Raw genomic sequence first — 55,929 nt, 5'->3', positions numbered from 1 at the left:
TAAATGCCTTCTGCCGCGTCACGCTCCGCGGCCCTCGCGGCGCCCCTCGCGGCCGACCGCCCGTTCGGGGGGCCGTCAGTGCAGCGACAGCGAGACCGACCGGCTCGACGCGGCGACGCTCAGGAGGTAGAAGCCGATCCCGATCAGGACGACGGTTCCGCCCGCGGGGAGGCCGGTGACGTACCCCACGAGTAGCCCCGAGACGACCGACACTTCGCCGACCAGCACCGCGAGGAGGAGGGCCTCGCGGAAGCTCTCCGCGACCTGCGAGGCGGCCGCGGTCGGGACGACCAGCATCGCGGCGACGAGGATGACGCCGAGCACCTGCATCGAGCCGACGACGACCATCGCCGTGAGCACGACGAGCAGCTTGTTGTACAGCGACACGTCGAACTGCGCGACGCGGGCGGCCTGCTCGTCGAAGGTGATGAAGAGGAGCTGTTTGTACTGGGTCGCGACGACGCCGACGACGAACGCCGAGAGCGCGACCATCACCCACGCGCCGCCGACGGGGACGAACGAGATGTTCCCGAAGAGGAACGAGTCGATGTTCAGCCCCGAGAAGCCGCCGCCGTAGGAGATGATCACCGTGCCGAGCGCGAACGAGCCGGTGAGCATCACCGCGATGGGCACGTCGCCGTACGTCTCCGTGCGCTCCGCGAGCCACTCGACGCCGAACGCGCCCAGGACGGCCGCGACCAGCGCCGACAGCAGCAGCGGCGCCGACCAGTCGGTCGCGGAGGCGACGAGCAGGCCCGCGGCGACGCCCGCGAAGGCCGTGTGCGCCAGCGTCTCGCCGATCAGCGCCATCTCCCGGTGGACGACGAACATCCCCACCAGCGGCCCGACGACGCCGATGAGCGCGCCCGTCGCCAGCGAGTACCAGACGAACCGGAACCGGAACATCTCCAGCCCCGTGAGCGCCTCCAGCACGCGCCCGAGCAGGACGAGGAACTCCGCGAGGCCGCCGCCCGGAAGCCCCGCGCTCCCGAGCGCGTCGCTGGCCATGAACAGCACGAGCAGGCCGACGAACGCCGCGACCGCGACCGTCGCGCCCTCGACCAGCCGCGTCCGCGTGGGTTTCCCGGTCATCAGTGGTGGTGATGGACGACGCTGCTCGTCGAGCCGTACGCCTCCTCCAAGGCGTCGCTCTCCACGAACGACTCGGTGTCCCCGTGGTGGAACAGCCGGCGGTTGATGCAGGCGATGCGGCTCGCGCGGTCGGTGACGACGCCGATGTCGTGTTCGATCAGGACGATCGTGATCCCGTCGTCGTTGAGTTCCTGTAACAGGCCGTAGAAGCGGTCGCGCGACTCCGCGTCGACGCCGACGGTCGGCTCGTCGAGCGCCAGCAGGTCCGCCTCCGACGCGACCGCGCGGGCGATGTACGCGCGCTGGCGCTGGCCGCCGGAGAGCGCCGCGATCCGGCGGTCCGCGAGGTCGGCGATCTCGACCCGCTCCATCGCCTCGCGGACCGTCCGCCGATCGGCGTCCGTCAGCCGGCCGGAGCCGCGGTGTGGGTACCGCCCCATCTCGACGACCTCCTCGACGGTGACCGGCATCGCGGAGCCCTGCTGGGTCGCCTGCTGAGCGACGTAGCCGATCCGGTGGCCGTCCTCGAACTCGTCGATCGGCTCGCCGAACAGGCTAACGGAGCCCTCGTCGGGCTCGAGCAGCCCGAGCATCAGGTGGAGGAGCGTGGTCTTGCCCGAGCCGTTCGGACCGACGAGACCGAGGAACTCGCCGGACTCGACCGTGAGCGTCACGTCCTCGACGGCGAGCGTCTCGCCGTAGTCGTAGGTGACGTCCTCGACCGCGACGACCGGCGGGTCGTCCCGCCGTGCTGCGTCCTCGCTCACTCGGTGATCCCTACCGCCGCTTGCAGGGCCGGCAGATTAACCTCTTCCATCTGTTCGAGGTAGCCCCAGCCGCGCTCGTTCCACTCCTGGGTCGTCCCCTCGGCGGGCGAGAGGTGCTCGACTCGGCTCGCGCTCGACTCGCGGACGACGGTGTTCGCGAGGTCGTCGGAGCCGAAGTGGTCGGCCAGCACCACGTCGATCCCCTCGCTGTCGATCAGGTCGACGACCGCCGAGATCTCGTCCTGACTCGGCTCGGCGTCCGGCGAGACGCCCTGCGGGGAGACGACCTCCAGCCCGTAGCGGTCCGCGAGGTAGGCGTAGGAGTTGTGCGCGGCGACGACGACGGTGTCGCGCTCGCGGTCGGCGAGACCGGCCTCGAAGGCCTCGTGGAGCGCCGTCAGGCGCTCGACGTAGGCGTCGCCGTTCTCCGCGAAGACCTCCGCGTTGTCCGGGTCCGCCTCCTGGAACCCCGAGACGATGGTCTCGACGCTCTCGGCCGCGCGGACCGGGTCGACCCAGAAGTGGGGGTCGTAGTCGCCGTGCTCGTGGTCGTCGTGAGTCTCCTCGGTGTGGTCGTGGCCGTCGTGGGTCTCCTCGGTGTGGTCGTCGTGACCGTCGTCGTGAGTCTCCTCTGTGTGGTCGTCGTGACCGTCGTCGCCGTGGTCGTGGCCCCCCTCGTCGAGGGCCAGCAGGTCGACGCCGTCGAGCACGTCCACGAGCGTCACCTCGGGGTGGTCGGACTCGATGGTCGCGGCCGTGTTGCGGGCCCACCGCTGGAACCCCGGCACGTCCATGTAGACGAACGCCTGGTGGGAGACGACCTCGGTCGCCAGGTCCGGGCCGGGCTCCCAGCGGTGGCCCATCGTCCCCGCCGGGACCGGGTTCTCGACCGGGAAGGCGTCGCCGCCGACCTGTCGCGCGAAGTCGGCGAGCGTGAAGAAGGCGGCGTACGCGCCGTCCTCCAACTCGCTCGTGCCCGCGACGCGCTTGAGTCGCTCGGTACAGCCGGCGAGCGCGCCGACGCCGAGCGTCCCCGCGGTCGCGCGTAACACGTCGCGGCGTGAATGGGTCATACACGACCCTATCGGGTTCTCCGAGAAAAGGGTTGTTATCCTTCAGACTCGTTTTAATAACTTCGGCCAGTAGTCGCGGGCGAGTTATTATCCCGCCGCGACCCTCACTCGGTGAGGTCCACGACGGTCGCGTCGGCGGCCGCGCGCAGGCGCTCGGGCGCGACCGGGAACACGGCGTCGGGGGTGCCGGCCGCGGCCCAGACGGTGTCGAACTCGGTCAGCGTCGGGTCCATGACCGCCGGGAGTGCGGCGTCGTGGCCGATCGGCGGGACGCCGCCGATGCTCCAGCCGACCTCCTCGCGGATGCGGCCGGGGTCGCCCATCGCGGCGCCGTCGGCGTCGAAGTGCGCCGCGACCGCGCCGAGGTCGACGCGGTTCGCGCCGCTGGTCACCGCGACGACGAGGTCGCCGTCCCGCGGGCCGCCCGAGAGCTCGATCACGATGCTGGAGGCGATCTGGGCGGTCTCACAGCCCACGGCGTCGGCGGCCGCGGCCGCGGTCTCGGTCCCGGCGTCGAACTCCTCGACGGTCACGTCGAGGTCGTGGTCGGCCGCCGCCCGCTCCGCGAACTCCGCAGCGCGCTGGTGCATGTCCCGCCGCAGGTGGCCGGCCGACAAAAGGCTGCGGACGCCGGCGGAACGTGCGCGGCCGGCCTCGGCGCTGTGCGGGTCAAAAAGCGGGTCGAAAAGCGGTCCTCGAAGCCTCCGGCGAGACGCGGTTAGTGCCAGTCAGTGCGAGTGGCCGAGCGCGTCCGCGAGCGAGGTGCCGAAGCGCGCCTCGAACAGCTCCTCGGCGGTGTCGTTCATCTCCTGGATCTCCTCGGGAACCTCGCCCTCGCCGTGATGCGCCATCATGTGCGCCTGCTGGGCCATCGCCTGCAGCACCACGTCGCTGATGACCTTCGCCGGGTTCTCGCCCTGTTCGGCCATCGTGCCGACGAGCCCCGCGGGCAGTTCGACGGTGTCCTCCTCGCCGTTCGGTCCGGTCACGGTGTAGGTCTCGGTGTCAGCCATACGCGAACGTGGTCGTCGGAACATAAGGGTCTGTGGAAACGCGGCCGGCGCGGTCCGCGCGGTCGGCCACGGGGCGGCCGGGAGCCGACCACCCCGGACCTCGGGGTCGTGCACACGGAGTGCACACCGTGTCGCCATGATGTGTTCGCCTGCGCGCCCACGCGCGTGCGGCGCCTTTATCAGTGGGCATCGAGTAACCCGATCAAGTACGATGGACGAAGAAAACGAGTACGGCGCCGGGCAGATCCAGGTGCTGGAAGGCTTACAGGCCGTCCGCAAACGGCCCGCGATGTACATCGGGTCCACGGACGCCGGCGGACTCCACCACCTCGTCTACGAGGTCGTCGACAACGCCATCGACGAGGCGCTGGCCGGCTTCTGTGACGACATCGAGGTGGAGATCCACGACGACGGCTCCGTGAGCGTCCGCGACGACGGGCGCGGCATCCCCGTCGACACCCACGAGGAGTACGACCGCCCCGCGCTGGAGGTCATCATGACTGTCCTCCACGCGGGCGGCAAGTTCGACTCGAAGTCCTACCAGGTGTCGGGCGGGCTCCACGGCGTCGGCGTGAGCGTGGTCAACGCGCTCTCGAAGCGGCTGGAGGTCGAGGTGAAACGCGACGGCGGCGTCTACCGCCACCGCTTCGAAACCGGCGAGCCGGTCCCGGACGCCTTCGAGCGCGTCCGCGACATGGAGCCGGACGAGGAGACGGGGACGCACATCCGCTTCTGGCCCGACGGCGACATCTTCGAGACCACGGACTTCGACTTCTCGACGCTGTCGAGCCGCCTCCGCGAACTGGCGTTCCTCAACTCCGGCGTGGAGATCACGCTGGCCGACGAGCGGAGCGACGAGTCCGAGACGTTCCGCTACGACGGCGGCATCCGGGAGTTCGTCGAGTACCTCAACGAGACGCGGTCGCCGATCCACGACGAGGTCATCTACTTCGAGGACGAGGCGGACGGCATCCACGTCGAGGTCGCGATGCAGGCCACCGAGGAGCTGCAGGGCTCCGTCCACGCGTTCGCGAACAACATCAACACCCGCGAGGGCGGCACCCACCTCACCGGGTTCAAGACCGCGCTGACGCGCGTCGTCAACGACTACGCGAACGACCACGGCCTCGTCGACGACCTCGACGCGAACCTCAAGGGCGAGGACGTCCGCGAGGGGCTCACCGCGGTCGTCTCCGTCAAACACCCCGACCCGCAGTTCGAGGGGCAGACGAAGACGAAGCTCGGCAACTCCGAGGTCCGCGGCGTCGTCGAGTCCGCGACCCACGAGCAGCTCGGCACGTTCTTCGAGGAGAACCCCGACACCGCCCGGAAGGTCGTCCACAAGGCCGCGGAGGCCGCCCGCGCGCGCAAGGCCGCGAAGAAGGCCGAGGAGCTGACCCGCCGCAAGTCGGCGCTGGAGTCGACGGCCCTGCCCGGAAAGCTCGCCGACTGCCAGACCCGCGACCCGGACGAGGGCGAACTGTTCGTCGTGGAGGGCGACTCCGCGGGCGGTTCGGCCAAGCAGGGCCGCGCCCGGGAGTTCCAGGCGATCCTCCCCATCAAGGGGAAGATCCTCAACGTGGAGAAGCACCGCCTCGACCGCATCCTCGAGAACGACGAGATCCGGGCGCTGATCACCGCCATCGGCACCGGCATCGGCGAGGAGTTCGACATCGAGGAAGCGCGCTACCACAAGATCATCCTGATGACTGACGCCGACGTCGACGGCGCCCACATCCGAACCCTCCTCCTGACGCTTCTGTATCGCCACATGAAGCCGCTCATCGAGGCGGGCTACGTGTACGCGGCCCAGCCGCCCCTCTACCGGATCCGGTACAACGGCGAGACGTACGACGTGATGACCGAGGCGGAGCGCGACCGCGTCGTCGAGGAGAAGTGCAACGGCAACCCCACGCAGATCCAGCGGTTCAAGGGCCTCGGCGAGATGAACCCCGAGCAGCTGTGGGACACGACGATGGACCCGGAGAACCGCATCCTGAAGCAGATCAATATCGAGGACGCCGCGGCCGCCGACCGCATGTTCAACGTGCTGATGGGCGACGCGGTCGAACCGCGCAAACAGTTCATCAAGGAGCACGCGACCGACGCCGAGTGGGTGGACATCTGAGATGAGTTCCGAGACACCGAATCCCGACGACGTGCGAGCCGCACAGGTCAAGACCGCCCGCATCGAGGACGAGATGGAGCAGTCGTACATCGACTACGCGATGTCGGTCATCGCGGGGCGCGCGCTCCCCGACGTCCGCGACGGGCTCAAGCCCGTCCACCGACGCATCCTCTACGCGATGCACGAGGCGGGCATCACGAGCAACACCTCCCACCGGAAGTCCTCCTCCATCGTCGGCGAGACGATGGGCGATTATCACCCGCACGGCGACTCCCCCATCTACGACGCCTTGGCGCGGATGGCCCAGGACTTCTCGATGCGGTACCCCCTCGTCGACGGGCAGGGGAACTTCGGCTCCGTCGACGGCGACCCGCCGGCCGCCCCGCGCTACACGGAGGCGCGCATGGCGCCGCTGGCCGAGGAGATGCTCGCGGACATCGAGCGCGACACGGTCGACTTCCAGAGCAACTACGACGACCGGCTCACGGAGCCGGAAGTGCTCCCGTCCGCGTTCCCGAACCTGCTGGTCAACGGCTCCTCGGGCATCGCGGTCGGGATGTCGACGAACATCCCGCCGCACAACCTCGGCGAGGTCATCGACGCGACCGTCGAGCTGATCGACGACCCCGAGGCGACCGTCGAGGACCTGATGGAACACGTCAAGGGACCCGACTTCCCGACGGGCGCCAACATCGTCGGCCGCAACGCGGTCCACAAGGCGTACAAGACCGGTCGCGGCCGGATCCGCGTCCGCGCCGAGTTCGAGGTCGACGAGGAGGAAGGCCGCATCGTCATCACCGAACTCCCCTTCCAGCAGAACAAGTCCCGGCTGGTCGAGCGCATCGCGGAGGACGTCAACGACGGCTCCATCGAGGGGATCCGCGACCTGCGCGACGAGTCCGACCGTGACGGCATCCGCGTCGTCGTCGAGCTGAAGCGCGACGCGATGGCGGAGGTCGTCAAGAACCAGCTACTGGAGAGCCACCTCGAACGCACCTTCGGCGTCATCAACCTCGCGCTGGTCGACGGCCAGCCGAAGGTGCTCGACCTCAAGGAGACGCTCCAGGAGTACCTCGACCACCGCCGCGAGGTCGTCCGCCGGCGCTCCGAGCACGAACTCGCCGAGCGACAGGACCGCGCGCACATCCTCGAGGGCCGGCTCCGCGCGCTCGACCACGTCGACGAGGTGGTGGAGGCGATCCGGGAGTCCGAAGACCGCGACGCCGCGAAGGCGGCGCTGCGGGACGACTTCGACTTCTCCGAGGAGCAGGCCGCCCACATCGTCCGGATGCAGCTCGGCTCGCTCACCTCGATGGAGACCGAGGAGATCGAGTCCGAGTACGAGGACGTGACCGCCCGCATCGAGCGGCTGGAGGAGATCCTCGACTCGCAGGCGGAACTCGACGCGGTGATCGAGAAAGAGCTGCTGGAGATCAAAGACGAGTACGGCGACGAGCGCCGCACCTCCTTCATCGAGGACACCGGCTCCGTCACCCACGAGGACCTCATCCCGGAGGAGGAGTTCGTCGTGGTCATGTCCGAGGACGACTACATCAAGCGGATGCCGCTGGACGCCATCCGCGCGCAGAACCGCGGCGGGAAGGGGGTGATCGGCACCGACCTGAAGGAGGAGGACGCCGTCTCCTCCGTCTTCGTCGCCAACTCCCACGACTACCTACTGGTGTTCACCAACGAGGGCCAGATCTACCAGCTGAAGACCTACGAGATCCCGGAGATGTCCCGCACCGCCCGCGGGAAATCCGCGGTCAACCTGCTGGACCTAGACGACGGCGAGGAGATCCAGGCGGTCGTCAACACCGACGACCTCGACGACGACGAGTACCTCACGATGGTCACCCGGGACGGCTACATCAAGCGAACCGGCGTCGAGGAGTTCGAGAACATCCGCTCGACGGGGATCCGTGCCATCCGGCTGGAGGACGGCGATCAGCTGGTCGACGTCGGCGTCACCGACGGCGACTTCGACATCGTCATCGGCAGCCGCGACGGGATGGCGATCCGCTTCGCCGAGGAGGAGGTCCGCGCGATGGGCCGCACCGCCCGCGGCGTCCGAGGGATCGACCTCCGCGAGGGCGACGCGGTCGCGGGCGTCGCGGCCGTCGACGCCGACGCGCACGACTGGCTCCTGACGGTCACCGAGAACGGCTACGGCAAGCGCTCGGACGTGGCGGAGTACCGGCTCCAGTCCCGCAACGGGATGGGCCTCATCGACATCAAGACCGGCGATCGGAACGGCGAGGTCGTCTCCGTGGACGCGGTGTCCGCGGGCGACCACCTCGTGACGATGAGCCGCGAAGGCCAGATCCTCCGGACGCGCGTTGAGGACCTCTCGAAGGTCGGCCGCAACACGATGGGCGTCGTCGTGATGGACCTCGAAGCCGGCGACGAGGTCTCCACGGTCGACATCGTCGACGCGGAGACGGTCGCGGCCGCCGATGCCGACGAAGAAGCCGACGAGAACGCCGCCGAGTAGCACCCGACCGGCGCGAACCGGCAGCCCCTTTTCCGCCCCCGTCGAACCGCCGCCCGTGAACGCCAGCGACCGCGCCGTCGCCGCCTTCACCGCGCTCGGCCACGGCACGTTCCACGGCTTCGAGCTGTCGATCCCGCTGTTCGTCCCGCTGTGGATCGCGGAGTTCGGCGTCTCGGCGACGGTCGTCGGCGCCGTCACGGGCGCCAGCTACGCCCTCATCGGCCTGCTCGCGCCGCTTTCGGGCGCGGCGGCGGACCGGTGGGGGTCGCGGCGGCTCGTCCTGCTGTCCATCGGCGGGATGGGCGCCGCCTTCGCCGGCCTGTACCTCGCGTCCACGCTCGCCGGCGTGACGCTCGCGCTGCTGGCGTGGGGCGCCGCGGCGAGCCTCTATCATCCCGCCGGCCTCTCGCTGATCAGTCGCGGCGCCGACCGCCGGGGGACGGTCCTCGCGGTCCACGGCGCGGGCGGCAACGTCGGGATGGTGGTCGGCCCGCTCGCGGTCATCCTCGCGCTCACGGCCGCCGAGTGGCGGGCGGTCGCCGCGGCGCTCGCGGTCCCCGCCGCGGTCGCGGTGCTGGTGGGGCTCCGGGTGCGGATCGACCGGGACGGTGAGGGCGACCGGGACGGTGACGGAGGTGGTGGACGTGGGGATGACGCGGACGGAGAGTCGGAGGCGGAGCGGTCGGCCGCGGCCGCCGCCGAGACGCCCCGCGGCGCGCTTCTCGCGCTCGTCGCGGACTCCCGGCGGCTGTTCGCGGGCGGCTTCCTGCTCGTCTTCGCGATCCAGATGGTCTACGGCGTCTACTACCGCGGCGCGTTCACCTTCCTGCCGGACGTGCTCGCCGGCGTCCCCGTCTTCGAGCCGCTGACGCTCGGCGGCCGCGACCTGGAGGCGAGTCGGCTCGCGTACACGTGGCTCCTGCTCGTGGGCGTCGCGGGGCAGTACGCCGGCGGCCTCGCCAGCGACCGACTCTCGCCCGAGCGGACGCTGCTGGCGGCGTTCGCCGGGCTGGCGGTCGTCTCCGTCGCGTTCCTCCCCCTCTCGAACGCCGGCGTCGCCCCGCTGCTCGCGGTCTGTGCCCTGCTCGGCTTCTTCGCGTACGCCGTCGCGCCCGTGGCGCAGACGGTCGTCGCGCGCAGCGTCGACGAGGCGAGCCACGGGCTCTCGTTCGGCTTCGTCTACCTCGGGACGTTCGGCGTCGGCGCGCTCGGCGCGCTGCTTGCCGGCGCGGCCCTCGACGCCGGCGGCTCGGAGGCCCTGTTCGCCGGCCTGACGGGGGTCGCGATGCTCGCGGCCGCGCTCGCGGGCGCACTGGCGGTTCGGACCGCGCGCTCGTCCTGAGGCGAGCGCGGAGGTACCGAGAACGGGGGAGTTCGTCGCGGCCTGCCGAGACGGGTCGGACGAATCGGATGTGTCCTGATCGAAGATGTCCTGAGCAACGGTTCCCGAGCCCAGAACCCGCCTACAGCTCCAGCACGTCGATCAGCGTCTCCGCGGCTGCCTCGGAGGAACCGGGGCCACGGGCGGTGATCAGGTCGCCGTCGACGGTGACGCTCGTGTCCGCGTCGAGTTCGGCATCCCAGAGGCCGCCGGCGGCGACGACCTCGTCCTCGACCCAGTAGGGGAGCTTGCGCCCGTCCGGGAGCACGTCGTCGTCGTCCACGATGTCCGCCTCCCACGCGTTCGGGAAGCCGGTGACCTCGCGGCCCTCCACGAGGAAGGAGCCGTCCGCCTCGCGCGTGAACGCGAGGATCCCGACCGCGTGACAGACGACGAGCGCGACGCCGTCCTCGCCGGCGACCGCCTCGAGCAGGAGCTGGCGCGCGTCACGGTCCTGGTTTACGTCCCAGACCGTGCCGTGGCCGCCGGGGAACACGACCGCGTCGTGGTCGGCCGCGGAGGCGGCCGCCAGCGGGATCGGGTCGTTGAGGGCCGGGTCCGCGCCCGCGACCTCGCGGTAGCGCTCCGCGGTCTCCTCGCCGACGGTCTCCGGGTCGAGCGAGCGCTCGTCCGGCTCCGGGGCCGTGCCCGAGGGCGTCGCGACCGTGACGTCGACGCCGGCGGCGCCCAGCGCGTTCAGCGGCTCGATGCACTCCTCGGCCCAGTACCCCTCCTCGCTGACGACGAACAGCGCGGTCTGCGTATCGCTCATGCAGTTCCGGTTCGGGCCGGCGACGCAAAAGGCCGTGGTGGCCGGCAGGTCGGACCGGGATCGGAAGGCCCCGGGATGGTCGGGGCGGCGCGAGGAGTCGGTCCCCGCCGCTCCGCGGCTACCCGTCGCCGTCCTCGTCGACGATGACGACCTCGCCGTCCTCGACAGTGACGTTGATCAGCGTCTTCACGTCGTAGTCGGTGTCGTCGAGTTCGTTCTCGCCCGCCTTCTTGATCACCGCGAGCACGTCGACCACGTCCGCGCCGACCTCGTTCGTGAGCGCGTCGAGGATGGCCTTCATCGTGCCGCCCGTCGAGAGCACGTCGTCGAGGACGAGCACGCGGTCGCCCGCCTCCACGTCGTTGATGTACATCTCGGACTCGGAGTAGCCCGTCTCCTGGAACAGCGGCACCTCGCCGTCGAGGCCGTACTGGCGCTTGCGGATGACGACGAGCGGGATGTCCGTCATCAGCGAGAGCGCGGTGGAGATGTGGATCCCCATGGCCGCGGGGGTGACGATCTTGTCGACGTTCTCCAGTTCCGTCTTCCGGATCATCCGGATGACGATCTCGCGGAGGAGCTCCGGCTCCAGCATCGGAACGCCGTCGCTGATGGGGTGGACGAAGTACTCGTAGTCGCCTTTCTCGATGATCGGCGCGTCGAGGAGTGACTGCCGCAACTGGTCCATGTCGCGCGTACCAACCCGGGCGGATAAAGTCTGGCGGTTATGCCGCCGACTGTGAGGTGTCCACAGACGGCTCGGCCCCGAAGCGCGGCTGGACTCCGGCGGCGCGAGACGCCTCAGTCGTGCGGGAACGCGGCGTCCGGATCGTGGTCCGGCGCCGCGGGCGCGTCCGCGAGCGTCTCGAAGAAGCGGCCGGAGACGATGTCCTCGACCACGTCGGTCAGGGTCTCCTCCGCCTCCTCGTCGACCTCCCCGAGGATGCCGAGCGGGACCTGCGCGCCGGCCATGTCGGCGTGTCCGCCCGCGGAGCCGATCTGGTCGAGCGCCTCCCGGAGCGTCTCGCCGAGGTCGATGGACGCGCCGCGCGCGCGAGCGGAGACGTAGACGACGCCGTCCATGTAGCCGTAGACGAGCGACACCGTCACGTCTTCCAGGTTCAGCAGTCGCTCGGCCGCCTGCGCGAGCGCGTCGCGGTCGTTGATCGGTCCGGCGCACGAGGCGACCGCCGACCCCCGCACGTCCCGGTTCCGGATCGCCTCCGCGAGCGTCTCGACGGTGTTCGCGCTCACGCTCGGCGACTCGACGCGCTCGAGCACCTCCTCGTCGACGAACGGGAGGAGGTTCGCGCCCGCCTCGAAGTCCGCGGCCGACACTTCGCGAGTGAGATCGCGCGTGTCGACGCGGATCCCGTACAGTAGGGCGGTCGCGGTCCGGCGGTCCGGCTCGATCCCGAGCCGGTCGAGGTACTCGGCGAGGATGGTGCTCGTCGCGCCCAGGTCCGGCCTGATGTCGACGTAGGCGCCGTCGACCGGGCCGCGCGGCGGATGGTGGTCGACGACGACGGCGACCGGCGTCTCGGGGTCGAGGCTGTCGTTGACGCCCGCGCGCGAGTGGTCGACCAGGGCGATTCCGCCGTACTCATCCGGGTTGATCGACTCCACGTTCCGGATCGGGATGTCCAGCAGGTTCACGAGCGCGCGGTTCTCCTGATGGGAGATCTCGCCGTGATAACACGCCTCCGCGGGCACTCCGACGGCCTCCGCGACGCGCACCAGGGCGATGGCGCTCGCGATGGCGTCGGGGTCGGGATTGTCGTGGGTCACGACCGCCAGCGGCCCGTTCAGTTTCCGGAGCGCCGCGAACAGCGACGCCAGGCGCTCGCCCTCGTCCGCGCCCGCGGCCGCGACGACGCGGTCCGCGAGCGCGTCGACGGGGTCGATGAGTCGGTCGGCCGTCTCCCGGAGTCGGTCACGGACGGCGTCCGCCGGGTTCTCGCCGGCGTACGCAACGATCAGCGCGTCGGGGAACGCCGCCCGCGCCGACAGCGCGGCGGCGAGGTTCCGGTCCGGGTCGTCGCTCGCGACCACGACGACCGCCGCCCTGTCGGGGTAGTTGGCGGAGTCGGTCGGGTCCGCCTCGACGGCGGCGACGTTGGCCTCCCGGAGCGTCGTCACCCAGCCGGTGTCGGTAGCGACGACGTGTAACTCGCCGCGGCGCTCTCGCGCCCGCTCGACGAGCGTGTGACCGACGGAGCCGCAGCCGAGAACCAGCCGCCGTACCATGTGCCCGTCCCTGCGGGACGCGGACTCAAAACGGTACCGTCACGGTGAGTCCGGTGGACCGACCCCCGAGGCGATGGGCTGCGAGCCATCCCACCCAACTGCACTCACGGCGGGAGTCCTTCGGTATCAGCCAAAAACGTTCGTCCCACGTGCGGTCGCGGTGCTGTGCGTGGCGGTGCGGTCGGCGCGCGCCGCGGCGACCCCGTGTCGCCGCGACCGCGCGAGGTCGCCAGCGCGCTACTGCACGCTGGCTGCTCGAAAATCTCCGATTTTCGGTGGAGGGCGCGGGGCGGCCGCCTGCGGTGTCTCCGGCGCGCCACTGCACGCCGGAGGCCAGCGGGACGCGGTTTGTCCCGCGCTGCGGTTCCGCGCCCCGCCCGCGGCCGAGGCTGGGGAGGTGTGAGGCTGCTGTGCGGTCGCGGTGCGGTGCTGTGCGGGGTGGGACTGAAAGGGGCAGCCGGCTCGAACCCGCCCGGACGACGCTCTCGCGAGCCTGCCGAGCGAGAGTCAGCAAGTCGCAGCCCGGACCCGTCCGTCGGGCGGTGCGGAGAGACGCAACGGAACGCCCGGACCGTCTTGCCAGACAAGCACCGCAGCGGGCTGTGTCTCCAGCGCGCCACTGCACGCTGGAGGCTAGCGAGACGCGGTTTGTCTCGCCAAGCGGAGAGCGAGGAGCGCAGCGAGGGTCCCGCGAGCCTGCCGAGCGGGACGACGGCAGTCGCAGCCCGGCAGCCCGCTACCGCAGGCAGCCCGGACCGCCTGCCGGAACCCGGCGCGGTCGAGCCGGCTGGGGCTTTCTGGATGTTGCTGTCTAGAGCAGTATTTGTAGCAGATCCAGATCAGTAGGAGGGAGAGCCGGCTGGGGCTTTCTGGATGTTGCTGTCTGGAGTAACCGGATCTGCAGCCGACACGGAAACCTCGCCGTCCGAAGCGCAGGTAGAAACGCTCTACCAGTCACAAATACGTCGCCGGTCAACGACCGAATGCGTCGTCGGAAAAACGTGTGAGAAGCGTCCGCGTTACGCGAACAGCGCGTTCGCGGCCGCCTGCGCGCTCTCGATGACCGGCCCGAAGCCGGGCAGTACGAGCACCGTACCGACCGCCGCGAAGACGATCGCGGCGTACAGCGCCGTCGGGCGCGAGTCGACCGCGTCGAGGTCGCCCGCCGGCTCCTCCAGCCACAGCGCCTTCACGACGCGGCTGTAGTAGTACAGCGACAGCACGCTGTTTGCGGCGCCGACCGCCGCCAGCCACCAGAAGCCGTTGAACACCGCGCCCATGAACAGGAAGTACTTCGAGAAGAACCCGCCGAGCGGGGGCAGCCCCGCCAGCGAGAACATAAACACGGTCATCGCGAGCGAGGCCATCGGCGCCTTGCTCGCGAGGCCGTTGTAGTCCTCGAACGTCTTCCCGACGCCCCACGTCTCCGCGAGGGCGATGAACAGGAACGCGCCGGTGTTCATGAACCCGTAGACGAGCAGGTGCGCCATCGCGGCGCCCATCACGTCGCCGTTGTGGGCCCCGCCGACCGAGATCGCCGCCAGCCCGATGAGCGCGTAGCCGGCGTGACCGATGGAGGAGTACGCCAGCATCCGCTTGACGTTCTCCTGGACCGCGGCCGCGAAGTTGCCGAGCGTCATCGTGACGACGGCGACGATGCCGAACGCCACCGCCCAGTCGACGCCCGCGACGAGTTCGCTCCCGAGCGCGAAGCCCTCGGTGAACACGCGGAACGCGAGCGCGAAGCCGGCCGCCTTCGAGGCGGACGACAGGAACGCGCTCACGGGCGCGGGCGCGCCCTCGTACGCCTCCGGCGCCCAGAAGTGGAACGGCACGGAGGCGGTCTTGTACGCCAGCCCGCCGAGCACCATCAGGATCCCGATGCCGGCGACGCCGACCGGGGCGTCACCGCTCGTCAGGCCAGCGGCCACGTCGGACAGCAGCAGCGACCCCGTCGCGGCGTACACCAGCGAGATGCCGAAGACGAACACCGCGGAGGAGACCGCGCCGACGAGGAAGTACTTCAGCCCCGCCTCGACGCTCCCCTTGTTCCGCTTGAGGAACGTCACCAGCGCGTAGGAGGGCAGCGACGCCATCTCCAGCGCGACGAACGCGACCGCCAGCGAGTTGGCGGCCGCCATCAGCGACATCCCCGTGGCCGCGAACAGGACCATCGAGTAGAACTCGCCGGGGCTGTCCACGTCCGCGAGGTAGTCGTGCGCCGCGACGACGACCAGCGCCGTCACGACCGCGAAGACCACCGTGAAGAACAGCGCGAGGCCGTCCACCACGATCGCGTCCGCGAGCAGGGTGATCGCGCCGCCGGTGCCCTCCTGTCCGGTCCCGGCCAGCAGGAACCACGTCGCGGCGCCGAGCGACGCGAGCGACCCCAGCACGGCCACGACGGCCGAGGAGGTGTTCGAACGACTGTTCGGGTTGATCGTGTCCACGAGCAGCAGCGCGAGCCCCGTCAGCGCGAGCGCCAGCACGGGGGAGAGCGCGGCCCACTCGGGGAGTTGCGTCGCCATTAGTTGACACCTCCTGCGACCACGTCCGCGACGGCGTCACGGATCATCTCGAAGAACAGGTCCGGCGCGACGCCGAGCAGGATGATGGCACCCAGAAGCGCCATCAGCGGCGCCACGTCGCGGACCGGCGCGCGGCCGACCTCGTAGTCGGTCGCGAGGCTGAACGGCCCGAACAGCGTCTTCTGCATCGCCAGCAGCAGGTAGCCCGCCACGATGACGATGCCGAACATCGCCGCCGCGGTGAACAGCGGCATCAGGCCGCCCGCGACCGGCGAGCCGAACGAGCCCACGAAGATGAAGAACTCGCCCGCGAAGCCGGCCATCAGCGGCAGCCCCATGTACGCGAACGCGCCGGCGACGAGGACGCCCACCGCGACGGGCATCCGGTCTGCCATCCCGGACATGTCCGAGAGCATCCGCGTGTGCGTCGCGTTGTAGACGACGCCGACCGCCATGAACATCAGCCCCGAGATGAGGCCGTGCGCGACCATCTGGAACGTCGCGCCGCCGACGCCGTACTCGGTGAACGCGATCAGGCCGAGGATGACGTAGCCCATCGACGAGACGGACGAGTAGGCGACGATGCGCTTGAGGTCCTGCTGGGCCAGCGCCAGCATGGCGCCGTAGATGACCGACACCACGGCTATCGCGGCGATCGGCACCGCGAGCGCGGTCGCCTCCTCGGGCAGCATCGTGAAGTTGAACCGCAACAGCGCGTACGTCCCCATCTTCAGGAGGACGCCGGCCAGCAGCACCGACACCGGGGTCGGCGCCTCCACGTGGGCGTCCGGCAGCCAGGTGTGGAACGGCACCATCGGCACCTTCACCGCGAAGCCGACGAACAGCGCGAGGAACGCGAACAGCCGGATGGCGTCGGGGGCGATCCCGTAGAACGCCTCGACCTCGCCGGCCGCGAGCGCCGCGGTGATCGCGGGCATCCCGAACGTCTCGACCGGGAGCGCGAACACCAACGCCATGAACCCGATGAACATGACCAGCGACGCGAGGTTCGTGTACGCGAAGAACTTGATCGCGGCGTACTTCCGGCGCGGGCCGCCCCAGACGCCGATGAGGAAGTACATCGGGACGAGGACGGCCTCCCAGAAGATGAACCAGACGAAGAAGTCCAGCGCCGTGAACACGCCGAGCAGGTTCGCCTCCATGAACAGCAGCAGCGCGTAGAACTGGCTGATGCGGTCGGAGATGGGCGTCCACGCCGAGAGGATCGCTAGCGGGACGAGGAACGTCGTGAGCACCAGCAGCGGCATGCTGATGCCGTCGACGCCGACGAACCACTGGAGCGTGTAGCCGCCGACCTCCAGCCAGTCGGCCTGCGTTTCGAAGGCGATGCCGCCGCCCGTGAGGGCGTTGCCGGCCGCCTCGAACTGTGACCACATGTAGAGGCTCCCGACGAACGGGAGCAGACTGAGCGCGAACGCGAGCCGTCCCGCCCACTCGTCGGGAGCGAGCGCGACGACCACGGCGCTCACGAACGTTACGGCGATGAGCGTCTCGATTATCACAGGAACCACCCCCCGAGCACACCGAACAGGAGAAGCAGGCCGGTGAGCCCGAGCGTCAACATCGCGGCGTAGTGCGTGACCACGCCCGTCTGGACCCGCCGGACGCGCTGCCCGGCCGCCAGGCTCACCGAGGAGACGCCGTTGACGACGCCGTCGACGATGCCCTGGTCGAAGGTGTCCGCGCCGCCGGAGACGTCCTGCGTCCGGGCGGCGAGCCAGACCTGCACCTCGTCCTGGTAGTAGTTGTTGTACAGCACGTCCTTGAGGCCGCCGAGCTTCGCCGTGTGCTCCGTCGGCTCGGCGACGTTGTACAGCGTCCACGCGACCGCGAGGCCGGCCAGCGCCAGCCCGAGCGAGACGCCCGCGCCGATCAGCACGGTGGGCACCTCGCCGCCCGCGATGTAGCCGCTACTGTACGGACCGATGTCCGCGTAGTGGTGCGAGGAGAGGCCGTCGATGCCGCCCCACTCGTTGTCGAGCCAGCGGTGGAGCACGTCGATGCCCTTCACGCCGAGCACCTTCTTGACCGGCACCATGTTGATGAATCCGGTGACGACCGCGAGGGTGCCGAGCACCGTCAGCGGCCCCTTCACGTTCCAGCGCACCGAGTGCGGGTCCTCGGCCAGCTCCGACCGCGGCTCGCCGTGGAACGTCAGGAACACCATGCGGAAGGTGTAGAACGCGGTGACGGGCACCGCGAGCAGCCCCATGACGTAGCCGCCCAGAAGCAGCGGGTCGTTGAGGCCGTGGACGAGCGCCTCGTAGAGGATCTCGTCCTTCGACCAGAAGCCCGCGAACGGGAAGATGCCCGCGAGCGCGAGCGAGCCCGCGAGGAACGTCCAGTAGGTGACGGGCATCTTGTCCCTCAGCCCTCCCATGTCCCACATGTCCTCGTTGTGGTGCATCGCGATGATGACCGACCCGGCACCGAGGAACAGCAGCGCCTTGAAGAACGCGTGGGTCGTCAGGTGGAAGACCGCGGCCACGTAGCCGCCCGCGCCGAGCGCGAGCATCATGTAGCCGTACTGCGAGATCGTCGAGTACGCGAGCACCTGCTTCAGCTCGTCCTTCACCACGCCCATCGTCGCCGCGAACAGGGCCGTGAAGCCGCCGATGAACGCGATGACCGCGAGCGTCGTCGGCGTCAGCGCGTAGAAGCCGTACATCCGCGCGACGAGGTAGACGCCGGCCGCGACCATCGTCGCCGCGTGGATGAGCGCGGAGACCGGCGTCGGGCCCTCCATCGCGTCGGGGAGCCACGTGTGCAGCGGGAACTGCGCGGACTTGCCGACCGCGCCGCCCAGCACCAGCAGGCCGACGACGGTGAACCACGTCATCGCGTCGAGCCCGAACGGCGTCCAGGCGTCGAACTCGCCCGCGAGCGCCGCCTCAGCGAGCGCGGGGAACGACTCGGCGCCCGCGAACCCCGCGGTGCCGAACGTCGCGAACACCGCGACCACGCCGACGAGGAAGAAGTAGTCCCCGAAGCGGGTGACGAGGAACGCCTTCTTCGCCGCCGACGGCGGCCCCGGCTCCCGGAAGTGGAAGCCGATGAGCAGGTACGAGCAGAGCCCGACCAGCTCGAAGAACATGAACGCCATCAGCAGGTTGTCGGCGACGACGAACCCGAGCATCGAGGCGGTGAAGAGGCCGAGGCCGGCGTAGTACCGGGGGAGCCCCGTCTCGTCCTCGTCGTTCATGTAGCCGAGCGAGAACACGTGGACTAAAAGCGCCACGAGCGTCACGATGACGAGCATCAGCGACGACAGCGGGTCGATCAGCAGGCCGAACGCGAGCTCGAACTGCTCGCCGCCGGCCCACGTGTAGATCGTCTCGTCGTAGGCCGCCCCGCCTGCGACCGTCGCGAGCACCCACAGCGACAGCAGGAACGAGCCCGCGGTCGCCGCGATGCCCCCGAAGGCGCCGCCCTTGGGGAGGTACTTCCCGAGGCCCAGCGCCACGAGGAACGATACGAACGGCAGCAGGACGATGGCCGGCACGTACGCGAACGCGTCCACCATCGTTACCACCTCATCTCCGAAGTCAGTGTCACGTCTGTCTCACCGAAGTTACGGTACAGCACGAGGATAATGCCGATCCCGACGGCGACCTCCGCGGCCGCCAGCGCGATGACGAACAGGGCGAACACCTGCCCGGTGAGGTCCCCGTAGAACAGCGAGAACGCCACCAGGTTGATGTTCGCCGCGTTGAGCATCAGCTCCACGCTCATCAGGAAGTACAGCACCTCACGCCGCGTGAGGACGCCGAACAGGCCGATACAGAAGATGCCGGCCGCCAACAGCAGGTAGTAGGTGGGCGGGACCATCAGCGGTCACCCCCCTCCCGGCCGCCGTCGGTGAACGCCTCACCGACCGCGGAGACGACGGAGCCGCCCTCCTCGCGCTTCGCGAGGTAGAGCGCCCCGTCGACCGCCACGTCCAGCGTCAAGGCGACGATGAGGAACGCGGCGAGGAACCCCTCCGTGTTGGCGGCGAGGCTCCCGAGGTCGAGGTTGAAGAGGGCGTAGCCGATGTTGTGGACGACCGTGTCGGCCGCCTCGCCGGACAGCTCGAAGCCGGCCGGCTCGCCGAACTCCGCGTTCACGAACGCCGCGGCCATGGCCGCGAACAGCAGGACCGACGCCAGCCCCGGGACGAGTCCGGAACGGCGGTCGCTCATGCGCTATGCACCTCCGGCTCCGTCGACCGCGTCAGCATCACGGCGAACGTGATGAGGATGAGCACCCCGCCCACGTAGACGAGGATCTGCATGGCGGCGAGGAACTCCGCCTGCAACATCACGTAGTGCACCGCGACGCTCACCAGCGCGGCTCCCAGAAGCAGGGACGCGTGAAACACGTCCCGAGCGAGAACCACGCCGAGGCTGCTCGCCAGCGTAACGAGGGCGAACAGGGCGAACGCGATGGTTTCGTAGACCATTGTGTGTGTCTCCTATGAGATTTCCTTTGAAGGTTTCGAGAACGGCTCGACGCCGTTCGCGGAACTACTGGTAATCGACCTCCCCGTCACCCTCTCCGACCCACGCGTTGCGGTCGGGGTTGCGGGAGTTGAGCGGGTCGATACCCTTGTACCACGGGACGTTCTTGAGCTGTTCTTTGTTGTAGACGAAGTCGTCCTTCGTGTCCGCGGTGAACTCGAAGTTCTGCGTCAGCAGGATGGCGTCGACGGGACAGACCTCCTCGCACAGCCGGCAGTAGATGCACTGCCCGATGTGGAGGTTGTACTGCTCGCCGTTGCGCTGGTCGTCCTGGACGATCTGGATCGTGTCGTTGGGACAGACGTTCTCACACTGCCGGCACCAGATGCAGCGCTCCTGGCTGAACTTGTGAACGCCGCGGAAGCGCGGGCTCACCTCCGGCGCCGTCTCCGGGTACTCGACCGTGAACGTCGAGCCGTCGAGCGCGTGCTTCATCGTCGTCGCCATGGATTTGAGCAGTCCGATCATCAGACGGTCACCCCCACGAGTACGGCCGTGAGCACGAGGTTAGCGAACGATAGCACCAGCATTCCCTTCCAGCCCACCTCGATGAGCTGGTCGATGCGGAACCGCGGCATCGCGGCCCGGCACCACTGGGTGAACAGGAAGAACGCCCAGATCTTCACGACGAACCAGACGAACCCGATGCTCTCCGGGCCCGGCCCGGAGGCGCCCCCGAGGAACGCCATCGTCAGGATGGCGCCGCCGAGGAAGATGTGGAGGAACTCCCCGAGGTAGAACAGCACGAAGTACGCCGAGGAGTACTCGGTCTGGTAGCCGGCGACGATCTCGGTCGGGGCCTCCGGGATGTCGAAGGGGTTCCGGCCGATCTCCGCCATGTTCGCCGTGAGGAACAGCAGGAACGCGAACGGGTTGACGAACGCGTACCACGACGGGATGGTGATCCCGCCGAGCGTGACGAGCGCCTCCTGCTGGGCGGCGACGATGCCGCTGGTCTGGAGCGTCCCCGCGAACACCACGACGGACATCGCCGTGACGATGAGGGGAATCTCGTACGCGAGGTTCTGCGCGACGGCCCGCAGGCCGCCGAGCAGCGAGTACTTGTTGTTGGACGCGTAGCCGGCCATCACCAGCGAGACGGAGGCGATGGAGGCGAACGCGAACACCAGCGCGAACCCGACCTCGGGGTCCGCGAGCTGGACGTTTATCGGACCGAGGTTGCCCATCGGGATCACCGCGAAGCCGAGCAGCGCGGACGCGGGCAGCACGATGGGCGCCAGGTCGTAGGAGGGGCGGTCGGCGCCCTCCGGGATGATCAGTTCCTTCGCGAGGAGCTGGACGGCCGCGGCCGGGATGATCAGCAGGCCGAACGGCCCGATCCGGTTGACCGCGATGCGGTCGGTGAACGCGGCCGTGATCTTCCGCTTGGCCCACGGGCCCGCGACGCCCGTGAACGTCAGCATGACGTTGCCGACGAGGAACGCGGCGATCAGCGCGCCGACGACCTCGCCGAGCACGCCGCCGATCCCGAGCGCGTTCGCGACGAACTCGGGGAACAGCTGGGCGGGCGCGAGCGACATCACCGATCCACCTCGCCGAGCACGATGTCGAGGCTACCCAGCGCCGCGATCATGTCCGGGATGTACTCGCCCTGCGCCATCTCCGGCAGCGTCTGCAGGTTGGAGAAGCACGGCGACCGGATCTTGAAGCGGGCGGGCTTGTCGGTGCCGTCCGCGCGCATGTAGATGCCGAGTTCGCCCTTCGCGGCCTCGACGGCGCGGTAGATCTCGGTGTCGTCGTCCGGCCGGAGGGTGCGCGGGACGTTGGCCTGGATCGTGCGCTCGTCCTCGGGCCAGTCCTCCAGCAGGTCGACGCACTGTTCGATGATCTTGGCGGACTCCTCGACCTCCCGCATCCGGACGAGCAGGCGGGCGTAGTTGTCGCAGCCGTCCTCGGTCACCACGTCCCAGTCGAGCTCGTCGTAGTAGCCGTAGGGGTCGTCGCGGCGCAGGTCGTAGTCGACGCCGGAACCGCGGGCGACCGGACCGGTCGCACCGTAGTCCTTCGCCACCTCCGGCGGGAGGATGCCGGTGTCGACCGTCCGCATCTGGAAGATCTCGTTGGAGGTCAGCAGGTCGTGGTACTCCTCGACGGACTCCGGGAGCTGGTCGAGGAAGTCCCGCGTCTTCGAGAAGAACTCCTCGCGGGGCTCGGGCAGGTCCCAGACGACGCCGCCGAGCCGGAAGTAGTTGAACATCATCCGCTGGCCGGTCAGGTCCTCCAGCAGGTTCTGCACCTGCTCGCGGTCGTTGATCGCGTACATGAACGTCGCGGTGAAGTCGCCGTTGACGTCCAGCGCGAACGTGGCGAGCGCGAGCATGTGCGCGGCGATGCGGCACATCTCCGCGCCCATCGTGCGGATGACCTGCGCGTACTCGGGGACGTCGATGTCCGCGAGGTCCTCGGCCGCGCGGGCGTACGCGTACTCGTTGAGGAGTCCCGCCGAGATGTAGTCCCAGCGGTCCGGGTACGGCATGATCTGGTAGCGGTACGTGCCGTTCTGAGCCATCTGCTCCTCGCTGCGGTGGAGGTAGCCGATGTCGGATTCGACGTCCGCGACCTGCTCGCCGTCGAGCGTCGTCTTCAGGTGGAGCACGCCGTGGGTCGCCGGGTGGTGCGGACCGATGTTGACGAACATCGTGTCCGACTCGGCGTCCTTGTAGTCGTCCTGCAGAGGGTTGGCGTGCTCGGAGAGGCTAACGACCTGCGGCTGGTCCTGGTCGTAGTCCATCGAGAGCGGGTGCCCCTGCCACGTCTCCGGCAGCAGGATGCGCCGGAGGTCGGGGTGGCCCTCGTAGTCGATGCCGACGAGGTCGTACGCCTCGCGCTCGTGCCAGTCGGCCGTGCTGAAGACGCCGGCGCCGGACTCGGAGACCGGGTTCTCCTTGTCGGCGGGGACGACGACGCTGACCTCCTGGGTCGGGTCGTCGTACTTCTTCAGGTGGTAGATCGACTCGTAGCGGTTCTCGTACTCCTGGGCGGTGACGACCGAGAGGTGGTCGTAGCCGGCCTCCTCCTTGAGCGTGGAGAGGGTGTCCTGGACCGCGTCCGGCCGGACCACGAAGCCCGGCGCGTTGACGTGCTCCTCGCGGCCGATGACGTTCTCGCCCAGCAGGGCGGCGATGTCCTCGGCGTCGTCGGCCGGAACGACCGCCTCGTCGGCCTCTGGCTTTTCCAGACTCATGGCGAATCAGCGAAGTTGTACCGCATCACCAGGTCGTCCTCGTCGATCTGGTCGGAGAGGTGGTCGACGAGTTCGTCCTGCTCCAGGTCCGAGAACTGTTCCAGCTCGTAGGGCTTGACCGTCACCGGGGAGGCCTCGCCGTTGGCGATGCGCTCCTGCAGTTTGGCGACGCCGTAGACGAGCGCCTCCGGACGCGGGGGACAGCCCGGCACGTGGATGTCGACCGGGATGACCTCCTCGGCGCCCTTGACCACGTTGTACCCCTCCTGGAAGGGACCGCCGGAGATGGTACACGAGCCCATCCCGACGACGAACTTCGGCTCGGGCATCTGGTCGTAGACGCGCTTCATCCGCGGGGCGAACTTCGAGACGATCGTCCCGGGGACGATCATCACGTCGGCCTGTCGCGGCGAGGCGCGCGGCACACCGGAGCCGAAGCGGTCGAGGTCGTGTTTGACCGCGTAGGTGTGCATCATCTCGATGCTGCAGCAGGCGATCCCGAACTGCAGCATGAACATCGAGGACCCCCGCACCCAGTTCATGAACTTGTCGAACTTGGTGAGGATGAACGGCGAGGAGCCGAACGCCTCGCGGAGGCGGGAGTTGAATCGGTCGCCGCGTCCCTCGCCCATCCGGGCGTCGCGGGTCTCGGTCAGTACGGCGGAGTCGTCGGTGATGAAGGGTTGGTCGCTGCTCATGGTTCCGTCTCACGCTCCGTCTTGCGGGCCGTCGCGCGCGGGCTCGAGGTCCACTGCACCGCGCCGTTGCGCCACGCCCAGACGAGTCCGACCGCGAGGATGCCGACGAACGCCAGCATCGGCCACAGAACGTCGAGAAGCGGGACGCCCTGCTCGAGCGCGGGCCGGTAGATGGTGACCCACGGGAACAGCAGCACCGTCTCGATGTCGAACACGAGGAACAGCAGCGCGACCATGTAGTATTGGATGTTGAACCGAATGCGCGCCGTTCCGGTCGGGACCTCGCCGGACTCGTACACCGTGCGTTTGCCTTGTTCCGGCACACTCGGACGAAGAAGCGCCGACGCCGCCATCATCCCCAGCGGGATGGCGAGGCCGACGACCGCCAGTGCGCCGATAGCTATCCAGTCGTTCATACGGGTCTCCGTAACGTGCGCGAGTTTGGTTGGCCCCTACATAAGCGTTGATTCTCGGGTGCGCGCGTGCGAATCGACCCCTCGGAGAGCGCGCGACCGTCGCGGCGCGGCCCCTCGGCGAGCGAACCGCCCCCGCTGCGCGGCCGGCGCTACTCCTCGCGCTCGCGGAACGCGTCGATCCCCTCGTCGTGCAGCGCCGCGGAGACGTCCGCGACGCCGGCCTTCTGCTCGTCGTGGAACGCGACCAGCCGGTCGCGGATCGCCTCGTGTTCCCGCGAGAGCACCTGCGCGGCCGAGAGGCCGGCGTTGAACGACTTACCCGCGTCGACCGCGACGATGGGCGCGCCCGTGGGCATCCCCAGCACGCTGTCGACGGACTTCTCCTGTACGGGAACGCCGATGACGGGGACCGGATACGCGACCGAGGCGGTCATGTTCGGCAGGTCCGCGGACTTGCCGCCCGCGCCGGCGATTATCACGTCGACTCCCCGGGCCTCCGCCGTCTCCCCGTAGGCGTACATCAGCTCCGGCGTGCGGTGTGCGGAGACGACGTAGCTCTCGAAGGTGAACCGGGCGTCCGGCGGGTTCCCGAAGTCGGTCTGTTCCGCGAAGCCGAGTTCGCGGAGCGCGTCGTAGGCGCCCGCCATCGTGTCGAGGTCCGAGTCCGAGCCCATGATGATCCCCACGTCCGGGGTCGTGGCGGGGTCGGCGTCCGCGTCGGCTTCCGCGTCGAGTCTGTCGATGAGGTTCTGAACGGTGGTCATTGTGGCGTGTCGTGTGTCCGTTGGTCGCGGTCGTGGGTCGCGGTCGTCAGTCGTCGGTGAAGGTCAGTCCGTCGCGCAATTCGCGGGCGCGGGCGAGCAGGTCGGCGCGGTCGGCGCGCGATCGGTCGCCGGGCACGTCGGGAGCGGCGTCTGCCTCCTCGCCGGTCACGGTGAGGTGGCCCATCTTGCGGAGCGGCCGGGCCTCGCGCTTGCCGTACCAGTGGAGGTCGGCGTCGGCCGCGGCCAGCACCGCCTCGACGCCCGACAGCGTCGCGGGCTCCGGCTCGGCCACGTCGCCGAGCACGTTCGCGGTGACCGCGGGCGCGACGAGGTCGGTCGGCCCGAGCGGCCAGCCCAACACGGCGCGGACGTGGTTCTCGAACTGCGAGGTCGCCGCGCCCTCGATGGTCCAGTGCCCGGAGTTGTGGGGCCGGGGCGCGATCTCGTTGACCAGCACCTCGCCGTCCGGCGCCTCGAACAGTTCGATGCCGTAGACGCCGCGGCCGTCGAGGAACTCGAGCACGTCGCGCGCGACCGCCTCCGCGCGCTCCAGCACCGCGTCGTCCGCCCGGGCCGGCGCCACGCTCTCGCGGAGGATCTCCTCGCGGTGGAGGGTCTCGGTGACGGGGTAGGTAGCCACGCCGTCGGGGCCCTTCACGCCGATCACGGAGAGCTCGCGCTCGAAAGGAACGAGCGTCTCGGCCATCGCGTGCGTGCCGAGTTCCGCGAGCGCCGCGGCCGCCTCGTCGGGGTCCTCGACGGGACGGTTACCCCGGCCGTCGTAGCCCCCCTCGCGGGCCTTCAGCATGACGCCGCCGAACGCCTCGACCGCGCGGCGGAGGGCCGCCTCGTCGGAGACCTCGACGAACTCCGGGACCGGGATCCCCGCCTCCTCGAGCGCGCGCTTCTGGACGAGCTTGTCCTGGATGGTGCGGAGCGTCGACGGGTCGGGATGGACCGGCACGTCGAACTCCTCGCTCACCGCCGCCAGCAGGTCCGGGTCCGCGAGCTCGATCTCGTAGGTCACGGCGTCCGCGCGCTCGGCGAGTTCGCGGACGGCCGCCTCGTCGTCGAAGCTCCCCACGATCTGGTCCGCGGTCGTCGGCGCGGCCGGCGGGTCCGGCGTCGGGTCGAGCACGACCACCTCGACGCCCAGCGGCGCGACCGCCTCGCCGATCATCCGTCCCAGCTGACCGCCCCCGACGATGCCGAGCGTCGGGCCGGGAAGTGTCACTGTCACGCGCGAGAATTGCGGACGATACTGCATAAGGATTGCCACCGACAGCCGACTAGTGGGCAAAAACGTGGATCGGAACGGCCGCGCGAAGAGGCGCCACCGAGGGCGTTCGCCGGCGGCCTCGCAACCAGACATTAGTGGGCCCCGGACCAGACGCCCGATATGCGCGTGGTCGTTCTCGGGGGCGGATACGCGGGCCTCGTCACGACGCGAACGCTCGAAGGGACGTTGCCGTCGGCCGTCGACCTGACGCTCGTCGACGAGACCGGCGACCACCTGATCCAGCACGAACTCCACCGGGCCATCCGGCGGCCGGAGTTCGTCGACCGCATCTCCCTCCCACTGACGGACCTGCTGGACCGGGCCACGGTCCGGGAGGCGACGGTGGCGTCCGTCGACCGCGAGGATCGGTCCGTCCGGCTGGCGGACGGCGACGCGGTCGACTACGACGTGGTCGTGGTCGCGCTCGGCGCAGGGACCGACTACCGCGACGTTCCGGGGGTCGCGGAGCACGCGCTCCCGCTCAAGCGGCTCCCGCACGCGAGCCGGATCCGCCGGGAGTTCCGCGGCGTCCTCGACGCCGGTGGCGGCCGAGCGGTGGTCGCGGGCGCGGGCCTGTCGGGCGTCCAGACGGCGGGCGAACTCGCCCAGTTCGCCCGTGACGAAGGGGTCGCCGGCCACGTCGAGGTGGTGCTGCTGGAGGCGGAGGACCGCGTCGTTCCCGGCTTTCCGGAGGAGTTCCGGGCGGCCGTCCGCGAGGAACTCGACCGCCTCGACGTGGCCGTGCGGACGGGGACGCGCGTGACGGCCGCCGGCGCGGACGCCGTCGAGATGGCGGGGGAGTCGGTCGATTCGGCGGACGCCGGGACGCTCCCTCACGGCCTGTTGGTCTGGACCGGCGGGGTGCGGGGCCCGGACGCACTGGACGGCCGTCGCCGGGAGGTCGACGGCACCCTCGCGCTGGACGAGCGCACCTTCGTCGTCGGGGACGCCGCACGGGTCCGGGACGGGAGCGGCGCCGTCGTGCCGCCGAGCGCGCAGGCGGCGGTTCGCGCCTCCGAGACCGCCGCGAACAACGTCGCGGAGGCGGTGGAGGCGCTGAGGGCCGGCCGGGAGCCGGCGTTCGAAACGTGGACCTTCGAGACGCCCGGCTGGCTGGTCTCCGTCGGCGACGGCGCCGTCGCGCAGTTGGGGCCGCGGACGTTCACCGGGCCGACCGCGAACCTGATCAAAAGCGCCGTGGGCGTCACCTACCTCGCCGACCACGGATCGCTCGCCGACGCGTTGGCCGTGTTGCGCGAGGAAGTCGAGGCAGAGCGGGACCTCCTCGACGCGGTCCGCGAGCGCGTCGGCGAGGAGTGACCGCCGGCGGATCGGCCGCGTTGGGGGCACCGCACCGGTCGTGTCGACGGCGCGCATCCGGAGCCAAGGTTCAAAAGGACGCAGGGGATACCCCCAGGTATGCCCACCTTCGAACTCTCGCTGTCAGACGACGTGTACTCCGAGTTCCAGCAGCTCGCGGAACAGGAGTTCGTCTCCGAGGAACAGGCCGCCGAGGAGCTCATCTCCTCGGGCATCGAGGCGTACAACGTCACCGTCGTCGACGAGGAGCCCCGCGACGAGATGCTGGAGGGCGCGGAGAACAACATGTTCGACACGGCGGAGGACCCCGGCAGCATCGAGGACGACCGGCTCTGATCGCGCCCGGGTTTCGCCGAGCGGCGCGCGCTTCGAACGTTTTTACCTCCCAGGCGTCGTACCCCGAGTGACCGATGGATCTACTCGTCGTGGGCGCCGGAGAGATGGGCCGGTGGGTCGCCGACACCGTCGAGGGGACGGTGGCGTTCGCCGACCGCGACCCCGTCGTCGCCCGCGACGCGGCCGACGCGCGCGACGCCCGCGCGGTCGACCCCGACACGACGGAGACGTTCGACGCGGTCTGTCTCGCGGTGCCGATGTCCGCGGTCCCGGACGCGGTCGACGCCTACGCCGACAACGTCGGCGAGGCGGTCTTCGACGTGTCCGGGGCGATGGCGGAACCGGTCGCGGCGCTGCGCGCGGCGTGTCCGGACGCCCAGCGGGCGAGCTTCCATCCCCTGTTCGCGCCGCCGCGCGTGCCGGGCAACGTCGCCGCCGTGATCGACGCCGGCGGCCCGCTGATCGACGCGGTCGTCGCCGACGTGGAGGCCGGCGGCAACGACGTGTTCGAGACGACGCCCGAGGAGCACGACCGCGCGATGGAGACGGTACAGGCAGGCGCGCACGCGGCGATCCTCGCGTGGCGTCTCGCCGGCGAGGACGTGCGCGAGGAGTTCCACACCCCGGTCTCGGGCGCGCTCGACGACCTCGCGGACACCGTCACCGAGGGGTCCCCGGCGGTGTACGCCGAGATCCAGCGCGCCTTCGACGGCGCCGACGCGGTCGCCGAGGCCGCGCGCGACCTCGCGGACGCCGACCCCGAGGCGTTCGCCGCGCTCTACGAGGCGGCCCGCGGCGAACGCGACGCGCGCGACAGACACGACTGACCGACCCGCCGATTCCGATGGCCCACACCACGCCGATGACCCACACCAGATGACCCACATGCTACCCCAATGATCGACAGAGACGCAGTCCGCGACAGCGCGAAGTACCTCAGACAGGTCCGTCCGATCGACCCCGAGGAGCTCGCCGACTACGTCGAGGGCGGGGCTCACCCGGCCGTCGTCAAACAGACGCTCCGCGAGGAGGCGTTCGACCTCGGCCTCCGCGAGCGCGAGGACGGGACCTTCGTCCCGGTCGAGGACGACCCCGCCCCGCTGCCGGGTTGGGGGCCCGAGGCGTTCCCCGAGGCGTACGCGTTCGGAGTCGAGGACCTGCTGATCGGCGAGTTCGGTGCGAACTGGCACCGCGGCGACTCGGGCGGCGACCTCCGCGCGGCCGTCCGCCGGCTGAAGGAGGATTACTACTTCCAGAACGACGTGGAGTACGACCGCGTCGCCGCGCTCGGCTACGCGATCTACCACCTGCCCGACTACTACGCCGCGGTCGGCTACGTCCTCGACGACCTCGCCGAGAACGGGCTGCTCGACCGCCGGCTTCGGGTGCTCGACGTGGGCGCGGGCGTCGGCGGCCCGGCGCTCGGCCTCCACGACTACCTGCCCGACGACGCGGTCGTGGAGTACCACGCGGTCGAGCCGAGCGCCGCCGCGGACGTGCTGGAGGCGCTGCTCGACGAGGCGGACCGCAACTTCCGGCCGACGGTCCACCGCGAGACCGCGGAATCGTTCCTCGGGCTGGAGGGGAACGATGACGACGGCCCGGCCACCGAGCCCTTCGACCTCGTCCTGTTCGGAAACGTGCTCTCGGAACTCGCGGAGCCGGTCCCGGTCGTCGAGGCGGCGCTGGACGCGCTCGCCGCGGACGGCTCGGTCGTCGCGCTCGCGCCCGCGGACCTCAACACCGCGACGGGCCTCCGCGAGATCGAGCGCGCGGTGACGCCGCCCGACGCCGGGACGAGCGTCTACAGCCCGACGCTCCGCCTGTGGCCCGACGCGGTCCCGAGCGACCGCGGCTGGTCGTTCGACGTGCGCCCGGACCTCGAGGTCCCGCCCTTCCAGCGGCGGCTCGACGAGGCGGCCGACCGCGACCCGGGCGAGGCGCCCGGCGAGTTCGTCAACGTCGACGTGCAGTTCGCCTACTCGATCCTCCGCCCGGACGGACAGCGGCGCGTCGACGTGACCGCCAGCCCCGAGCGCCACATGCCGCTCGCGGCCGCCGACGAACACGTCACCGACCGCGTGAACGCCCTCTGGGTGAAGCTGAGCCACGACCTGAGCGACGGCGGCAACCGGCTGTTCAAGGTCGGCGACGGCTCGGAGGACCTGGAGCAGTACGCCGTCCTCACCCGGGAGACGGAGTTGAACCGCGCGCTCCGAGAGGCGGAGTACGGCGCGGTGCTCTCCGTCGAGAACGCGCTCGTCCTCTGGAACGACGACGAGGGCGCGCACAATCACGTCGTCGACGACGAGACGGTCGTCGACCTCGTCGCGCCCTGAGACCGCGACGACCCGGTTTGCGACCGATCGTCGCAGGTCTGCCGCGCTGGACAGCACCACCTCGGAGCCCAGCGTCGCGACCGCACAGCACCCACCTCGCGACCGCACCGCACGGTACCGCGACCGCACAGCACCCACCCCGCGACCGCACCGCACGGTACCGCGACCGCACCGCACCGCCGCGAGTTTTCAGAAAAACGGGATGTCTGACCCGGTCTGCACCGCCCACTGTCGGCGTTCAATGCGGTGTCCCTCGACGAGTTCAACCGCGCCGCCTGCCGGTGAGGGAACCCTTTTGCGCCGGCCGTGGAAGTCACGGGCATGAACGTCACCGAGGAAGCCGCGGCCGCGGTCGAGTCGCGACGGGAGGAGCTGACGGCGCTCGCGAACGACATCTGGGAGCGTCCGGAACCGGCACTGGAGGAGACCTACGCAGCCGGGCGCATCGCCGGCGTGCTCCGCGACCGGGGGTTCGACGTGACCGTCGGCGCGGGCGGGCTGGAGACGGCCATCGTCGCGCGCTATGGCGACGAGGGCCCGGTCGTCGGGACGATGGGCGAGTACGACGCGCTCCCCGGGATGTCCCAGCGCCGGGCGGCCAACCGCGACCCGGTGGAGCAGGGGGCGCCCGGCCACGGCTGCGGGCACAACCTCTTCGGTGTCGGGAGCCTCGGCGGCGCGCTCGCGGTCGCGGACCTGATCGACGACGGCCTCGCGGGCAGCGTCGTCTACGTCGGCACGCCCGCCGAGGAGAAGGGCGGCGGGAAGACGTACCTCGTGCGCGCCGGCATCTTCGACGGCCTCGACGCGGTCGTCTCGTGGCACCCCGGCTGGTACAACGCGCCGACGAAGGGGGCGTGCCTGGCGGTGAACGGCTACGAGGTCACCTTCGAGGGCGTCTCCTCGCACGCGGCGGCCGCGCCCGAGGCCGGCCGGAGCGCGCTCGACGGCCTCCAGTTGTTCCACACCGGCGTCGAGTACATGCGCGAGCACGTGCCGGACCCGGTCCGCATCCACTACGTCGTCACGGAGGGCGGCGACGCGCCGAACGTCGTGCCCCCCGAGGCGACCGGCGAGATCCTCGTCCGCGCGCCCGACCGCGACCTCGTCGAGTCGGTGAGCGAGCGCGTCCTCGACGCCGCCGAGGGCGCGGCGCTGATGGCCGACGTGGACGTGGACGTCACCCAGACGACGGGGCTCCACGGCGTGCAGCCGAACGAGACGCTCGGCGACGCGATCCGCGAGACGATGGCCGACCTCGGCCCGTTCGAGGTGGATGACGCGGAGACGGCCGCCGGCCTCCGCGACTCGCTGGGCGACGTGGAGAGCGCGCTCGCGGAGCTCCCGTCGGACGCCCGAGAGAAGGCCCGCGAGGCGGACTACTTCACCGACCCGATCGACGCGACCGACGCGGGCGAGACGGGGTCGTACTCGACGGACTCCGGCGAGGTGAGTCAGGTCGTCCCGCTCGGGCGGTTCACCGCCGCGACGTGGCCGGTCGGCACGCCCGCCCACTCCTGGCAGGCGGTCGCCGCCAGCGGGACCACGGGCGTCGACGGCGCGTGCTACGCGTCGAAGGTGATCGGCGCGACGCTCGGCCGCCTGATCGCGGACGACGACCTCCGCGCGGCCGCGACCGCGGAGTTCGAGTCGCGCCGCGAGGGCCCCTACGAGCCGCCGATGCCCGAGGACGCGGACCTCTACGACCTGCTGGACGTTGAGCGTCGGCCGGTCGAGGAGGCGTGAGGGAGGCGGCGTGAGGAAAGCGGCGTGAGGGAGACGGCGTGAGGGAGCGGCCCGGATCGGGGAACCGCCGACCGCGGAGAGACGGCTTTTAGACCCCCGCCGGCCGAGGATCGGTCGTCATGAGCGACGTCGAGATCCCGGAGGACCACCCCCGGTACGAGTCCCTCCTCACGCGCCACCGCATCGAGGCGGGCGTCGAGAAGGGGATCACCTCGAAGCAGGGGCTCATCGCGCAGGGGCGCGGGGAGGCGTTCGACTACCTGCTCGGCGAGCGGACGCTCCCCTCCGCCGACGAGGCGGCGCGCGCGGCCGCCGCGCAACTGCTGCTCGCCGACCGCCCGGTCCTCTCGGTGAACGGCAACGTCGCGGCGCTCGTTCCGGGCGAGATGGCCACCCTCGCGGACGCGACCGGCGCCGCGATCGAGGTCAACCTCTTCAACCGGACCGAGGAGCGCATGGCCCGCATCGCGGACCACCTGCGCGAGCACGGCGCGGAGGAGGTGCTCGGCCTGACGGCGGACGGCCGCATCCCGGGGCTCTCCCACGAGCGCGCGAAGGTGGACGCCGAGGGGATCGGCGCCGCCGACGTGGTGCTGGTCCCCCTGGAGGACGGCGACCGCGCCGCCGCCCTCGCCGAGGCCGGCAAGACGGAGATCGTGATCGACCTCAATCCCGGATCGCGGTCGGCGCGCGCCGCGGACGTTCCGATCGTCGACAACATCATCCGCGCCGTCCCGGCCATCACGCGCCACGCCGAGGACCTCGCGGACGCGCCGCGCGAGGAACTGCAGTACGTCGTCGACTCCTTCGACCGCGAGGAGGCCCTCGCGGACGCGGAACGGGCGATCCGACAGGGGTCGTTCGCGGACGGAGAAGGCGAGAACGACAACTCGGTCGAGCGCGCGGAGTAGCCGATTCGCAGCCGGGCCGTTCTCGAACCCGTCCCGACACGGTCCGAACGCGCGGGCACGAGTCGCGTTTCGGCACCGCCGACCGGGACGACCGGCCGGTTTAACGTCTCACCGGCCGTAGCTGTCGCATGATCTCGCGGATCCTCGTTCCGATGGACGACTCGGAGATGGCGAAACAGGCGCTCGAGTACGCCCTCGAGAACCACCCCGACGCCGACATCACCGTCCTGCACGTCGCGGGCACCCCATCCCGATGGGGCGGAGCCGCCACGTCGCTCGCCCTCGAAGACGACGTCGAGGCGGGCGCGGAGGACCGCGCGGAGGACGTGTTCGACGACGCCCGCGACCTCGCCGCCGAGTACGGGAGACAGATAACCACCGAGGTACAGGTCGGGCATCCGGCCCGGGTCATTTTGAACGCCGTGGAGGAGTACGACGCGGTCGTGATCGGGAGCCACGGCGGATCGCTGGTCGATCGTCTGATCGTCGGGAACGTCGCCAAGCAGGTGGTCCACAACTCGCCCGTCTCGGTGATCGTCGCTCGGTGATCGTCGCCCGGAGATCCGCCGTTCGCTGATTGTCGTTCGATGAGCCTCGCTTGGTGATTACCGCTCCCCCAGCGCCCGCTCGATCCGGTCGAACCCCTCCCGCAGTCGCTCCGCGGAGTTGGCGAACGAGAGGCGGAGCTTCCCCCGTCCGGTCTCGCCGAAGCCGCTCCCGGGCGCGAGGACGACGCCGTGGTCCTCCAGCAGCGTCCGCGCGAACGCCATGTCGTCCTCGACGCCCGCGGGGTCCAGAAACGCGTAGAAGGCGCCCTCCGGCCGCGGCGCGGAGAGGCCGTCGATGGCGTCGATGCGCTCGACAACGAGGTCGCGACGACGCTCGAAGGCGCGCCGCATCTCGCGGACGGGCTCCTGCGGCCCGGTGAGCGCGGCGATCGCGGCGTGCTGGGCGACGCTCGACGCGCACGCCGTGGTCGACTCGCGGACCTTCGTCGCCTCGTCGAGGACGTGAGGGTCGCCCGCCAGCCAGCCGAGCCGCCAGCCCGTCATGGCGTACGTCTTCGAGCAGGAGCCGACCGTCAGCACGTGGTCGGGATGGCCCGTCTCCGCGGCGATCCCGCGCGCGTCGCCGTCGTAGGTCAGCCCGAGGTACACCTCGTCGGCGATCACGTACGCGCCGCAGTCGGCCGCGGCCTCCACGACCGCGCGGCACTCCTCGGGGTCGAAGACGCGGCCGGTGGGGTTCGAGGGCGTCGTCAGCACGACCGCGCCCGTCTCCGGGCCCAACTCCTCGATCACGCGGTCGGCGTCGAGGTCGTACCCCGTCTCGGCGGGCATCGGAACCTCGACGAAGTCGGCGTCCGCGAGCGCGGCCTGCGTCTCGTAGTTGGGCCACGTCGGTCCCGGTACGACCAACTCCTCGCCCGGCCCGACCGTGGACAGGACCGCGAGCAGCAGCGCCTCCATCCCGCCGACGGTGACGAGCACCTCGTCGGCGCCGTGCCGGACGCCGTACTCCCGGGCGAGCGTGTCGCTTATCGCCTCCCGACACGCCGGGAGGCCCGCGTTGGAGGTGTAGTGAGTCGCGCCCGCGCGAGCCGCGTCGGCGGCGGCGTCGATGACGTGTTCGGGGGTGTCGAAGTCCGGTTCGCCGACCTCCAGCCGGACGAGGTCGCGCTCCGGTGGTTGCGCCTCCGCGAGGTCGAACATCGTGCGGATCCGCGACCGCTTCGCGCGGCGGACGCGCTCCGTCGGAGTGTGCATACCCGTCCCACCGCGCGAGTCAGCAAAAAGGGGTCGGGAGCCGGCGATGTGGGACGCCACGGGAGGGTACGCCGTCGGGTTTCGCTCGGCGCGCGACGTTCCGCGCGCCGCCTTTCGCGCGCTACTCCCCCACGCCGGGAGCCGACGCGCGGTCCGCGTCCTCGATCCCGGCCGGCGGGCCACCGCCGAACCGGTCGCGGTCGTGCGGGGCCGCGAACTCCAGGTCCGGGCCGCGGGCGACGATGCGCGTGGGCGTCACGTCGGGGTGGGTGGTGTAGTAGTGCTCCTTGATGTGGTCGAGGTTCACGGTCTCGGCCACGTCCGCGGTCGTGTAGAGGTCGCGCAGGTACGGCCAGAGGTGGTCGTACTCGTGAATCTGTTGCACGTTGCACATGAAGTGCGTGTGGTAGACGTGGTCGAAGCGGATCAGCGTGGTGAACATGCAGAGATCCGCCTCGGTGAGGGTGTCCCCGACGAGGTAGCGGCGCTCGCCGAGTTCCTCGTTCCAGCGGTCCAGGGCGCCGAACAGTTCGTCGATCGCCTCGTCGTAGGCCGACTGCGACTCCGCGAATCCGGCGCGGTAGACGCCGTTGTTGATCGGCTCGTAGATGTCGGTGATGGCCTCGTCGACGCGGGCGACGCCCTCGGGGTCGAAGCGGCCGTCCGCGACGCGGTCCGAGGCGTCTGCGTCCTCGGCCTCCGGGAGGAGGGTCGCGTCGTTGCCGACGTCCGTCCCGGCGAAGGCGGTGTCGAGCATCCGGAGGATCTCTCGGGACTCGTTGTTGACGATGGTGTCCTCCTTCTTGTCCCACAGCACCGGAACGGTGACGCGACAGGTTGCGTCCGGGTCCGCCTTCACGTACAGCTCGCGCAGGTAGTCGGCGCCGTGGAGGTGGTCCGGCGTACAGCCCGCCTTCTCGGGGGTGAACTGCCAGCCGTCCTCGCCGCGCCACGGGTCCACGACGGAGACCGAGATGGCGTCCTCCAGCCCGAGCAGCGACCGCGCGAGGAGGGCCCGGTGGGCCCACGGACAGGCGTAGGAGACGTAGAGGTGGTACCGGCCCGCCTCGGGCTGGAAGCGCTCGTCCGGCTCCGCGTCGACGCCCCCCGGGATCGCCGACCCCGCGAGCCAGTTTCTGAAGGTGGTCTCGCCGCGCTGGAACGCACCCTCCTCGTCGGTCGCCTCGTAGGTCTCCGTCCGCCACTCGCCGTTCACGAGCTGGTTCATGTCTCGAGGATGGGGCGCCGCGGGGTTAACCGTTCGGCGAGGACGAGGATACCGGGTGACGCGGGTGTCACCGGCCCGTACGCCCGTTTCGATCCGGGGGTGCGGCCGGCACGCCGCCGACACACGGCCGGCACGCCGCCGACACACGGCCGACACGCCGCCGGCACGCGGCCGGCGAGCGGCCGGCAACATTCCCGAGACCCGGTGCGTTTATGCGGGAGAAGGCCCCAGCGGAGGTATGGCCGCACAGGCGATTGGTCGCGTTCCGCGACGGTAACCGCACGACCACCGAGAGCCGATCCGCCGGCGGCAGTGATTCTCGATGTTGACAGAGACCGACGAGCACGCAGTGGCGCGTACCGGACTGGACGCGGCGGCGCTCAAGCCCGCCGAGTGCGACGTGTCGCGGGGGGCCGACCTCCCCGTCGACGCCGTCGCCATCGACTACGAGGGACGCGAGCACGTCCCGGAGCCGGACACCCTCGCCGCCCTCGCCGAGAACAAGCAGGTGTACCTCACCACGCCGGTCCGCGCCGACGGGTACGATCCCCTCGGCGACGACTCGCTGCTCGCCGACCTGCCGGAGGGCGTCCGCCGCGTCCTCGTGGCCGGCCACGGCGCCTATCTCTCCGAGGAGGAGGCGGAGCGAGCGGTCGCCCCCCGGATCGGCGCCGCCCGCGAGACGGCGCCCGACGCGTGGGTCGGCACCGAGGGCGTCGAGCGGCTGGCGATGGCCGCGGGCGGGACGCAGTACGAACTGCTCTCCCGGTCCACGGCGCGGGACCTCCGCGCGCTCCGCGCGACGGGGTTCGACGGCGAGGTCGCCGTCTACGCGCCCACCGTCCTCACGGACGACACCGACGAGGCGCTCGACGCGGTCGGCGCCTACGCCGCCCGACGCCGGCCCGTCGCCCGCGCGCTCCCCGACGGCGCCGCCACGGACGCCGCGGCGACCGACCGCGCCCGCGAGGTGCTCTCGGCGGCGGTCCACGACTTCGCCCTCGTCGGCAACCCCGACGCGGTGCGCGAGCGCGTCGACGCCCTCCGCGAGGCCGGGGCGGACCGCGTCGTCGGCTACCCCGCCCGCGGCGTCGACGACTTCCTCCGTCCCGCCGACCGTTCCTTATAAGCACGGGGCGACGAAGCGTCGTGTATGCCCCCGCACGTCGCCGTGGTCGGCGGCGGCGCCGTCGGCGTCACGACCGCCGGCGACCTCGCCGCCCGCGGCGCGGCCGTCACCCTGTTCGAGCGCGAAACGGTCGCCAGCGGCAGCTCCGGCCGCGCCGCGGGCGTGCTGTACGACGCCTACGCCGAGGACGTGGACGCCCGCCTCGCCGCGCGGTCGATGGACCGGTTCCGCGACCTCGCCGGACCCGGACCGGAGGGGTTCGCGTTCACGGAGCGCCCGTACGTCATCGCCGTTCGCGAGGGCGACGAGACCGCCGAGGCGCTGCCCGCCACGGTCGAGCGCATGCGCGCCCACGGCCGCGCGGTGTCGCTCGTGGCCCCCGAGGAGCTCGCGGACGCGTTCCCGCTGAAGACGGACGACCTCGCCGCGGCCGCCGTCGCGGAGAACGCCGGCTACGTCGACCCCGCCGCCTACACCGAGGCGATGGCCGCCCGCGCCCGCGAACTCGGCGTCGAGATCAGGGAGGAGACGCCGGTCGCGCTCCCCGCGGACGGGTTTTCCGAAACGGCGGACGCGCCCGCGGTGCTGATCAACACCGATGCCGCTCCCGACGCCGACCCGAACCGCGAGCGCTTCGACGCGGTGGTCGTCGCGGCCGGCGCGCACACGAAGCGCCTGTTCGCGGCCGCGGACCGGCCGCTGGCGGTCAAGCCCTACCGCGTGCAGGCGCTGACGAGCGCGGCGCCCTACGAGGGGCCGATGGTGTACGACGCGACCGCGGGCGTCTACTTCCGGCCGCATCCGACCGGCCTGCTCGGCGGCGACGGGACGGAGCCGGTGGAGGCGGACCCGGAAGCGTACGACCCGACCGCCGACGACTGGTTCGTCGGGAACGTCTCGACCGCGCTCCGGGAGCGCGCGGAGTACGCGACCGAACCGGAACGCGCGTGGGCCGGCCTCTGCACCGCGACGCCGGACGGCGACCCGCTGCTCGGCGAGGTCGAGCCGGGGCTGTTCGTCGGCGCGGGGTGGCAGGGCCACGGGTTCATGCGCGCGCCGGCCCACGCGGAAGCGCTCGCGGAGATGGCGATAGAGCGCGCGGAGCGGGGACTGCCGAGTTCGGCCGCCGACGCGGAGGACCCCCTCGACGCCGCCATCGGCCCCTTCGACCCGACGCGATTCTCCGGCGCGGAGGAGTTCGAGATCGCCGAGGGAATGGCGGTCGAGAACCGCTGAGACGGAGGTGCCGAAAAATCGGGCGCCGGCCGCGAGTCAGTTCCCGGTGAAGTCGATCCGGGAGCCGCCGGCCTCCTCGTCGCGCTCGGCGGGACCGACGCGGACGAACTCGTACTCCTCGTCGGTGAGGTACACCGCGCCGTCCTCGGCCGTCACGGCCACGCGGTCGAGCGTCGCGCCCTCGCAGGGGCCGAAGTTGCAGTAGCCCGAGCCACCCTCGAACGTCGCGCCGTGCTTGCGGCAGAAGATCTCGCCGTTCCGCACGAAGCCGCCGTCGCCCTTGTTCAGGCGCACGTCGGTCCAGTGCTGGCAGTAGTTCCGGTAGGCGGCGACGCCGTCCGACAGGCGGATCAACAGCGCCTCAACCTCCGGGTCGCCAGCGTCGTCCGCGCCTACGTCGCCGGTGTCGTCGGCCACGTCGCCGACCGGGCGGAGCGTCACGAGCAGCGTGGCGTCGTCGGGGACCTCCGAGAGATCCGCGACGCGCCGGTCCTCGTCCATGTCCGCGGCGAGGAGCGCGCGGCGTTTGAACGTTCCGCGTTCGTCGGTGTGGCCCAGCGTGCTCCACGGCCGCTCTCGAGGGGTCATGCGGAGGGTGTCGAGCACGGCCGGATCGCGTGGGTGGCGTCCAGTTCGCGTGTCCCGGGCGGGTCCCCTGCGACGCTATTTCTGTTCCCGCTGCTCCTTCCGCTGCTGGGCCAGCGCCGCCCAGAAAGCCCCAGCCGTCGACGCTGGCCCGATCTCTCGGTCCGTTCGCGGACTTCCGTCAGTCGTGTCTGAACGACCGCGAACCGGTGAACGCCATCGCCATGTCGTGCTCGTCGGCGGCCGCGATCACGTCCTCGTCGTTGACCGAGCCGCCGGGCTGGACCACGGCCTCGATACCGGCCTCGGCCGCCTCCTCGATGCCGTCCGGGAACGGGAAGAACGCGTCCGAGGCCATCACCGCGCCCTCGGCGGACTTGCCGTCGGCGTCCTTCTCGGCCTTCATCGCCGCGAGCGTCACCGCGTCCACGCGCGAGACCTGCCCCGCGCCGATGCCGACCGTCTCGGTGCCGTCCGCGAACAGGATGCCGTTGGACTTCACGTGCTTCAGCGTCTTCCACGCGAACACCATCGTCTCGAGCTCCGCGTCGGTCGGCTCGCGCTCCGTGACGACCTCGAGGTCGTCGACCGCGGGACGCTGGCGGTCGCGCTCCTGGACGAGGCGGCCGCCGACGAGGTCGTTCTCGGTGAGTCGCTCCGAGAACCGCTCCGCCATCGGCCCGAGGTCCCCCACGTCGAGCACGCGGAGGTTCTTCTTCTCGCGGAGCACGTCGAGCGCGGCGTCGGTGTAGCCGGGCGCGACGACGACCTCCTTGAACGACTCCGTGATTGCGTCGGCCGTCTCCGCGTCGCACTCGCGGTTGAGCGCGACGATGCCGCCGAACGCCGACTTCGCGTCCGTCCGCAGCGCGCGGTCGTACGCCTCCGCGAGCGTGTCCGCGACCGCACAGCCCGCGGGGTTGGTGTGTTTGATCACCGCGGCTGCGGGCGCCTCGAACTCCTTGATCAGGTTCAGCGCCGCGTCCGCGTCGTTGTAGTTGTTGTAGCCCATCCCCTTCGCGCCCTCGTTCAACTGGGGCGCGGAGACGACGCTCGCCTCCTCGCTGGCGTCGTCCGCGTACAGCGCGGCGTCCTGATGGGGGTTCTCGCCGTAGCGGAGCGTCGCCGCGCGGTCCTCCGAGACGAGGCGACGCTGCGGGAAGTCCCCGCCCGTGTCGCCCTCGACGCGGACCTCGCCGGCCTCGCGGTCCACCGTCACGCGGTCCTCCGCGAACCAGCGCACCGCCCGGGGATAGGCCGCGAACTCCGCTTGATATAGCACTCTATGCTTCAAGGAGTCCGCGTCGTCGTCCTCGTACACGGGGACCGGTTCCTGCGTGACGACGGGGCCGGCGTCGACCGCCTCGGTGACGACGTGGACGGTCGCGCCAGTCGTCCGAACGCCCGCGTCGAGCACCTGCTCGTGGGCGTCCATCCCGGGGAACGCGGGCAGCAGGGAGGGGTGGACGTTCAGTGCCGTCGGCGCGGCGTCGAGGAACGTCTCCGTCAGCACGCGCATGTACCCGTCCAGACAGACGACGTCGAAGTCGTAGCCCGAGAGCCGGTCGAGGATCCGGCGCTCGTGGGACTCCCGCGACTCGCCCTCCTCGCGGACGACGACCTCGGTGGGGATCCCCCGCTCCGAGGCCGCCTCCACGACGGGCGCGCCCTCCCGGTTGGTCACCACGACGGACAGCGCGGCCCCGGCGGGCGCGAGGTCGTCGATGTGCAGCAGGTTCCGTCCTCGGTTGCTCGCCATGCCGGCGATCTTCATACTCGCACGGTCCGTCGCTCCGAGTATAGGGGTTGCGGTCCGAGGCGCGGTTCGATCCACGTTCGGACACAGAAAAACCGGATCCGGCGCGGTAACCCGCCGGAAGGATGCACGGACGTGCCCCGACACCCTTTTGCGGGTGCCGCCGGGACGGTCGGGTATGACCGACGACGAAGCCACGATCCCGGGGCTCGACCGGGCGGATCCGCTCGCGGCCGTCTCGCCGCTCGACGGGCGATACGCCGGTCGCACCGCGCCCCTGTCGCCGTACGCCAGCGAGGCCGCATTGATGCGGGCCCGGACCCGCGTCGAGGTCGAGTACCTGATCGCGCTGGCTGACCTGCCCGCGACGGCACTGGAGCTCGACACGAACGAGCGCGCCGTCCTCCGCGACTGCTACGAGGCGTTCGACGCCGACGACGCCCGCCTGATCAAGGACCTCGAAGTCCGGGGCGCGGCGGGGTATGACGCGACCAACCACGACGTGAAGGCGGTCGAGTACTTCCTCCGCGTGACGCTCGACCGCGCCGCGGAAGCCGGCGACGTGGCCGACCCCGAGGCGATCACGCCGTGGATCCACTTCGGGCTCACCAGCGAGGACGTGAACAACCTCGCGCACCGCCTGCTCGTGAAGCCCGCGGTCGAGGCGGTGCTGGTGCCCGCGGTCCGGGACGTGCGGGACGAACTGGTCGACCTCGCCCACGAGTACGCTGAGACGCCGATGCTCGCGCGCACCCACGGCCAGCCCGCGACGCCGACCACCTTCGGCAAGGAGATGGCGGTGTACGCCTCCCGGCTCGGCCGCGGTCTCGGCCGCCTCCGCGACGCGACCGACGCGGTCGCCGGCAAGCTCGCGGGCGCCTCCGGAACCTACGCGGCCCACGAGGCGGCGTTCCCGGAGGTCGACTGGCGCGCGTTCGCCGCGGAGTTCGTCGCCGACCTCGGACTCGACCACGAGCCGGCGACGACGCAGGTGAACCCCTGCGACGACCTGGCGGCGGTCTTCGACGCCGTCCGCGGGGTCAACAACGTCCTGCTCGACCTCGACCGCGACGCGTGGCTCTACGTCTCGGACCGCTACCTCGGACAGGAGGCCGTCGAAGGCGAGACCGGCTCCTCGACGATGCCCCACAAGGTGAACCCCATCGACTTCGAGAACTCGGAGGGGAACCTCTCGAAGGCCAACTCCGACCTGACGTTCCTCGCGGACTACGTCACCACCTCCCGGCTCCAGCGCGACCTCTCGGACTCGACGGTCAAGCGCAACGTGGGCGCCGCGCTGGCCCACTCGCTGATCGGCTACCTGAAGGCCGCGGACGGGCTGGCGAAGGTCGTCCCCAACGAGCAGGTGATGGCCGAGGAACTGGAGAGCACGCCCGCGGTCATCGGCGAGGCGGTCCAGACGATCCTCCGCCGCGAGGGCGACACCGACGCCTACGAGCGCGTGAAGGCGCTCACTCGCGGCCGGCAGGTGACGCTCGACGACTTCCGCGACCTGTTCGACGAGTTGGACGTGGACGAGGAAGTCCGCGAGGAGCTCCACGCGCTCACGCCCGCGGGCTACACCGGCGTCGCGACCGAGATGGCTACAGACGCGGAGTAAACCCGATACTGCGATAGAGAATTCCGTGGTCTGACCGCGGTCGACCGGCGTCCCTCGATGGTGGTCGTCTGCCGACCCTTTTTAACCCGGAGCGACGCACACACCGCCAGTGAGCGTCGTCGTCGCGGTCAAACCGTCAGCGCGCAAGCGGAACGCGAAGGTGGGTCGGCTCGTCGCGGCGGAGGGGACCCGCCACGCGTTCGGGAGCCGCGCGGCCGCGGAGCGGTGGGCGGAGTCGCTCTCGACCGGCGACGGGCACGTCTGGATCGCGGCCGCCCACCCCGACGACGATGACGACGTCGACTGCTACCTCGTCTCGCGGGCGACGAACGCGAAACTGGAGGCGGCCTACGACAAGCGTCGTCGCCGGCTCCGGGGCGGAGAGGGGGGCGAACAGCAGTCGCTCGGCGGACCGGAGTAAGTCGACAGGACCGGACGCCGGTCGCGAAGGGTGAGGGGACACCGATCGAAGAGAAACCGAAACCGGTCGCTCGCGGTCGGAGCGTCGGAAGAAGCGCCGAGGGAGAGATTTGAACTCCCGTGTCCGAATGGACAGCAGATTTCGAATCTGCCGCCTTGGCCAGGCTAGGCTACCTCGGCTCACTCGTCGGTAGTCGGTTGCCAACTTTAGTGGTTTCGATCCGGACTCCCTCCGGCGGTCGCCCGCGGCGTTCGTGGCCCCCGACAGACCTTTGGGGTCCGGAGCGGACCTGGCGCACATGGATGTCCCCGAAGCGGCCGACGTGTGCGGCCGCGTGATGGACGAGGTCGGCGGCGCGGTGGTCGCGGACCGCGAGTTCCTCGAGCGCGTGACGCTGGGTGTGCTGGCGCGCGGCCACGTCCTGCTCGAGGACGTGCCCGGAACCGGCAAGACGCTGACCGCGCGGGCGTTCGCGTCCGCCCTCGGACTGGCGTTCTCGCGGATCCAGTTCACGCCCGACCTCCTCCCGACGGACGTGACCGGGACGAACGTCTTCGACGAGCGCGAGGGCACGTTCGAGTTCGCGCCCGGCCCGATCTTCGCGAACGTCGTCCTCGCGGACGAGATCAACCGCGCGCCGCCGAAGACGCAGGCCGCGCTGCTGGAGGCGATGGAGGAGGGCCAGGTGACCGTCGACGGCGAGACCCACCAGCTGCCGGAGCCCTTCTACGTGATCGCGACGCAGAACCCCGTCGAGAGCGAGGGGGCGTTCCCGCTCCCCGAGGCCCAGCTCGACCGCTTCGTGGTCAAAAGCTCCATCGGCTACCCGGACGCGGACGGCGAGGTCGAACTCCTCCGGCGTCGCGCCGGCCGGGTCGAGCAGAGCCCCTCCGTCGAGCGCGTGCTCGACGAGACCTCGGTGCTGGAGCTCCGCGAGACGCCCGAGACCGTCCGGATGGACGACGACCTGCTGGAGTACGTCGCCGACCTCGCGCGGGCGACCCGCGAGGACCGCCGCGTCGAGGTGGGCGTCTCCCCGCGTGGCACCCAGCGATTGTTCGAGGCGGCCCGCGCACAGGCCGTGATCCGCGGCCGCGAGTTCGTCACCCCCGACGACGTGAAGACGGTCGCCGAGCCGGTGCTGGCCCATCGCCTCGTACTCACGCCGGACGCCACGGTCGACGCCATCCTCAAGCGGAAGGTGATCCGCGAGGTGCTCGAGCGCGTCCCCGTTCCGACGATCGCGGAGGAGGCGGGGGCCTGAGCGTCGGTCTCCGTCGGTGTCGGCCACGCTCGGCCGGCGCCGCGCTCATCGGAACGCGGTGACGACCGCGACCGCGCCCAGCAGCAGGAACACGAGCGCCGCGACCGGCTGTCCCCCCGTCGCGGCGACGTAGGTGCCGTACGCGACGCCGCCGGTCAACAGTCCGACGAGCCCGTTCGTGCCGGCGTGGACGAACTGGTTGCGTCGCGAGCGCGCGTCGCGGCCGACGTGCTCGCCCAGCGAGAGGGCGTGGTCGGCGGCGTCCCACGCCAGCGCCAGCGCCACCGCGGCGGCGACGAGCGGAGCGGGGTCCGCCCCGGAGAGGCCGGCGACGACGAACCCGGCGGCGTAGAGAACCACGGCCCACGTCAGTGCCCGGCGCGATCCGCGGACAACTCCGACGAGAAACGCCAGCAGGCCGACGGTCGCCGCGAGGGCTCCCTGCGCGCTGGCGGCGGCGCAGGCCAGCACCGACAAGAGGGCGAGGACCGTCGCGGCAACGACCGAGGTCGGGGGCGGCCGGCGGTCGATCTCGGTCATCCGTCCCACCGCCTGCTCGCGCCCGCGACCGCCTTCGGGAACGACTCGTCGCCCCACTCCACGACCCGGATCCCGCGCCCGCGGAGGTCCCGGACGCGCCCGTCCCGCTCGAACCGAGCGACCGTGGCGCCCACGGTCCGGTCCGAGGTCGGGTCCGGCGAGACCACCGTCACGAGGTGGCCGTGCGCGTCCAACCGCTTGGCGACGCGCACGGGGTACCGGTCGGCCAGCGGCGAGAACAGGATCACCTGCGCGTCGGCGGGGAGCCGGCGTCGGAGTCGCCGGAGCCAGACCGACGCGTAGAAGACGCCGTCGTCGTCGGGCGTCGGCGCCAGCGCGGGGTGGGTCGCCAGCAGGTCCCGCGCTCGCACCGCGTGGTCGGTGCCCGCGCCCGGCGGGAGCCAGCAGTCCCGCCGCGAGACCGCCGCGATGCCCGCCCGGTCGCCGCCGTCCTGTAACGCCGTGAACGTCAGTCCGGCGGCCTCGACGCTCCGCTCGACCGCGTTCTCCGCCTCCGGCGCCGGCGCGACGTACGCCTCCTCGCGGGCGTCGACCAGTAGGACGACCGTCGCCGCCCGTTCCTCACGGAGCTCCAGCGTCGCCAGCTCCCCCGTCCGCGCGCGTCGGTTCCAGTCGATCCGCCGGAGCGGGTCGCCACGGCGATACTCGCGCGTGGCGTAGAACTCCACGCCGGAGCCGCCCACGTCGGTCGGCACGCGCCCGTGGTACTGCGTCGTCAGCCCGCGCAGCGGGAGGTCCGCCCCGGCGTCGAGCGTCGGCGCACACCGCAGCGTCGTCGCCGCCGCGACGCGCGTCTCGCGCTCCCGCGCGCCCGCCGGCGACCGCGTGACCGCGCGGAGCGGTTCCCAGTCGTGTGACCCCCGGACCGCACGGACCCGGTACGAGAACGTCGCGGTGGCGCCGGGTCGGAGGGCCGTGGCGAGCCGCGCCGGCGTGTCGACGACTTCCAGCGCCGGCGGGACGCCGTCGACCAGTCGGAGGTCCGCGAGCGTCGCCGAACCCTCGTTCGTGACCCGCACCGTGACCCGAACCTCGTCGCCCGGTTCGGGCGCAGTCTCGTCGAGACTCCGACTCACCGCGAGGCGAGCGGGGGGCGCGTCACCGTAATGCGCGTAGATGGCGTACCCCACGCCGACGGCGCCGACGAGCACCAGCGAGGCCTGTCTGGCGATCACGCCCGCGGCGATCACCAGCAGTGTGACCCCCGCGACCCCCTCCCACCGGTTCGTCTCGAAGGGCGAGTACGAGGTGACCGCGTCGTCGAGGCCGCCGTCCGCCCGCTCGCCAGTACCGCCGCCTTCCGCGTCCCGGCTCACGATCCCTCCCCCTCCTCACGGAGCGCCGTTACGGTCCGATCGACGCCGTGTCGGAAGAGCGAGCCGCCGCGCAGCCGAACCCGAACGCGCGTCCGGAGCGGGTACCCCAGCGACGGCGCGAGGAACGCCGCCGCCGCGGCGTCGTCGGTCCACGACCCGTCCGCGAGCGCCGCCTCCGCCTCGGCGGGCGTGTAGCCGTGCGTCGCGACGAGTCGGTCCGTCGCCGCCTCCCGGATCCGTTCGCGGAGGCGGTTGCGGAACCGCGAACCGCCGCGGCTCCGCGGGTCGACGCGGCGGAGCCAGTCGTCGACCTCCGCGCCCGGCACGTCGACGACGTAGCGCTCCTCGGGGTCGCCCAGGTCGAGCGAGACGTACTCCGTCCGGCGGCGAGCGCCGGCGTACCGGATCCCCTGGACGGCCGCGAGCACGCCGACCAGGGTGACGAACGCGTAGCTGAAGTCGAACAGCCCCGCGATGCCGCGCTGGAACACGGCGAGAAATCCGGCCAGCAGGGCGGCGACGCCGACCGCCTCGGCCGCTCTCATCGGTCCGTCCCCCGGTCCCCGTCGGCGTCCGCGTACGCTTCCTCGATCCGCCGGAGCGCCTCGACCGCCCGCCGCTCGCGCTCCTCCGTCGGGGCGGCGCCGCCGTAGCGCACTTCCTCGAACAGCGCCGTCAGCGCCTCGGCGTCGTCGCGGTCCACGCCCGCCGCGCCCGCCGCGTCGGCGAACTCCGCGGGCGTCGTGGACTGCGGATTGTCGACCTCCAGCGCGTCGGTCATCTCGCGCCACGCACGGAACACTTCGTTGTCCACGTCCGCGTCCGCCTCGATCCGGTCGGCGGCCGCCCCCGCGGACCGGCCGAGCGCCGCGACCTCCGGCGGCTCCTCGGGGTCGTCCTCCCCGGGTCCGCCCGCCGCGTCGGCCTCGTCGTCGCGGCCCGCCGTGATCAGGAGGACCGCGCTGGCGACGACCGCGACGACGAGCAGCACCGCGAACAGCGCCGTCGGCGTCGAGACCGTCTCGCCGGCGCCGCCGAGCCCGGCTGACCCGCCGGCCCGCCCGAAAAGCCCGCCCTCCGTCTGATTGCCCAGCCCGAGTCGCAGGTCCCGGTCCAGGGCCTCGGGAGACGAGCAGAAGGCGAAGACGTACCACAGCAAGCCGATCGGCAGGAACAGCGCGCCGGCGACCATCACGCCCGCGAACGGCGACCCCGTGTCGCGGTAGGTCAGCCCGAAGAAGAGGGCGAAAAGCAGCGCCAGCCCGGCCAGCGCCGGCGGCGACCGGAGCCACGGGACGCAGTCGAAAAGCGGCGCGATCTGCGTCGACGCGGCGGGGGCGTCCTCGCCCAGCGAGTCGGGGTCGTCCGGTCCCACGCCCGTCGACTCCCCTCCACCGCCGCCGAAGCCGCCGCCGTCGGGTTCGACGGCAGTGTCGATGGTGGCCGCGGCGACGCCGAGCGCCGCGAGCGCGAGGAGGGCGACCGCGACCGCGGCGACGGCGTCGCGTTGCACGTTCGCTCGGTGATAGTTCTGGCAGGAATACTTTTCGGAGAGGTCCCCGCAGGACGCCGCCCGACCGGGCGGTGTGGCGTGAGTCGACCGGCCGCGCCAGCCGCGGAGCGAAGCCGTCGGCGCGAGTGCCGTCTCAGCCGCTCGGAACGGACGGAAAGGCTATGTCCTCCGAGCGTGCTATCTGTTCACATGAGCATCTCTCCCGCCGACGTGACGTTTCGCGTCGCGGACCCGGACCCGGCCGCAGCGGAGTGTACGGACCTCACCTGCTCGACCGCCGCGGAGCTTCTGGAACCGGCCGTCGTCGTGGGCACCGTTCTCGCGTCGGTTCTCGCGCTCGTGGCGTTCGCGTACCTTCGCGACGCCAGGGGACGCTGCCGAGAGGAGGGGCGTCGCGTCGCGGACGAACAGGACGCCTTCGAGGAGTTCGCCGCTCGGCTCCGCGACCTCCCGGCGGGACGCCCGGCCGGTGCGGGGCGGTCCGCCTCGCCACGCGGGCTTCCAGCCGGCGCCGCGAGTGCGGTCCCGGCGACCGGTCGCGACCCGACGTTGGACCGCGTAAAGCGCGCCTATCGCGAGACCGTGATGAGCGTCCCCCACTACGAGGAGGAGTACGACGACGACTTACACGCGAGCGTCGCCGCGGAGCTCGGCGACGACGCCGCGGCGGCGCTGGTCGCGAGCGACGGGCTCACGCCGGACCTCCGGGAGGGACTCACGACCCGCACCCGCGAGGCAGTCCGCCGGCGCGAAAACCTGACCGACGCGCTCGACGCCGAGCGGGACCGCCTCGACGACGCCGAGACGCGACTGGCGCGGATCGACCGCGAACGACGCGCGCTCGCCGAGCACCTCGACGGCCGCGTCGCGGACAGCTTCGACGCCTGCGCCGACGTCTGGCGACGCCTCGGCGAGCTCGAACAGCGCTGTGCGGCGGTGGCGAGCGACCGGCAGGCGGAGATCAGAAACCCACCACTCGACCGCCCCGAGAGGTCGCCCTCCTTCTACCGGTACCTCTACGGTCGGGACCCGGGCGCGGACCATCCGGTGCTGGCCGAGGTGGCCGCACTCGTGAGCCGCATCCGCGCCGACCGCGAGCGCGTCGAAAAGCGGCTCGCGAACGCGCAGTGACGGCCGGGGCTCGGATCAGCCGTCGTCGGTGGCGTCGGTCGCGTCGTCGCCTTTTCGGCCCTCGCCGTCCTTCCCGTCGTCGCCTTTTCCGCCCTCGCTGTCCTTCCCGTCCTCGCCGTCCTTCCCGCCCTCGCCGTCCTTCCCGCCCTCGCCGTCCTTCCCGCCCTCGCCGTCGTCGCGATCGGTCTCGCCCTCGTCCGACCCCCCGTCCGCGCGGCGAACGACCACCGTCTCGACCCGCATCCCGTCCACGCCGGTCACCTCGACCGTGTGGCCGTCGACCGTGACCGCGTCGCCATCCTCCGGCGGCCGTCCGAGCCGGTCGGCGACGAGGCCACCGATCGTGTCGATCCCGGGCCACTCCGCGTCGAGTGCGGTCCCGATCTCCTCGTCGAGCTCCGCGAGCCGGACGGCGCCGCCGACGGCCAGCGTCCCGTCCTCCCGCCGATCGATGGCGGGCTCCGGCGTGACCGCGTCGAACTCGTCGCGGATGTCGCCGACGATCACCTCGACGAGGTCCTCGATCGTGACGATCCCCTCGAAGGCGCCCCACTCGTCGATCACCGCCGCCATCTGCGTCCGGCGCTGCTGAAGCTCCGCCAACAGGTCGGCCACGCTCGTCGTCTCCGGGACGGCGTGGATGTCGCGCGCGAGGTCCCCCGCGGTCACCGCCGGGCCCTCCGCGCCCGCGGCCTCGGCCTCCGCGGCGTTGACGCCCGCCCGGATCACGTCCTTCGCGTCGACCACGCCGACGACGCGGTCGGGGTCGTCCGCGGCGACGACCGGATAGCGCGTGTGGCCCGCGTCGACGACGACCGTCCGCAGTTCTGACAGCGACAGGTCCGTCGTCACCGTCCGCACGTCCGGTCTCGGGACCATCGCCTCGCGAACGCTCACGTCGTCCAGTTCGAAGACGCTCTCGACCATCTCCACTTCCGTGCCCGCGACGTTGCCCTCCTCGCCGGCGCGCGCAAGCGCCATGCGGAGCTCCTCCTCCGTGAGCGTCTCGTCCGTCTCCGAGGCGGGGGGGACGCCGAGCGCGCGCGTGAACGCGTTCGCGGTGCCGTTGAACACCACGAGTCCCGGGTAGAACAGGAAGTGGCAGACGCGCATCGGCGCCGCCACGAGCAGCGCGATGCGCTCCGCCTGCGCGATGGCGATCGTCTTGGGCGCCAACTCTCCGAAGACCACGTGGAGGAACGTGATGACCGAGAACCCGACCGCGAACGCGACCAGATGGACGAGACTCTGGGGGAGGAACCCGCCGAGCACGGGCTCGATAAGGGCCGCGACCGCGGGCTCGCCGATCCACCCCAGTCCGAGCGAGGCGAGCGTGATCCCGAGTTGCGTCACCGCGAGGTAGTCGTCGAGGCTGTCCATCGCGGCGTCGAGCGTCTCGGCGCCGGGCTTGCCGGCGTCGACCATCGACTCGACCGCGGTCGCCCGCACGCGGACGTACGCGAACTCCGCGGCGACGAAGAAGCCGTTCAGCGCGACCAGAAACAGCGCGACGAGGACCCGCCCCGCGGAGATGGCGAGGTCTACCACCGCTGCCCTCCGACGCGACGGGATGGAACAGGTGACGAGCGAATATCAGGCATACCAGACAAATCTACTCCCCCGGTACTAAAACGCTCCCGTGGGGTTACCGGACCGCCCGCCCGGAGCGCTGGCTGTCGACCCCCGGGGGTTTGGAGGATATTGGGGGTCGATGGAAACGTTTGAGTGAAAACGGGGCGTAATCGGTCTGTGTCCGGGGAACGGGGCACGGTTTCAGACGAACCCTTGTGGGGTTGAAGCCTTCCGCATCGCGTCTAAGCGGCGACACCACCATTGTTTCAGACGAACCCTTGTGGGGTTGAAGCACGCCGTCAGCGTAGACGCGGTAGCCGGTCCAGTACGTTTCAGACGAACCCTTGTGGGGTTGAAGCCAGGCCCGCCGGAGGTCGCCCTCGAAGTAGTCATCGGTTTCAGACGAACCCTTGTGGGGTTGAAGCGCGGACGCGGTCGCTGAACTGGCGGCGTTCGCGGCCGTTTCAGACGAACCCTTGTGGGGTTGAAGCGTTCGCGGGCTCGTTGTCGAGTGCCTCCGCGCCACCGTTTCAGACGAACCCTTGTGGGGTTGAAGCCGGGTTGGTGTCGTCTAAGAACACCGTCTGCGGGGGGTTTCAGACGAACCCTTGTGGGGTTGAAGCAAGGTCTCACCGTCGTCCGTCTCAGTCGTGTGGGGCGGTTTCAGACGAACCCTTGTTGGGTTGAAGCCACGTCCAACACCTCGACTTTCAGGACGACCGCGAGTTTCAGACGAACCCTTGTGGGGTTGAAGCAGGACGTAGAAACGCTGCTGCTCGCGATGCAGGAGGTTTCAGACGAACCCTTGTGGGGTTGAAGCAACCCTGACCTGCTGATGCTGGTGGTCGACGGCCTGGTTTCAGACGAACCCTTGTGGGTTGAAGCCCGATCGGTACCCCCATCGAATCCGGGTTCAGCTACCCCCACGTCCACAGCGAGTCGAAGACGAACCGGTAGAGTCCGCTGATGAGGATGGCGGCGACGTTGGCGATCAGGTACGTGATCGCCGCGAACTCCACCAGCCCGTAGAGGACGCCGAGCTGGATCGGGATCGCGGAGCCCCGGACGACGTTCGTCTTGAGCAGCCCGGCGAGGTAGTCGTGGAGGCCGGTGTTCTGGGTCGCCCGGAACGTCCACGCGTTGTTGAGCACGTACGAGAGAACGATCGTGATCTCGATGGCGATCGTCGCGCCGACGAGGTAGTTGAGCCCGCCGACGTCGACGAACGCCCACAGCAGGGCCATCTGGATGCCGGCGGTCGTGGCGCCGACGATCACGAACCGCCGGAGCTGCGTCGCGACTGGCCCGCTGAGGAGGTTTCTGAGAAGGGACCGGAGCATCTAGCGGTAGCCGAGCGCGGAGAGTTGGGCCTCGAGATCCTCGTCGATCTCCTCCTCGTCGCCCGCGTCGTCGCCGGAGTCCGCCTCCTCGCGGAGGCGGGCGACGTGGGACGCGACCGCGGGCGCGAGCCGCTCGATGGCGGCTGCCTGCTCGGGTGTCGGGTCGTCGGCGAGGTTCGCCTGCTGGTCCGGGTCCGAGGGCCGGTGGTACAGCTCCGCCTCGCCGGTGTCCGCGTTCTCGATGTAGGTCCAGCCGTCGTCCCGGGCGCTCACGAGGAGGTCGCCGTCGTCGAGCGAGCGCGGGATGGGCTGGGCGGTCAGCTCCTCGCCGCGGACGGTGACGGAGACGACCGGCTCCGCCGGCTCCGCCGGCTCCGAATCCGCCCCCGTCTCGGCCTGGGTCTCCGCGACCGCGCCGCCGTCCGACGCGACCGCCGGTTCGGACTCCGCCTCCGCGAGGTCGTCGGGCGCGCGGTCGGCCCCGGGGGAGAGCAGCGACTCGCCCTCCCACGCGTCGGGCGCCTCGATCCCCAGGAGGTCCGCGACCGTCGGCGGGACCGCGTCGAGGCCGACGGGCCGGTCGCTGCGGTCCGACTCCACGCCCGGCGCGTCGACCAGTAGCGGGACGTGGATCAGCTCGTCGTACAGCTTGGGATAGTGTGCGAGGTGGCCGTGCTCCTGGAACTCCTCGCCGTGGTCGCCCGCGAACACGATCGCGGTTTCGTCGCGGAGCCCCTCGGCCTCCAGCGTCTCGAGCAGGCGGCCGATGCTGGCGTCGACCTGCCTGACGGCGGCCTGATACAGGGTTCGGAGGTCGTCGAGCGTGCTGTCGCCGACCTCCAGTCCGAGCCCGGTCCGGGTGTGCGCGAGCAGCATCCGGTGGGTGCCGACCGTCTGGTCGGAGACTTCCCGGACGTATCGGGGCGCGGGGACGTAGGGCGTGTGCGCGTCCATGTAGTGCACCCACAGGAAGAACGGCTCGTCGTCGTCGCGCGACTCCACGAACTCGGTCGCCGCGTTCTCCACGTCGAACATCCGCGAGGTGTCGAGGAAGGGGCGGTCGTCGCTCTCGCCGCGGAGCTTCGCGCTCAGGCGTCGGAACGGGGAGGCGGCGAGCTGGAGCCACGCCTCCACGGTCGGGTGGGTGGCGAGGTACTTGCCGTAGATGCTGGCGTTCACGTCGGCGACGAACGACTCGAACTCGTCGAACCCCTCGTCGTACCCCCAGTAGGAGGTGAGGAAGCCGTTCGCGGCGTTGAACCCCGCCGTCGAGACGCCGGCCTCGGAGGCGACCTCCGCGATGGTCGGCCGCCCCTCGACCCCGATCCGGCCCGAGTCGGTGAACACCGGCTGCGAGGCCATGATCGAGGGGAACGAGAAGGGCGTCCAGTTGCCGTTCGCGAAGCCGCGCTCGAAGACGACGCCGCGGTCGCCCAGATCGTCGATGACGGGCGTGCGGCGCTCGGCGTCGTACGGGCCGATGGCGTCGGTCCGCAGGGAGTCGACCGTGACGAGAAGAACGTTCGAACGTGGAGATGTGCCGTCCATGGTGGTCAGTCCCGACACGCGTCCGAGCGCCGTCGGCCCGCCGCGAGTGGACCGTTCGGCGCCGGCGTCTGCCGCGACCGGCCCCCCAGGACCCGTCCGCGTGCCAGTAATTGGCTACAGCGTACGCGAGAGAACTTGATTAGTGTTTCGTCACGTCGGACGGCCGACGGAACCGGTCGCGGGGACCGAACGGCGCCTTACAGCCCGGCGTAGGGGCCGCCTTTCGCCGCCGTCAGTCGCTCGACCTGCTCGTCGCTGAGGTCGACGGCGGCGGACGCGAGGTTCTCGGTCAACTGGTCGACGGTGCGGGCGCCGACGATGGGCGCGGTGACGCCGTCGCGGTGTTGCAGCCACGCGAGCGCGACCTGTGCGGGCGAGGCGTCGACCTCGTCGGCGACCGCGTCGAGTTCGTCGTGGAGGTCGAAGTTCTCCGCGGTGAGGTACGACTCCTGGAACCGGTCGGAGGCGGCCACCTTCGACTCCTCCGGCAGGTCCTCCTCGCGGTCGTACTTGCCGGTCAGGAAGCCCTGTCCCAGCGGGCTCCACGGGCAGACGGCGAGGTCCTGCTGGCGCGCGAACTCCAGGTAGTCTCCCTCGATCTCCCGGTCGACGAGGTTGTAGCGCGGCTGGAGCACGCTGAACGGCTCCCACCCCTCCGCGCGAGCGATCTCGTTGGCGCGGGCGACCTTCCACGCGTTCGGGCGCAGCGTCGACGCGCCGAGGTAGTGGACCTTCCCCGCCTCGACGAGCGCGTTGAGCGTCTTCATCAGCTCGCGCGCGTCGGTCGCGTCGTCCCAGCGGTGGATGTAGAGCACGTCGACGTAGTCGGTGTCGAGTCGCTCCAGCAGCGCGTCGATGCGGTCGCGGACGTTCTTCCGGTTCGTGCCGCGGCTGTTCGGGTCGCCGTCGCGGATCTGCCAGTAGATCTTCGAGGCGATCGTGTACCGCTCGCGGTCCCGCCCCTGCAGCCACTCGCCGATCCACTCCTCGCTCGCGCCGCCGCCGTACACGTCCGCGGTGTCGATGTAGCGGCCGCCCGCGGCGTCGTAGGCGTCGAGCAGTTCCTTCGCGCGCGTCTCGTCGATCTCCGTCTCGCCGGCGTCGTTCTCCTTGCCGAACCGCCACGTGCCGAGCTGCAGCTCGCTCGTGTGGATGCCGGTGCCGTCGAGTGAGACGAAGTCGAGGTCGAGCTCCTCGGGTGATCGAGTCATCGCGTGAGCGTTCGTCGCGCGCCCGCAAAAGGTCACAGGAACCGGAAGTTCCCGCTCGCCGTTTCCCGGCTCGGGCTCCGCGAACGGCACCGAACATCTTCGGCACACGGCCGTTGTTCGTCCGGGGCATACACCTCGACATGAGCACGTCCACCACGGACCGACCCGCCACCGAGGGAGCGACCGCGGACGAGGAAAGGGGCGGGGACGAGGAGAGGGTCGCGGACGAGGAGAGGGTCGCGGACGAGGAGAGGGTCGCGGAGGCGACCACGACCGTCACGGTCCGCTGTACCGGCCACGTCCGCACCGAACTGGGGACCCACGAGTTCCCCTTCACGTTCGCGGGCGAGACCCTCCGCGAGTTCCTCGCCGCCCTGTTCGAGGAGCACCCCGGACTGGAGGAGCTACTGATCGCCGAGACGGAGGCCGAGGCGACCCACCGCGGCTGGGCGACCCCGCCCGAGGACCTTCCCGGAACCTGGGTCAAAAACCCCGAGGGCGAGCAGACGGTCGCGTACGCCCGCATCCTCGTGAACGGCCGCTTCAACGAGCAGCAGGCGGGCTTCGACACGACGCTCGAGGAGGGGGACCGCGTCGCGCTCGTCTACCCATTCATGTTCTGCTGTTGAGTCCGTTCGCGACCGGGTCTGCTCGAACGGCAGGCGGGACTTCTCGAACGACAGACGGACCCTCTCGGACGACGGGCGAGGTCACCGCGGTCCGCCCTCGCGCTCGCGGTCGCGGTCCTCCTCCAGCGTTTCGACGCGGTCCTCGAGTTCCTCGATCCGGCGCTGTTCGGGGTCTGAACCCCCGGATTTGGATCGGACGAAGTACACGACGATCCCGATCAGCGCGACCGGGATCGCGAGGAGCACGAGGAAGACCACGACGAGGATCAGGAGCTCCGGACCGCCCGGAATCTGTGCGGGAACCATCACGGACGAAGGACGGCGCTCTCGAAAATAACTGTATGGGTGACCGCTCCGACGGCGCTCGGGGCAGGAGCCGGAACCCCCGGTGTGCCCTCACGAGGGGAAGCGGAAATCGACCGCCTCGCGTCCGGGCTCGACGACGCCGAACAGCCAGTATCTCTGAAGAGAAAATACACCAAAAATATCGGTTTTCGGACGTGTCGACGAACGGTCGATAGTGGCCCGAATAGACCGTTTGCGGACTACTCGTGACGACTCCCGAGGCGGCAAATCCCGCCGACGGCAGACCTACCGGAACAGTAACCCGATAATGAATAATCTTTTAGTGTAGTGTCACATTTCCGTGGATGATGTCTGACACAGACAATGTTGAAGGATCTGACGGGGCGAATCGCGGGGCCGCGATCGATCGTCGCTCCATGCTGGCGGCGGGCGGCGCCGTCGTTGCCGGAACCACGCTCACCGGGTGTCTCGGTGGCGGCGGTGACGGCGGTGACGGCGACGGCAACGGCGGCGGCGACGGCAGCGGTGACGGCGGTGGCTCGGGGTCGACGACGAACGTCGCGATCGTCTCCAGCCCGGCCGGGTTCGACGACAACGCGTTCAACGACCTGGCGGTCCAGGGGCTCGAGAGCGCGCAGGAGGAGTACGACCTCGAGATCAACCAGGTCGAGGAGACCGAGCAGTCGAACTACCAGTCCACGCAGGCGAACCTCGCCGAGAGCGGGGACTACGACCTCATCGTCTTGGTCTCGTACAACCACACGGAG

General features: G+C 70.7%; 52 protein-coding genes, 1 tRNA gene and 1 CRISPR repeat array (1 of these 54 running past the window's edge). Of the genes, 18 read left to right on the top strand and 35 right to left on the bottom strand.

From position 1 onward, the window contains the following. Positions 1-75: 75 nt before the first annotated feature. The 5 genes from ACZ432_RS11970 to ACZ432_RS11950 form a co-directional block, all read right to left on the bottom strand. Positions 76-1,092 carry a metal ABC transporter permease gene (locus ACZ432_RS11970; protein ID WP_426962199.1) on the bottom strand — a complete coding sequence of 339 codons (1,017 nt, stop codon included), beginning with the start codon at positions 1,090-1,092 and terminating at the stop codon, positions 76-78. Next, positions 1,092-1,859, bottom strand: coding sequence for a metal ABC transporter ATP-binding protein (locus ACZ432_RS11965; protein ID WP_426962200.1), 768 nt, complete (start codon positions 1,857-1,859; stop codon positions 1,092-1,094). The genes ACZ432_RS11970 and ACZ432_RS11965 overlap by 1 nt, the downstream gene beginning before the upstream one ends. Beyond that, positions 1,856-2,932: a metal ABC transporter solute-binding protein, Zn/Mn family gene (locus tag ACZ432_RS11960; protein ID WP_426962201.1), complete on the bottom strand. Its 1,077-nt coding sequence runs from the start codon at positions 2,930-2,932 to the stop codon at positions 1,856-1,858. Before ACZ432_RS11960 ends, ACZ432_RS11965 begins: the two co-directional genes overlap by 4 nt. A 104-nt stretch (positions 2,933-3,036) precedes the next feature. After that, the gene (locus ACZ432_RS11955; RefSeq protein WP_426962202.1) at positions 3,037-3,522 is read right to left on the bottom strand and encodes a YbaK/EbsC family protein; all 486 of its coding nucleotides are present in this window, start codon (positions 3,520-3,522) and stop codon (positions 3,037-3,039) included. Between the two features lie 138 nt (positions 3,523-3,660). Continuing rightward, a complete protein-coding gene (locus tag ACZ432_RS11950; protein ID WP_058365720.1) occupies positions 3,661-3,945 on the bottom strand; it encodes a DUF7545 family protein in 285 nt (94 codons plus the stop codon). Positions 3,946-4,156: 211 nt separating this feature from the next. Here ACZ432_RS11950 and gyrB point away from each other — a divergent pair, with 211 nt between their 5' ends. From gyrB to ACZ432_RS11935, 3 genes are read left to right on the top strand one after another with little or no spacing between them, the layout of a single operon-like run. Then, complete coding sequence (gyrB, locus tag ACZ432_RS11945) at positions 4,157-6,073, top strand: DNA topoisomerase (ATP-hydrolyzing) subunit B (RefSeq protein WP_426962203.1); 1,917 nt, start codon at positions 4,157-4,159, stop codon at positions 6,071-6,073. Position 6,074: 1 nt separating this feature from the next. Then, on the top strand, positions 6,075-8,567 hold the full coding sequence (gene gyrA / locus ACZ432_RS11940; protein WP_426962204.1) for a DNA gyrase subunit A: 2,493 nt from the start codon (positions 6,075-6,077) through the stop codon (positions 8,565-8,567). Between the two features lie 55 nt (positions 8,568-8,622). Then, complete coding sequence (locus ACZ432_RS11935) at positions 8,623-9,909, top strand: MFS transporter (protein ID WP_426962205.1); 1,287 nt, start codon at positions 8,623-8,625, stop codon at positions 9,907-9,909. A gap of 121 nt (positions 9,910-10,030) precedes the next feature. Here the strand turns inward: ACZ432_RS11935 and ACZ432_RS11930 are convergent, their stop codons facing one another. From ACZ432_RS11930 to ACZ432_RS11855, 16 genes are all read right to left on the bottom strand, one after another. Next, the gene (locus tag ACZ432_RS11930) at positions 10,031-10,720 is read right to left on the bottom strand and encodes a DJ-1/PfpI family protein (protein ID WP_426962206.1); all 690 of its coding nucleotides are present in this window, start codon (positions 10,718-10,720) and stop codon (positions 10,031-10,033) included. A gap of 118 nt (positions 10,721-10,838) precedes the next feature. After that, a complete protein-coding gene (hpt, locus tag ACZ432_RS11925) occupies positions 10,839-11,408 on the bottom strand; it encodes a hypoxanthine/guanine phosphoribosyltransferase (protein WP_058365726.1) in 570 nt (189 codons plus the stop codon). Between the two features lie 113 nt (positions 11,409-11,521). Beyond that, a complete protein-coding gene (locus ACZ432_RS11920) occupies positions 11,522-12,967 on the bottom strand; it encodes a DHH family phosphoesterase (RefSeq protein ID WP_426962207.1) in 1,446 nt (481 codons plus the stop codon). 1,019 nt (positions 12,968-13,986) lie between these two features. Further along, entirely contained in the window at positions 13,987-15,495 is a 1,509-nt protein-coding gene (locus tag ACZ432_RS11915) for an NADH-quinone oxidoreductase subunit N (RefSeq protein ID WP_426962208.1), read from the bottom strand. Beyond that, the gene (locus ACZ432_RS11910; RefSeq protein ID WP_426962209.1) at positions 15,495-17,018 is read right to left on the bottom strand and encodes a complex I subunit 4 family protein; all 1,524 of its coding nucleotides are present in this window, start codon (positions 17,016-17,018) and stop codon (positions 15,495-15,497) included. The genes ACZ432_RS11915 and ACZ432_RS11910 overlap by 1 nt, the downstream gene beginning before the upstream one ends. After that, positions 17,015-19,039 (bottom strand): NADH-quinone oxidoreductase subunit L, encoded by a 2,025-nt coding sequence (gene nuoL, locus ACZ432_RS11905; protein WP_426962210.1) that lies wholly within the window; start codon positions 19,037-19,039, stop codon positions 17,015-17,017. The genes ACZ432_RS11910 and nuoL overlap by 4 nt, the downstream gene beginning before the upstream one ends. A gap of 2 nt (positions 19,040-19,041) precedes the next feature. Further along, positions 19,042-19,344: an NADH-quinone oxidoreductase subunit NuoK gene (gene nuoK / locus ACZ432_RS11900; RefSeq protein ID WP_426962211.1), complete on the bottom strand. Its 303-nt coding sequence runs from the start codon at positions 19,342-19,344 to the stop codon at positions 19,042-19,044. Continuing rightward, positions 19,344-19,697, bottom strand: coding sequence for a hypothetical protein (locus ACZ432_RS11895; protein ID WP_426962212.1), 354 nt, complete (start codon positions 19,695-19,697; stop codon positions 19,344-19,346). The genes nuoK and ACZ432_RS11895 overlap by 1 nt, the downstream gene beginning before the upstream one ends. After that, the gene (locus ACZ432_RS11890; protein WP_426962213.1) at positions 19,694-19,957 is read right to left on the bottom strand and encodes an NADH-quinone oxidoreductase subunit J; all 264 of its coding nucleotides are present in this window, start codon (positions 19,955-19,957) and stop codon (positions 19,694-19,696) included. Before ACZ432_RS11890 ends, ACZ432_RS11895 begins: the two co-directional genes overlap by 4 nt. A gap of 64 nt (positions 19,958-20,021) precedes the next feature. Further along, a complete protein-coding gene (locus ACZ432_RS11885; protein WP_058365952.1) occupies positions 20,022-20,483 on the bottom strand; it encodes a NuoI/complex I 23 kDa subunit family protein in 462 nt (153 codons plus the stop codon). Then, positions 20,483-21,556: a complex I subunit 1/NuoH family protein gene (locus ACZ432_RS11880; protein WP_426962214.1), complete on the bottom strand. Its 1,074-nt coding sequence runs from the start codon at positions 21,554-21,556 to the stop codon at positions 20,483-20,485. The genes ACZ432_RS11885 and ACZ432_RS11880 overlap by 1 nt, the downstream gene beginning before the upstream one ends. Next, a complete protein-coding gene (locus ACZ432_RS11875) occupies positions 21,556-23,220 on the bottom strand; it encodes an NADH-quinone oxidoreductase subunit D (protein WP_426962215.1) in 1,665 nt (554 codons plus the stop codon). The genes ACZ432_RS11880 and ACZ432_RS11875 overlap by 1 nt, the downstream gene beginning before the upstream one ends. Beyond that, positions 23,217-23,918 (bottom strand): NADH-quinone oxidoreductase subunit B, encoded by a 702-nt coding sequence (locus tag ACZ432_RS11870; protein WP_426962216.1) that lies wholly within the window; start codon positions 23,916-23,918, stop codon positions 23,217-23,219. The genes ACZ432_RS11875 and ACZ432_RS11870 overlap by 4 nt, the downstream gene beginning before the upstream one ends. Then, positions 23,915-24,334 carry an NADH-quinone oxidoreductase subunit A gene (locus ACZ432_RS11865; RefSeq protein WP_426962217.1) on the bottom strand — a complete coding sequence of 140 codons (420 nt, stop codon included), beginning with the start codon at positions 24,332-24,334 and terminating at the stop codon, positions 23,915-23,917. Before ACZ432_RS11865 ends, ACZ432_RS11870 begins: the two co-directional genes overlap by 4 nt. Positions 24,335-24,483: 149 nt before the next feature. Continuing rightward, positions 24,484-25,098 (bottom strand): 5-(carboxyamino)imidazole ribonucleotide mutase, encoded by a 615-nt coding sequence (purE, locus tag ACZ432_RS11860; protein WP_426962218.1) that lies wholly within the window; start codon positions 25,096-25,098, stop codon positions 24,484-24,486. A gap of 46 nt (positions 25,099-25,144) precedes the next feature. Continuing rightward, positions 25,145-26,338, bottom strand: a complete 1,194-nt coding sequence (locus ACZ432_RS11855) for a 5-(carboxyamino)imidazole ribonucleotide synthase (RefSeq protein ID WP_426962219.1) — start codon at positions 26,336-26,338, stop codon at positions 25,145-25,147. Positions 26,339-26,497: 159 nt separating this feature from the next. Here ACZ432_RS11855 and ACZ432_RS11850 point away from each other — a divergent pair, with 159 nt between their 5' ends. The 7 genes from ACZ432_RS11850 (at position 26,498) to ACZ432_RS11820 (ending at position 33,577) form a co-directional block, all read left to right on the top strand. After that, positions 26,498-27,697, top strand: coding sequence for an NAD(P)/FAD-dependent oxidoreductase (locus ACZ432_RS11850; RefSeq protein ID WP_426962220.1), 1,200 nt, complete (start codon positions 26,498-26,500; stop codon positions 27,695-27,697). Between the two features lie 99 nt (positions 27,698-27,796). Continuing rightward, entirely contained in the window at positions 27,797-28,033 is a 237-nt protein-coding gene (locus ACZ432_RS11845) for a hypothetical protein (protein ID WP_058365944.1), read from the top strand. Positions 28,034-28,107: 74 nt separating this feature from the next. After that, the gene (locus ACZ432_RS11840; RefSeq protein WP_426962221.1) at positions 28,108-28,860 is read left to right on the top strand and encodes a prephenate dehydrogenase; all 753 of its coding nucleotides are present in this window, start codon (positions 28,108-28,110) and stop codon (positions 28,858-28,860) included. A gap of 69 nt (positions 28,861-28,929) precedes the next feature. After that, positions 28,930-30,372 carry a small ribosomal subunit Rsm22 family protein gene (locus ACZ432_RS11835; protein WP_426962222.1) on the top strand — a complete coding sequence of 481 codons (1,443 nt, stop codon included), beginning with the start codon at positions 28,930-28,932 and terminating at the stop codon, positions 30,370-30,372. A gap of 321 nt (positions 30,373-30,693) precedes the next feature. Beyond that, positions 30,694-32,118 carry an amidohydrolase gene (locus ACZ432_RS11830; protein ID WP_426962223.1) on the top strand — a complete coding sequence of 475 codons (1,425 nt, stop codon included), beginning with the start codon at positions 30,694-30,696 and terminating at the stop codon, positions 32,116-32,118. Positions 32,119-32,237: 119 nt separating this feature from the next. Next, positions 32,238-33,029 carry a 4-phosphopantoate--beta-alanine ligase gene (locus ACZ432_RS11825; protein ID WP_426962224.1) on the top strand — a complete coding sequence of 264 codons (792 nt, stop codon included), beginning with the start codon at positions 32,238-32,240 and terminating at the stop codon, positions 33,027-33,029. Between the two features lie 128 nt (positions 33,030-33,157). Next, on the top strand, positions 33,158-33,577 hold the full coding sequence (locus tag ACZ432_RS11820; RefSeq protein WP_426962225.1) for a universal stress protein: 420 nt from the start codon (positions 33,158-33,160) through the stop codon (positions 33,575-33,577). Positions 33,578-33,634: 57 nt separating this feature from the next. Here the strand turns inward: ACZ432_RS11820 and ACZ432_RS11815 are convergent, their stop codons facing one another. Together ACZ432_RS11815 and ACZ432_RS11810 are read right to left on the bottom strand one after the other, a co-directional pair. Next, positions 33,635-34,795 (bottom strand): pyridoxal phosphate-dependent aminotransferase, encoded by a 1,161-nt coding sequence (locus ACZ432_RS11815; protein WP_426962226.1) that lies wholly within the window; start codon positions 34,793-34,795, stop codon positions 33,635-33,637. Positions 34,796-34,916: 121 nt separating this feature from the next. Next, the gene (locus tag ACZ432_RS11810) at positions 34,917-36,023 is read right to left on the bottom strand and encodes a glutathione S-transferase family protein (RefSeq protein ID WP_426962227.1); all 1,107 of its coding nucleotides are present in this window, start codon (positions 36,021-36,023) and stop codon (positions 34,917-34,919) included. Positions 36,024-36,345: 322 nt separating this feature from the next. On the opposite strand from ACZ432_RS11810, the gene ACZ432_RS11805 reads away from it, so the two are divergent. Together ACZ432_RS11805 and ACZ432_RS11800 are read left to right on the top strand one after the other, a co-directional pair. Continuing rightward, a complete protein-coding gene (locus ACZ432_RS11805; protein ID WP_426962228.1) occupies positions 36,346-37,152 on the top strand; it encodes a DUF7388 family protein in 807 nt (268 codons plus the stop codon). A 24-nt stretch (positions 37,153-37,176) separates the two neighbouring features. Next, entirely contained in the window at positions 37,177-38,388 is a 1,212-nt protein-coding gene (locus tag ACZ432_RS11800) for an NAD(P)/FAD-dependent oxidoreductase (RefSeq protein WP_426962229.1), read from the top strand. Between the two features lie 36 nt (positions 38,389-38,424). On the opposite strand, the gene ACZ432_RS11795 is transcribed toward ACZ432_RS11800, so the two are convergent. Both ACZ432_RS11795 and purH read right to left on the bottom strand, forming a co-directional pair. Beyond that, on the bottom strand, positions 38,425-38,889 hold the full coding sequence (locus tag ACZ432_RS11795; RefSeq protein ID WP_426962408.1) for a Rieske (2Fe-2S) protein: 465 nt from the start codon (positions 38,887-38,889) through the stop codon (positions 38,425-38,427). A 265-nt stretch (positions 38,890-39,154) separates the two neighbouring features. Beyond that, complete coding sequence (gene purH, locus ACZ432_RS11790) at positions 39,155-40,747, bottom strand: bifunctional phosphoribosylaminoimidazolecarboxamide formyltransferase/IMP cyclohydrolase (RefSeq protein WP_426962230.1); 1,593 nt, start codon at positions 40,745-40,747, stop codon at positions 39,155-39,157. Between the two features lie 160 nt (positions 40,748-40,907). Here purH and purB point away from each other — a divergent pair, with 160 nt between their 5' ends. Beyond that, positions 40,908-42,350, top strand: coding sequence for an adenylosuccinate lyase (purB, locus tag ACZ432_RS11785; RefSeq protein ID WP_426962231.1), 1,443 nt, complete (start codon positions 40,908-40,910; stop codon positions 42,348-42,350). 109 nt (positions 42,351-42,459) lie between these two features. Continuing rightward, positions 42,460-42,771 (top strand): hypothetical protein, encoded by a 312-nt coding sequence (locus ACZ432_RS11780; RefSeq protein WP_426962232.1) that lies wholly within the window; start codon positions 42,460-42,462, stop codon positions 42,769-42,771. A gap of 94 nt (positions 42,772-42,865) precedes the next feature. On the opposite strand, the gene ACZ432_RS11775 is transcribed toward ACZ432_RS11780, so the two are convergent. Further along, a tRNA-Ser gene (locus tag ACZ432_RS11775) sits at positions 42,866-42,950 on the bottom strand. A 119-nt stretch (positions 42,951-43,069) separates the two neighbouring features. Here ACZ432_RS11775 and ACZ432_RS11770 point away from each other — a divergent pair. Then, on the top strand, positions 43,070-44,035 hold the full coding sequence (locus tag ACZ432_RS11770; protein WP_426962233.1) for an AAA family ATPase: 966 nt from the start codon (positions 43,070-43,072) through the stop codon (positions 44,033-44,035). 45 nt (positions 44,036-44,080) lie between these two features. Here ACZ432_RS11770 and ACZ432_RS11765 read toward each other — a convergent pair whose 3' ends face one another. From ACZ432_RS11765 to ACZ432_RS11750, 4 genes are read right to left on the bottom strand one after another with little or no spacing between them, the layout of a single operon-like run. Next, a complete protein-coding gene (locus ACZ432_RS11765) occupies positions 44,081-44,575 on the bottom strand; it encodes a DUF7519 family protein (protein ID WP_426962234.1) in 495 nt (164 codons plus the stop codon). Then, positions 44,572-45,915 (bottom strand): DUF58 domain-containing protein, encoded by a 1,344-nt coding sequence (locus ACZ432_RS11760; protein ID WP_426962409.1) that lies wholly within the window; start codon positions 45,913-45,915, stop codon positions 44,572-44,574. Before ACZ432_RS11760 ends, ACZ432_RS11765 begins: the two co-directional genes overlap by 4 nt. Beyond that, on the bottom strand, positions 45,909-46,457 hold the full coding sequence (locus ACZ432_RS11755) for a DUF7269 family protein (RefSeq protein WP_426962235.1): 549 nt from the start codon (positions 46,455-46,457) through the stop codon (positions 45,909-45,911). The genes ACZ432_RS11760 and ACZ432_RS11755 overlap by 7 nt, the downstream gene beginning before the upstream one ends. After that, positions 46,454-47,425: a DUF4129 domain-containing protein gene (locus ACZ432_RS11750; RefSeq protein ID WP_426962236.1), complete on the bottom strand. Its 972-nt coding sequence runs from the start codon at positions 47,423-47,425 to the stop codon at positions 46,454-46,456. The genes ACZ432_RS11755 and ACZ432_RS11750 overlap by 4 nt, the downstream gene beginning before the upstream one ends. Before the next feature lie 189 nt (positions 47,426-47,614). Here ACZ432_RS11750 and ACZ432_RS11745 point away from each other — a divergent pair, with 189 nt between their 5' ends. After that, entirely contained in the window at positions 47,615-48,556 is a 942-nt protein-coding gene (locus tag ACZ432_RS11745; protein ID WP_426962237.1) for a DUF7260 family protein, read from the top strand. Positions 48,557-48,571: 15 nt separating this feature from the next. Here the strand turns inward: ACZ432_RS11745 and ACZ432_RS11740 are convergent, their stop codons facing one another. The 4 genes from ACZ432_RS11740 to ACZ432_RS11725 form a co-directional block, all read right to left on the bottom strand. Then, the gene (locus tag ACZ432_RS11740; RefSeq protein WP_426962238.1) at positions 48,572-50,104 is read right to left on the bottom strand and encodes a hemolysin family protein; all 1,533 of its coding nucleotides are present in this window, start codon (positions 50,102-50,104) and stop codon (positions 48,572-48,574) included. A 222-nt stretch (positions 50,105-50,326) separates the two neighbouring features. After that, a CRISPR array of direct repeats spans positions 50,327-51,014; the repeat unit is 30 nt; unit sequence GTTTCAGACGAACCCTTGTGGGGTTGAAGC. Between the two features lie 31 nt (positions 51,015-51,045). Then, the gene (locus tag ACZ432_RS11735; protein WP_426962239.1) at positions 51,046-51,468 is read right to left on the bottom strand and encodes a GtrA family protein; all 423 of its coding nucleotides are present in this window, start codon (positions 51,466-51,468) and stop codon (positions 51,046-51,048) included. Then, a complete protein-coding gene (locus tag ACZ432_RS11730) occupies positions 51,469-53,016 on the bottom strand; it encodes a sulfatase (protein ID WP_426962240.1) in 1,548 nt (515 codons plus the stop codon). 197 nt (positions 53,017-53,213) lie between these two features. Continuing rightward, complete coding sequence (locus ACZ432_RS11725) at positions 53,214-54,227, bottom strand: aldo/keto reductase (RefSeq protein ID WP_426962241.1); 1,014 nt, start codon at positions 54,225-54,227, stop codon at positions 53,214-53,216. A 140-nt stretch (positions 54,228-54,367) separates the two neighbouring features. Here ACZ432_RS11725 and ACZ432_RS11720 point away from each other — a divergent pair, with 140 nt between their 5' ends. Beyond that, positions 54,368-54,856, top strand: coding sequence for a MoaD/ThiS family protein (locus tag ACZ432_RS11720; RefSeq protein WP_426962242.1), 489 nt, complete (start codon positions 54,368-54,370; stop codon positions 54,854-54,856). Between the two features lie 81 nt (positions 54,857-54,937). On the opposite strand, the gene ACZ432_RS11715 is transcribed toward ACZ432_RS11720, so the two are convergent. Further along, on the bottom strand, positions 54,938-55,162 hold the full coding sequence (locus ACZ432_RS11715) for a preprotein translocase subunit TatA (protein WP_426962243.1): 225 nt from the start codon (positions 55,160-55,162) through the stop codon (positions 54,938-54,940). A 416-nt stretch (positions 55,163-55,578) separates the two neighbouring features. Between ACZ432_RS11715 and ACZ432_RS11710 the strand changes: the two genes are divergently transcribed. Further along, positions 55,579-55,929: the beginning of a BMP family lipoprotein gene (locus ACZ432_RS11710; RefSeq protein WP_426962410.1), read on the top strand. It continues 747 nt past the right edge of the window; only the first 351 of its 1,098 coding nucleotides appear in the window; it begins with the start codon at positions 55,579-55,581; the stop codon falls past the right edge of the window.

It is taken from the genome of Haloparvum alkalitolerans (genome assembly GCF_055381565.1).
This window is presented reverse-complemented; position numbering and strand designations above follow the sequence as displayed.

Coding starts and splice junctions, on each gene's coding strand:
- ACZ432_RS11970 (WP_426962199.1), bottom strand. CDS start 1,092: ATGACCGGGAAACCCACGCGGACGCGGCTGGTCGAGGGCGCGACGGTC.
- ACZ432_RS11960 (WP_426962201.1), bottom strand. CDS start 2,932: ATGACCCATTCACGCCGCGACGTGTTACGCGCGACCGCGGGGACGCTC.
- ACZ432_RS11955 (WP_426962202.1), bottom strand. CDS start 3,522: ATGCACCAGCGCGCTGCGGAGTTCGCGGAGCGGGCGGCGGCCGACCAC.
- ACZ432_RS11950 (WP_058365720.1), bottom strand. CDS start 3,945: ATGGCTGACACCGAGACCTACACCGTGACCGGACCGAACGGCGAGGAG.
- gyrB (WP_426962203.1), top strand. CDS start 4,157: ATGGACGAAGAAAACGAGTACGGCGCCGGGCAGATCCAGGTGCTGGAA.
- gyrA (WP_426962204.1), top strand. CDS start 6,075: ATGAGTTCCGAGACACCGAATCCCGACGACGTGCGAGCCGCACAGGTC.
- ACZ432_RS11930 (WP_426962206.1), bottom strand. CDS start 10,720: ATGAGCGATACGCAGACCGCGCTGTTCGTCGTCAGCGAGGAGGGGTAC.
- hpt (WP_058365726.1), bottom strand. CDS start 11,408: ATGGACCAGTTGCGGCAGTCACTCCTCGACGCGCCGATCATCGAGAAA.
- ACZ432_RS11920 (WP_426962207.1), bottom strand. CDS start 12,967: ATGGTACGGCGGCTGGTTCTCGGCTGCGGCTCCGTCGGTCACACGCTC.
- ACZ432_RS11915 (WP_426962208.1), bottom strand. CDS start 15,495: ATGGCGACGCAACTCCCCGAGTGGGCCGCGCTCTCCCCCGTGCTGGCG.
- nuoL (WP_426962210.1), bottom strand. CDS start 19,039: ATGGTGGACGCGTTCGCGTACGTGCCGGCCATCGTCCTGCTGCCGTTC.
- nuoK (WP_426962211.1), bottom strand. CDS start 19,344: ATGGTCCCGCCCACCTACTACCTGCTGTTGGCGGCCGGCATCTTCTGT.
- ACZ432_RS11895 (WP_426962212.1), bottom strand. CDS start 19,697: ATGAGCGACCGCCGTTCCGGACTCGTCCCGGGGCTGGCGTCGGTCCTG.
- ACZ432_RS11890 (WP_426962213.1), bottom strand. CDS start 19,957: ATGGTCTACGAAACCATCGCGTTCGCCCTGTTCGCCCTCGTTACGCTG.
- ACZ432_RS11885 (WP_058365952.1), bottom strand. CDS start 20,483: ATGATCGGACTGCTCAAATCCATGGCGACGACGATGAAGCACGCGCTC.
- ACZ432_RS11880 (WP_426962214.1), bottom strand. CDS start 21,556: ATGTCGCTCGCGCCCGCCCAGCTGTTCCCCGAGTTCGTCGCGAACGCG.
- ACZ432_RS11875 (WP_426962215.1), bottom strand. CDS start 23,220: ATGAGTCTGGAAAAGCCAGAGGCCGACGAGGCGGTCGTTCCGGCCGAC.
- ACZ432_RS11870 (WP_426962216.1), bottom strand. CDS start 23,918: ATGAGCAGCGACCAACCCTTCATCACCGACGACTCCGCCGTACTGACC.
- ACZ432_RS11865 (WP_426962217.1), bottom strand. CDS start 24,334: ATGAACGACTGGATAGCTATCGGCGCACTGGCGGTCGTCGGCCTCGCC.
- purE (WP_426962218.1), bottom strand. CDS start 25,098: ATGACCACCGTTCAGAACCTCATCGACAGACTCGACGCGGAAGCCGAC.
- ACZ432_RS11850 (WP_426962220.1), top strand. CDS start 26,498: ATGCGCGTGGTCGTTCTCGGGGGCGGATACGCGGGCCTCGTCACGACG.
- ACZ432_RS11845 (WP_058365944.1), top strand. CDS start 27,797: ATGCCCACCTTCGAACTCTCGCTGTCAGACGACGTGTACTCCGAGTTC.
- ACZ432_RS11840 (WP_426962221.1), top strand. CDS start 28,108: ATGGATCTACTCGTCGTGGGCGCCGGAGAGATGGGCCGGTGGGTCGCC.
- ACZ432_RS11835 (WP_426962222.1), top strand. CDS start 28,930: ATGATCGACAGAGACGCAGTCCGCGACAGCGCGAAGTACCTCAGACAG.
- ACZ432_RS11830 (WP_426962223.1), top strand. CDS start 30,694: ATGAACGTCACCGAGGAAGCCGCGGCCGCGGTCGAGTCGCGACGGGAG.
- ACZ432_RS11825 (WP_426962224.1), top strand. CDS start 32,238: ATGAGCGACGTCGAGATCCCGGAGGACCACCCCCGGTACGAGTCCCTC.
- ACZ432_RS11820 (WP_426962225.1), top strand. CDS start 33,158: ATGATCTCGCGGATCCTCGTTCCGATGGACGACTCGGAGATGGCGAAA.
- ACZ432_RS11815 (WP_426962226.1), bottom strand. CDS start 34,795: ATGCACACTCCGACGGAGCGCGTCCGCCGCGCGAAGCGGTCGCGGATC.
- ACZ432_RS11810 (WP_426962227.1), bottom strand. CDS start 36,023: ATGAACCAGCTCGTGAACGGCGAGTGGCGGACGGAGACCTACGAGGCG.
- ACZ432_RS11805 (WP_426962228.1), top strand. CDS start 36,346: ATGTTGACAGAGACCGACGAGCACGCAGTGGCGCGTACCGGACTGGAC.
- ACZ432_RS11800 (WP_426962229.1), top strand. CDS start 37,177: ATGCCCCCGCACGTCGCCGTGGTCGGCGGCGGCGCCGTCGGCGTCACG.
- ACZ432_RS11795 (WP_426962408.1), bottom strand. CDS start 38,889: ATGGACGAGGACCGGCGCGTCGCGGATCTCTCGGAGGTCCCCGACGAC.
- purH (WP_426962230.1), bottom strand. CDS start 40,747: ATGAAGATCGCCGGCATGGCGAGCAACCGAGGACGGAACCTGCTGCAC.
- purB (WP_426962231.1), top strand. CDS start 40,908: ATGACCGACGACGAAGCCACGATCCCGGGGCTCGACCGGGCGGATCCG.
- ACZ432_RS11770 (WP_426962233.1), top strand. CDS start 43,070: ATGGATGTCCCCGAAGCGGCCGACGTGTGCGGCCGCGTGATGGACGAG.
- ACZ432_RS11765 (WP_426962234.1), bottom strand. CDS start 44,575: ATGACCGAGATCGACCGCCGGCCGCCCCCGACCTCGGTCGTTGCCGCG.
- ACZ432_RS11755 (WP_426962235.1), bottom strand. CDS start 46,457: ATGAGAGCGGCCGAGGCGGTCGGCGTCGCCGCCCTGCTGGCCGGATTT.
- ACZ432_RS11745 (WP_426962237.1), top strand. CDS start 47,615: ATGAGCATCTCTCCCGCCGACGTGACGTTTCGCGTCGCGGACCCGGAC.
- ACZ432_RS11735 (WP_426962239.1), bottom strand. CDS start 51,468: ATGCTCCGGTCCCTTCTCAGAAACCTCCTCAGCGGGCCAGTCGCGACG.
- ACZ432_RS11730 (WP_426962240.1), bottom strand. CDS start 53,016: ATGGACGGCACATCTCCACGTTCGAACGTTCTTCTCGTCACGGTCGAC.
- ACZ432_RS11725 (WP_426962241.1), bottom strand. CDS start 54,227: ATGACTCGATCACCCGAGGAGCTCGACCTCGACTTCGTCTCACTCGAC.
- ACZ432_RS11720 (WP_426962242.1), top strand. CDS start 54,368: ATGAGCACGTCCACCACGGACCGACCCGCCACCGAGGGAGCGACCGCG.
- ACZ432_RS11715 (WP_426962243.1), bottom strand. CDS start 55,162: ATGGTTCCCGCACAGATTCCGGGCGGTCCGGAGCTCCTGATCCTCGTC.